This window comes from Simplicispira metamorpha (genome assembly GCF_004341365.1).
Lineage (GTDB): Bacteria > Pseudomonadota > Gammaproteobacteria > Burkholderiales > Burkholderiaceae_C > Simplicispira > Simplicispira metamorpha.
In genome coordinates, this window is sequence record NZ_SLXH01000002.1 from 112,835 (window position 1) to 168,914 (window position 56,080).

Sequence of the window (56,080 nt, forward strand, 5' to 3'; positions counted from 1 at the left end):
TGTCAGCTAACTTCATTGCTAATTTCCTTGGGTAGGTTGCCGATGGTCGGGCTGGGGCGGTGAATTCAGTGCGATGGCGTGGCTGCCCCGCTGCCACCTTGGCGCAGCATGCCAAGCACTTCACGAACTTCTTCGGTGTCCAATGGCGCTTCTGGCTCGCGCCGCCGCAGCAGCAGATCCAGCAGGTCGTTGTCCGCCAAGTCCATCAATGCCAACAAGCCGCTGGCATGGCGCTGGGTCAATTGGGGCTCGAAACGGGTGAAAAACTGTTCAATGAACAAGTCGTTTTCCAGCAAGCCGCGCCGACAACGCCAGTGCAGCTTGCTGAGTGCTCGCTCGTCGAGCAGCGGCGAGGCCGCTGCGTCGAGGCTGTGGGATGGAGTTTCACCCATGGTGGTTGGCTGTCGTGGCAGATCAGACGGCGCGGCGCACCATCAATTCCTTGATCTTGCCAATGGCGCGCGTGGGGTTCAGGCCCTTGGGGCACACATCCACGCAGTTCATGATGGTGTGGCAGCGGAACAGGCGGTAGGGGTCTTCGAGGTTATCGAGGCGCGCACCGGTGGCGTCGTCGCGGCTGTCAGCGATGAAGCGGTAGGCTTGCAGCAAACCAGCGGGGCCGACGAACTTGTCAGGGTTCCACCAGAAACTGGGGCAGCTGGTGGAGCAGCTGGCGCACAAGATGCACTCGTACAGCCCGTTGAGCTCTTCACGCTCTTCGGGCGATTGCAGGCGCTCCTTGTCGGGAGTCAGGCCTTCGTTGATCAGGTAGGGCTTGATCGAGTTGTACTGCTTGAAGAACTGCGTCATGTCCACGATCAGGTCGCGGATCACGGGCAGGCCCGGCAGGGGCTTCAAAGTGATGACGCCCGGCAGCGTGTTCATGTTGGTCAGGCAGGCCAGACCATTCTTGCCGTTGATGTTCATGGCGTCGGAACCACACACGCCTTCGCGGCAGGAGCGGCGGAACGACAGCGTGGGGTCTTGCTCTTTGAGCTTGACCAGGGCGTCCAGCAGCATGCGCTCGTGGCCGTCGAGTGCGATTTCGACGGTTTGCATGTAGGGCTTGGCGTCCTTGTCCGGGTCGTAGCGGTAGATTTGGAATGTGCGTTTTTGCATGGTTCTTCTCTTGAAGTGCTACTGGTTTAGAACGTGCGAACCTTGGGCGGCACGCTGTCCACAGTCAAGGGCTTGAGGTTGACCGGCTTGTAATCGAGGCGGCTGCCTTCGCTGTACCACAGGGTGTGCTTGAGCCACTCCTTGTCGTTGCGGCCCAGCGGGAACTCGGCGTGGTCGGCGCCATGCTCGTAGTCGTACACGGTGTGGGCGCCACGGCATTCGGTACGGGCGGCGGCAGACACCATGGTGGCCTGGGCCACTTCGATCAGGTTGTCCACTTCCAGCGCTTCGATGCGGGCGGTGTTGAACACCTTGGACTTGTCTTTCAGGGTGACCTTGCCCACGCGGCTGCGGATTTCAGCAATCTTTTTGACGCCTTCGTCCATGCTGGCCTGTGTACGGAACACGCCAGCGTGTTGCTGCATGGCCGTGCGGATGTCGCCCGCCAAGCTTTGGGCATAGATGCCTTCGCTGGACTTGTCGAGTTGGTTCAGGCGCTCCAGGGTGCGGTCGGCCGCGTCCTTGGGCAGAGGCTTGTGCTCTTTGTTCTTGTCGTTGAACTCGACAATGTGGCGGCCAGCGGCCTTGCCGAACACCAGCAAATCCAGCAGCGAGTTGGTGCCCAGGCGGTTGGCGCCGTGCACGCTGACGCACGAGCATTCGCCCACCGCGTACAGGCCGTTGACCACGGCATTGTGGATACCGTTGGCCTGCGTGACCACTTGGCCGTTGATGTTGGTCGGCACGCCACCCATCTGGTAGTGGATGGTGGGCACCACGGGGATGGGCTCTTTGGTGATGTCCACGTTGGCGAAGTTGACGCCAATTTCGTACACCGAGGGCAGGCGCTTGTGGATGGTGTCGGCGCCCAGGTGGTCGAGCTTGAGCAGCACGTAGTCCTTGTTGGGGCCACAGCCACGGCCTTCCTTGATTTCCTGGTCCATGGAGCGGGACACGAAGTCACGCGGTGCCAGGTCTTTCAGGGTGGGCGCATAGCGCTCCATGAAGCGTTCGCCGTTGCTGTTGAGCAAGATGGCGCCTTCGCCACGGCAGCCTTCGGTCAGCAGCACACCGGCGCCGGCCACGCCGGTGGGGTGGAACTGCCAGAATTCCATGTCCTGCAGCGGAATGCCGGCGCGTGCCGCCATGCCCAGACCGTCGCCGGTGTTGATGAAGGCATTGGTCGAGGCAGCGAAGATGCGGCCGGCGCCACCCGTGGCGAGCAGCACGGTCTTGGCTTCCAGGATGTACAGGTCGCCGGTTTCCATTTCCAGCGCGGTCACGCCCACCACGTCGCCGTCGGCGTCGCGGATCAGGTCCAGCGCCATCCATTCGACGAAGAAGTTGGTCTTGGCCTTGACGTTCTGTTGGTACAGCGTGTGCAGCATGGCGTGGCCAGTACGGTCAGCGGCGGCGCAGGCGCGCTGCACAGGTTTTTCGCCGTAGTTGGCGGTGTGGCCGCCAAAGGGGCGCTGGTAAATGGTGCCGTCGGGGTTGCGGTCGAACGGCATGCCGAAGTGTTCCAGCTCGTACACGACCTTGGGGGCTTCGCGGCACATGAACTCGATGGCGTCCTGGTCGCCCAGCCAGTCGGAGCCCTTGATGGTGTCGTAGAAGTGGTAGTGCCAGTTGTCCTCGGACATGTTGCCCAGCGATGCGCTCACGCCACCTTGCGCTGCCACAGTGTGCGAGCGGGTGGGGAACACCTTGGACAGCGAGGCCACGTTCAGGCCTGCGCGGGACAGTTCGAGGGCAGCGCGCATGCCGGAGCCGCCGGCGCCGACGATGACGACGTCAAATTTGCGCTTGGTGATGTTAGCGTTGGTGTAGCTCATTATTTGCCTTCAGTCGCGGTAATCAGAGACGCCACAAAACTTGGAAACCCCAGCCAGCACAGCCGACCAGCCAGACGATAGTGAAGACCTGCAGCGTCAGGCGCAGACCCACGGGTTGGATGTAGTCCATGAACACATCGCGCACGCCAACCCAGACGTGCCATGCCAGCGCCACGATGACGGAGAAGGTCAGTACCTTCATCCATTGGGCGGCAAAAATGCCTGCCCACAGGTGGTAGCCGATGGGGCCTTTGCTGAACACCACTTGCGCCAGCACCACCAGGGTGAACAAGGCCATCAGGACTGCCGTCACGCGCTGGCTGAGCCAGTCGCGCAGGCCATAGTGGGCACCGACGACGATGCGCTTGGAACCGTAATTTACGGACATAGTTAGTTTCCTCTTGAGTCGATCACAGGTGCTGCCGCAGTGGCTGGCACCGCCAGTTCATCAGTACAGACCAAACAGCTTGGCGCCCAGCACCACCGCCAGGGCGATGCTCACCACCAGGACGGCGGTGGCGGAAGACTTGCCAAACTCTTTGCTGACGGCGTCGTGGCTGACGTCCATCCACAAGTGGCGCATACCGGCCAGCAGGTGATGCAGGTAGGCCCAGATCAGGGCCAGTGCGGCGAGCTTGACGAACCAGCCGGGCACGAAGCCCAGCCCTGCGCTGAACGCAGACGTGAAGCGACCGAAGGAAATCTCGGAAGACACGGAGGTGTCAAACATCCAGATGATGAAGGGCAGCAACAAGAACATGATCAGGCCGCTGGCACGGTGCAGGATGGAAACCCATGCAGCAGCCGTCATGCGGTAGGTGGTCAGGTCCTTGAAGGCGTTGATGTTGCGGAATTCAGGCCGCTTTTTGGCTAGCTCGGTCATGGCAAATGCTTTCGTGGATGTAACTGCTTGGTAATTTCGCGCGGACGGGGGAAGCCAAAATTCTATTGCAATGCAGCAAGCAGGGGTTTGGCGCGGGCTGTATTTTCAGCTTTTTGCTTGTGTGGCGCTTACAGACGGGCTTTGTCAACTCAATTCGTTGCGGTAATGGTGTGTGTCTGTGCGGTAAAGACCACGGCGTAACTCCATGGGAACATCGTTATAGGTGTAAGCAATGCGTTCTACGCTCAGCAGCGGTGTGGTGGGGGTAACTTGTAACAGCCTGGCCTGCTCTTCGTCGGGCAGAACGGCGCGGAGTTTTTCTCCGGCGCGCACCATGCGCACGCCAAAGTCCAGCTCCAGCATGGCGTAGGTGGGGCCGGGGTAGCTGGCCATTTGTGCGGCGCTCAGGCCCTTGAAGGCCTGGCCGGGCAGCCAGATGTCTTCCAGAATGGTGGGCACGCCGCTGAACGACAAAATGCGACGCGCCTGCACTACGGGGTCGCCCGTGCGCAGGCCCAGCGCGCGGGCCACCTCAGCGCTGGCGCGCACCCGCTTGCAATCGAGGATATTGCGCTCGGCAGGGCCTTCCACGCTGGCATCGCCGCTGTCGGGCAGCAGCTTGAGGAAGCGGTACTGCACATGCTGCTCTGCATGGGTGGCGACAAAAGTGCCCTTGCCCTGGCGGCGAATCACCAGGTGTTCGGCGGCCAGATCGTCAATGGCCTTGCGCACCGTGCCCTGGCTGACGCGAAAACGGGCGGCCAGTTCCATTTCGCTGGGGATGGCCTCGCCGGGTTTCCATTCGCCCGCTTGCAGGCTTTGCAGGATCAGTCCCTTGATCTGCTGGTACAGGGGACTGAAGGCTGGCGCGGGAAGGCTTGCTGCGCTGGAGGGCGAAGGCTGGTTGTCGGGGGTGGGCAGGGGCAGGGAGGACATGGTGGCGCAGGCAATGCGGGCATGCGACCCGGCAACGCCAGGCATGGCACGGCTGCATCATATCTTATATAAGACATAAGACAAATTGGCGCGGCACGAAAATCAACGGTAGAATCGGCGGCTGTTTGCGGGGCACATGTTGCTGGTAACAGGCGCAGGTGGCAACCGCTGCACCCCTCCCTGTTTTTCTTCACTTCCTGGAGTTTTCACCATGAGCAAAGCACCCGTTCGCGTGGCCGTCACTGGCGCAGCAGGTCAAATCGGTTACGCCCTGTTGTTCCGCATCGCCTCCGGCGAAATGCTGGGCAAAGACCAGCCCGTCATCCTGCAACTGCTCGAAATCCCTGACGAAAAAGCCCAGAACGCGCTCAAGGGCGTGATCATGGAACTGGAAGACTGCGCCTTCCCGCTGTTGGCTGGCATCGAAGCCCACAGCAACCCCGAAGAAGCTTTCAAAGACACCGACTACGCCCTGTTGGTCGGTGCCCGTCCCCGTGGCCCCGGCATGGAGCGCGCCGACCTGTTGGCCGCCAACGCTGCCATCTTCACCGTGCAAGGCAAGGCCCTGAACAAGGTCGCCAGCCGCAACGTCAAGGTGCTGGTGGTCGGTAACCCCGCCAACACCAACGCCTACATCGCGATGAAGTCGGCCCCCGATCTGCCGGCCAAGAACTTCACCGCCATGCTGCGCCTGGACCACAACCGCGCTGCCTCGCAAATCGCTGCCAAGACCGGCACTGCCGTGGGCGACATCCGCAAGCTGACGGTGTGGGGCAACCACTCGCCCACCATGTACGCCGACTACCGTTTTGCCACCATCAACGGCGCTTCGGTCAAAGACACCATCAACGACCAAGTCTGGAACGCTGACACCTTCCTGCCCACCGTGGGCAAGCGCGGCGCGGCCATCATTGCAGCGCGCGGCCTGTCGTCGGCTGCTTCGGCTGCCAACGCTGCCATCGACCACATGCGCGACTGGGCCCTGGGCTCCAACGGCGAATGGGTGACGATGGGCGTGCCTTCCAACGGCGAATACGGCATTCCTGCCGGCATCGTGTTTGGCTTCCCCGTGACGACTGAAAACGGCGAATACAAAATCGTTGAAGGTCTGGAAATCGATGCCTTCTCGCAAGAGCGCATCAACATCACCCTGGCCGAGCTGCAAGGCGAAGCCGACGGCGTCAAGCACCTGCTGTAAACGCGCCTGACAGCGCAGGTTGCCCGGATGGTGAGCCATCCGTTGCAATTTGCGCTGCCCCTTTTTCCTCTCTTTTTGCCTGCGCTTTTGATGCCATGACCCATCCCCGCGACGTTCTTTTGGGTGCCCAAGCGCAGGCAGGCTTCCTGCCCGTCTGTGATCATTACAGCGGCGTGGAAGTGCGCATGCGCAAAAGCCTGCAATTGCAGGCCGAAATGACCGAAGAATTCGGCACCTGCGTCTTTGATGTCACCCTCGACTGCGAAGACGGCGCCCCCGTCGGTGCCGAGGCGCAGCACGCCGCCCTGGTAGCGGCCCTGGCCCGCGATGCCGCCCCCGGCGCCCGTGTGGCAGCCCGCGTTCACCCCGTCGATCACCCCGCTTTTGCCAACGACATCGCCACCATCGTGGGCGAGGCTGGCCACCGGCTGTGCCACATCATGCTGCCCAAGGTCGAGTCGGTGGACGACGTACTTTTGGCTGAAAAAGCCCTGCAAGCCGCGTCCGCCGGGCGCCTGCCGCTACATGTTTTGATTGAGTCGCCCGCTGCCGTACACCGTGCCTTCGAGATTGCCGCGCACCCGTCGGTGCAAAGCATGAGCTTTGGCCTGATGGATTTTGTCTCGGCCCATGGCGGTGCCATTCCAGCTTCGGGCATGACATCTGCCGGGCAGTTCACGCACCCGCTGGTGGTGCGTGCCAAGCTTGAAATTGCCTCGGCCTGCCATGCCCATGGCAAGGTGCCGTCGCACTGCGTGGTCACTGAGTTCAGCGATACCGCTGCCATGCAGTCAGCCGCCCACCGCGCCGCCTTTGATCTGGGCTACACGCGCATGTGGAGCATCCACCCCGCGCAGATCCGCCCCATTCTGGCGGCCTTTGCACCCGCCCAGAATGAGATCGAGTCTGCTGCAAAAATCATAGCTGCTGGCGCAGGTGCAGATTGGGCTCCCATCAGTTTTGAGGGTGTATTGCACGACCGTGCCAGCTACCGTTATTTCTGGCAGGTGCTGGAGCGCGCCCACCAAACCGGGCAAGCGTTGCCAGTTGCGGTACAACCCTGGTTTGCGCCCACCTGTTCCTGACCCGAATTGACCGCTGGAGTTGTCCGCCATGAAAAATCTGTTTGCAATCACCCTGTTGGCAATGGCCCCCGCCGTGGTGCTGGCCCAGGCGCAAGCCACTGCGCCCAAGAGTCCCGCCAAAAATGCGTCCAGCGCTGCCGCCAAGAAAAGCAGTGCTGCCAAAGCCGCTGCCAAGCCCCGCGCCAAAACCACTGCCAAGGCCGATGACAAAGTTCTGGTGGCCAAGGCGCAACCCAGCCGCACCAAGGCCGTGGCCGTCGGCGCTGTGGCAGCGGGTGCCGTCGGTGCAGCGGGCGTCGCCGCCGCAGGGCTGACGCAGCAAGAGCTGTCGATCGCCGAGCAGGTTCACGTCGGCCACATCCCTTGTGAGCTGGGGGCTTCGGTCAACGTGACCGCTGACGCCAACGCGCCAGGCCATTTCCATGTCGATGGCAAAGGCTTCAAATACCACATGGCGCCGGTGGCCACCACCACCGGCGCCGTGCGCCTGGAAGACCAGAAGGCCGGGGCCGTCTGGTTGCAGATTGCCAACAAATCCATGCTCATGGACCAAAAACGCGGCCAGCGCCTGGCCGATGAGTGCATGAGCCCGGCACAGTACCAAGTGGCCCAGGCCATCAAGAAAAACCCCCCACCCAGCGTGTTGGACGCGCTGCCCAATAACGCCAGGTAAGTCCTGGTGTTGCCCCACTTCACAAAAACTACCGGAGAAACCGATGTTGAAAGCCTACCGTGACCACGTGGCCGAGCGCGCAGCGCTGGGCATTCCCCCACTGCCCCTGGATGCCAAGCAAGTAGCCGACCTGATCGAGCTGATCAAGAACCCGCCCGCTGGTGAAGATGCCTTCTTGCTCGATTTGCTCACGCACCGCGTGCCCCCTGGTGTGGACGATGCCGCCAAGGTCAAGGCCTCGTTCCTGGCCGCTGTCGCCCACGGCGACGTGCAAGTTGCGCTGATTTCCAAGGCCAAGGCCACCGAGCTGCTGGGCACCATGGTCGGTGGCTACAACGTCCACCCCCTGATTGAGCTGCTGGAGGACACCGATGTGGCCGCCGTGGCTGCCGAAGCGCTGAAAAAGACGCTGCTGATGTTCGACTTCTTCAACGACGTTGCTGACAAAGCCAAGGCGGGCAATGCCAAAGCCAAGGAAGTGATGCAATCGTGGGCCAATGCCGAGTGGTTCACCAGCCGCCCCGAAGTCGAGAAGAAAATCACCGTCACCGTGTTCAAGGTGCCCGGCGAAACCAACACCGACGACCTCTCGCCTGCGCCCGATGCCTGGAGCCGTCCCGACATCCCGCTGCACTACCTGGCGATGTTGAAGAACACGCGCCCTGACGCAGCCTTCAAGCCCGAAGAAGACGGCAAGCGCGGCCCCATGCAGTTCATCGACGACCTGAAGAAAAAGGGCCATCTGGTGGCCTACGTCGGCGACGTGGTGGGCACGGGCTCCAGCCGCAAGTCGGCCACCAACTCCATCGTTTGGGCCACCGGCCAAGACATCCCCTTCGTGCCCAACAAACGCTTTGGTGGCGTGACCCTGGGCGGCAAGATCGCTCCCATCTTCTTCAACACGCAAGAAGACTCGGGCTCGCTGCCCATCGAAGTGGACGTCTCCAAGCTCGAAATGGGTGACGTCATCGACGTGCTGCCCTACGACGGCAAGATCGTCAAAAACGGCGAAACCGTGGCTGAATTCGCGCTCAAGAGCGACGTGCTGTTTGACGAAGTGCGCGCCGGCGGCCGTATCAACCTGATCATTGGCCGCAGCCTGACCGCCAAGGCCCGTGAATTTTTGGGCCTGAGCGCTTCTACGCTGTTCCGCCTGCCCACTGCCCCGGCAGAGTCGAAGGCTGGCTTCACGCTGGCGCAAAAAATGGTGGGCCGCGCCGTCGGTCTGCCCGAAGGCCAGGGCGTGCGCCCCGGTACCTACTGCGAACCCAAGATGACCACCGTCGGTTCGCAAGACACCACCGGCCCCATGACCCGCGACGAGCTGAAAGACCTGGCTTGCCTGGGCTTCTCGGCCGATCTGGTCATGCAATCGTTCTGCCACACCGCCGCCTACCCCAAGTCGGTGGACGTGAAAACGCACCGCGAACTGCCTGCCTTCATCAGCAACCGTGGCGGTGTGGCCCTGCGCCCCGGCGACGGTGTGATCCACAGCTGGCTCAACCGCCTGCTGCTGCCCGACACCGTGGGCACCGGTGGCGATTCGCACACCCGCTTCCCCATCGGCATTTCCTTCCCCGCAGGCTCCGGTCTGGTGGCCTTTGGTGCCGCCACGGGCGTGATGCCGCTGGACATGCCTGAATCCATCCTGGTGCGCTTCAAGGGCGAAATGCAGCCTGGCGTGACCCTGCGCGATCTGGTGCATGCGATTCCGCTGTACGCCATCAAGCAAGGTCTGCTCACGGTGGCCAAGGCGGGCAAGGTCAATGCCTTCTCGGGCCGTATCCTGGAAATCGAAGGCCTGCCCGACCTGAAGGTCGAGCAAGCGTTTGAGCTGTCGGACGCGTCCGCCGAGCGCTCCGCTGCGGGCTGCACCATCAAGCTCAACAAAGAGCCGGTGGCTGAATACCTGCGCTCGAACATCGTGCTGATGAAGAACATGATCGCTGACGGTTATGCCGACGCCAAGACGCTGGCCCGCCGCATCGAGAAGGTCGAAGCCTGGTTGGCCAACCCCAACCTGCTCGAAGCCGACAAGGATGCCGAATACGCCGCCGTGATCGAAATCGACCTGGCTGACATCAAGGAACCCATCGTCTGCTGCCCCAACGATCCGGACGACGCCAAGTTCCTGTCTGAAGTGGCTGGCACCAAGATTGACGAGTCCTTCATCGGTTCGTGCATGACCAACATCGGCCATTTCCGTGCTGCCGCCAAGCTGCTGGGCGGCCAGCGCGACATCCCCGTCAAGATGTGGGTGGCTCCGCCCACCAAGATGGACCAGTCCGAGCTGATCAAGGAAGGCCATTACGCCGCGTTTGGCGCCTCCGGTGCGCGCACCGAAATGCCCGGCTGCTCGCTGTGCATGGGCAACCAGGCGCAGGTGCGTGAAGGCGCCACGGTCATTTCGACCAGCACGCGCAACTTCCCCAACCGCCTGGGCAAGAACACCAACGTGTTCCTGGGCTCGGCCGAGTTGGCCGCCATTGCCTCCAAGCTGGGCAAGCTGCCGACCAAGGAAGAGTACTTGGCCGCGATGGGCGTGATCGACGCCGACAAGGCCAGCGTGTACCGCTACATGAACTTCGACCAGATCGAAGAGTACGCCGACGTGGCCAAGGGCGTTGCCGCCTGAGCCGCCTGTTGCGCTCCTTGAAAACCCGCTTCGGCGGGTTTTTTTGTATCTGATACGCCCCGGATTGCCGCATCTGCTGCTGTGATTGCGGTGCGGGCTGCGCCATAGTCAAGACCTTGGCACAGGGGCGCTGCGCAGCGCCCCTGGTTGTTGTTTTGAGGCTTGCATGTCCCACACTCCCCCCCCACCGCGCGGGAAATCGCCGCGCAAAGTCATCCCCATCACCCCGGCAGCCGATTCTGGCTCGCTCTACGAAGCCCAGGTCAAGATACAGCCGCGCTCCATTCGCGGCGTGTTTGCCAATTGGCGCTGGGCCATGGTGTGGGTCACCCAGTTGTTCTTCTACATCGTGCCCTGGTTGCAGTGGAACGACCGGCAGATGCTGCTGTTTGACCTGGAGCAGCGGCGCTTTTACCTGTTCGGGCTGCTGCTCTACCCGCAGGATTTCATCTACCTCACGGCACTGCTGATCATTTCGGCGCTGTCGCTGTTTTTGTTCACGGCGGTGGCGGGGCGGCTGTGGTGCGGCTTTGCCTGCCCGCAGACGGTCTATACCGAAATCTTCATGTGGATCGAGCACCGGGTGGAGGGCGACCGCAGCGCGCGCCTGCGCCTAGATGCCTCGCCGTGGACGGCGGACAAGCTGTGGCGCAAATCGCTCAAGCAGTTCTTGTGGGTGGCGGTGTCGCTGTGGACGGGCTTTACCTTCGTCGGCTACTTCGTGCCGATCCGCACCCTGGCCGTCGAGGTGATGGCGCTGCAAGGCGGCTGGCAGATTTTCTGGGTGCTGTTTTATGGCTTGGCCACCTACGGCAATGCCGGCTTTTTGCGTGAGCAAATCTGCAAATACATGTGCCCGTATGCGCGTTTTCAGAGCGCCATGTTTGACAAAGACACGCTCATCGTCACCTACGACACCGAACGTGGCGAGGCGCGTGGCCCGCGCACCAAGGCAGTGGACTACAAGGCGCAGGGACTGGGCGACTGCATTGACTGCACACTGTGCGTGCAGGTCTGCCCGGTGGGCATCGACATCCGCGATGGCCTGCAGTACGAGTGCATTGGCTGCGGCCTGTGCGTGGACGCCTGCAACTCCGTCATGGACAAGATGCAGTACCCGCGCGGCCTGATCCGCTACACCACGCCCAACGCCCTGGCCCAGCGCTGGAGCCCGCGCCAGGTGCTGCGCCGCGTAGCCCGCCCGCGCGTGCTGCTCTACAGCGCAGCGCTCCTGGCCCTGACGCTGGCCATGGTGAGCAGTCTGGTGGTGCGCACCCCGCTCAAGGTGGACGTGATCCGTGACCGTGGCGTGCTGGCGCGCCAGGTAGAGCGCGGGCAGATCGAGAACGTGTACCGCCTGCAAATCGCCAACGCCACCGAGGTGCCCCAGCGCTACCGTCTGGCGGCCAGCGGCCTGGAGGGGTTGCATGTGGCTTCGGACACCGAGGTGGACGTGGCCGCCGCCGAGGCGCGCTGGGTGGTGGTGCGCCTGCGCCTGCCTGCGGGTGTGGTGGCCGCAGCGGGATCGCACCCCGTGGTGCTGGAGATCACGGCCACGGGCGATGCAGCAGTGCAGCTGCGTGAGAAAACCACTTTCCTGGTGCCGCGCTGAGCTGCCGCCAGCCGCCGCGCGGCTCCAGCGGCCTACGCCGCTGCTGCGCTGATCTGGCCCAGCGTGGCCAGCGCCTGCTCGGTGCGCGCGTTCCAGGTGTGGCCATAGTTCAGGCGCAGGCAGTTGGTGAAGGCGTGCGAGGCCGAGAAAATCGGCCCCGGCGCCACGCTGATGCCCTGCGCCAGCGCCTGGCGGTGGATGTGCAGCGCATCGCAGCCTTCGGGCAGTTCCACCCACAGAAAATAGCCGCCCTCGGGCCGCGTGGCCCGCGTGCCAGGGGGAAAGTAATGCCCCACGGCCTGGGCAAACACCGCCTGCTGCGCCGCCAGCGCCGCGCGCAGCTTGCGCAGGTGTTTGTCGAAACCGCCGCGCTCCAGGTACAGCGCCAGTGCCGCCTGGGCCGGTGCCGAGGCGCTCAGCGTGCTGGTCAGTTTGTGCCGCGCCACGGCGCGGGTAAAGCGTCCCGGCGCGGCCCAGCCGATGCGGTAGCCCGGCGCCAGCGATTTGGAGAACGAGCCGCAGTGCAGCACCAGCCCTTCGGTGTCAAACGCCTTGGCGGGCAGTGGGCGATGGTCGCCAAAATACAGCTCGGCGTACACATCGTCCTCAATCAGTGCTACGCCGTGGCGGGTGGTCAAGGCGACCAGCGCTTTTTTCTTGGCTTCGGGCATCAGGCTGCCCAGCGGATTCTGGAAGGTGGTCATCAGCCAGCAGGCTTTGGGGCGGTGGCGCACGATGGCCGCCTCCAGCGCGGCCAGGTCAATGCCCTCGCGCGGGTGGGTGGGCACCTCGATGGCATGCAGGCCCATGCGCTCCAGCGACTGTAAGGCAGCGTAAAACGTGGGCGATTCCACCACCACCGCATCGCCCGCGCGCGTGACGGCGGTCAGGCACAGGTTCAGTGCTTCCAGGGCGCCGTTGGTGATGACGATGTCGTCCGCAGACACCGGCATGCCCGCCGCCAGGTAGCGCAGCGCGATCTGGCGGCGCAGGTCGGCATGGCCGGGCGTGAGGTCGTCCACCGAGCGCCACGGGTCCAGCGACTTGGCACTGGTGGCCAGTGCCTGGCCCAGGCGTTGCAGCGGGTACAGCAGCGGGCTGGGAAAGGCCGAACCCAGTGGCACCACATCGCGCGCCATGCTGGACTCCAGCACCTCGAACACGCGCTCGCTCACATCGACGGCAATCGATTGGCCTGTGGGCTGCGAAGCCTGTTCAGGCTCGGGTGGCGCACGGCGCAGGCCCGCACGCACAAAGTAGCCCGAGCGCTCGCGCGCCTGTACCAGGCCGCGCGCCTCCAGCAGGTAGTACGCCTGGAACACGGTCGAGGCGCTCACGCCCCGGCTGGTGCAGGTGTGGCGCACCGAGGGCAGTTTGTCCCCCGGGCGCAGCACCCCTGCGCAGATAGAGGCTTCGATGTCGGCGGCCAGGGCTTCGTAGCGTTTCATGGGCTGGCCACGGCGGGGAGCAGGGGCGTGGGTGCCCGCACGGTGCAGTCGATGGGATCACCGCTCAGGTGCAAGGCTGAGAGGGTGTTCATTGCACGGATCGCGGATCCGCCTCAGGGCAGCAGCGCTTGCAGCGCGGCCACTTGCTGGCGCAGGGCGTCGTTTTGCGCCATCAGCTCCAGCACGCGCTGTTGCAGGGCGGGCACGGTGTCGGGCAGGTCGGTGGCGTCTTCACTGGCGGCGGGCGTGGTGCGCGGCTTGCGTTTGGCTTCGCGCACGCGCTTGGCGGCCTGCTTGAGTTCATCGGCACCCGCGCTGGCGGCGGCCACTTGCTCCTCGGCGGGCAGGCTGGCCACGGCAGCGGCGGCGTTGATCGACAGCGTGCCCGACCTGACGGCGGCCACCACCTCGGGCGCAGCCTGCTTTTGGATGGTTTCGATCAGCTTGACCTGCGTGCTGCTGATGCGCGCGGCCTTGGCGATGGCCTCGCGGCTGGGCAGCGGTTCGGGCGCCGTGCTGGTGACGCCATCCGGCGCGGTGGCATCGGTGCCGGGGGCGGCATCGGGCGCATCTGCGGGGGCCTGGGCCAGTGCGCGCTCGCGGCGCGCCGCCACGATTTCGCGCTGGCGCAGCGCCAGTACGCCGCGCTGGAAGTCCGATACGCTGCGCCGCCCCAGGTGCTGCTCGATCATCCACAGGTGCACGTCCTCCATCGACGTAAAGCGCGTGTTTTGCACGGTCTGGAACGTAATGCCGTGCTTTTGGCAAATGCCATAGCGGTTGTGGCCATCGACCAGCACTTCGCCCCACAGCACCAGCGCATCGCGGCAGCCCTCGGCAAGGATGCTGCGCTCCAGGGCGGTGTATTCCTCGGGCGTGAGCGGGTCGATATAGGCTTGCAGATCGGGATTGACGACGATATTCATACGGTGTTCAGTGCAAAAATGAGAGCTGCTAGCGCGCACTGCGCAAGGTTTTCAGGGTGTTTTGATGCTGAAAGCCACGCAGGATATGCGCTAGCAGCTATTGAATACATAGCGCCCGTACAGCCCTTGCGGGCTGCCACAGGGCGCCGGGAGCGCGCGCCGCTTACAGCAGCCGGGCAATCAGCGCGCCCTCGGCGGGGCCGTCCAGCGGGATGCGCACACGCAGCGGGCTGCCGGCGGCCACTTGCAGTTCCTCGCCTTCCAGACCGCGCATCTGCGTCAGCTGCACGAGTCGGTTGCCGCTGGGGTGGATGATTTCGAGTGTGTCGCCCACGGCAAAACGGTTTTTGGTTTCGACTTCGGCCCAGCCGTCGGTGGCGTTTTTGACCTCGGCCACAAACTGGCTGCGCCGCGCGCCGGAGCTGCCGGTTTCATAGTTCTGGTAATCGTTGGCCGGGCGGCGCTCCAGAAAACCGCTGGTGTAGCCCCGGTTGGCCAGGCCCTCCAGCTCGGTGATGAGTTCGGGGTTGAAGGCGCGCCCGGCCACGGCGTCGTCAATGGCGCGGCGGTACACCTGCGCCGTGCGCGAGACGTAGTACTGGCTCTTGGTGCGCCCCTCGATCTTCAGCGAATCGACACCAATCTCCACCAGCCGCTGCACATGCTCGACGGCGCGCAGGTCTTTGCTGTTCATGATGTAGGTGCCATGCTCGTCTTCCATGATGGGCATGAGCTGGCCGGGGCGCTCTTTTTCTTCCAGCAGATAGACCTGGTCGGCCAGCGGGTGGCGCGCGCCGCCACCGCAGGCGGCAAAGGCGCTGTGCTCGTCTTCTTGGGCCTTGGCAAAGTCGAAGTCGCCTTCCATGGGCTGGGCAATGGCCTCGCCGGTGTTGGGGTCGGTGGCGGTGCTTTGCGTGGCGTAGTTCCAGCGGCAGGCGTTGGTGCAGGTGCCTTGGTTGGGGTCGCGGCGGTTGAAGTAGCCCGAGAGTAGGCAGCGGCCCGAGTAGGCAATGCACAGTGCGCCGTGGACAAACACTTCCAGCTCCATGTCGGGGCATTCCTGGCGGATTTTGGCGATCTCGTCCAGGCTCAGTTCGCGCGACAGGATGATGCGGGTCACGCCCACCTTCTGCCAGAACTTCACGGCCATGAAGTTGACGGTGTTGGCCTGTACCGACAGGTGAATCGGCACCTGTGGCCACTTCTCGCGCACCATCATGATCAGGCCGGGGTCGGCCATGATGAGGGCGTCCGGCCCCATGGCGATGATGGGTTCGATGTCGCGCAGGTAGGTGCGCACCTTGTCGTTGTGCGGCAGCAGGTTGCTGGTCAAAAAGAACTTTTTGCCGCGCGCGTGGGCCTCTTGTATGCCTTGCTGGATTTGCTCGATGCGAAACTCGTTGTTGCGCGCGCGCAAGCTGTAGCGCGGCTGGCCCGCGTACACGGCGTCGGCGCCAAAGTCGTAGGCGGCGCGCATTTTGTCGAGCGAGCCAGCGGGCAGGAGGAGTTCGGGGCTTTTGGGTTGCATGGCGGTGTCCTTGGGCGGGGCGCGGGGGGCGCACCAGGGTCAGTGTCAGTGATGGGGGAGAGGGCTGCGGCGCGCGGGCCGCAGCGCTTTCAGTCTTTGGGCCGGAAGCCGATGACCAGCGGGTTGGGTACGCGGCCATCCACGTCGCGTGGCAGGGTTTCGGTTTTTTGCAGGGCGCGCACCACGGCCTCGTCCCAGGCCTTGTTGCCGCTGGACTGCACCAGGCGCGTGCCGACGATGGTGCCATCGGGGGCGGTGCGCACTTCCACTTCGGCGCGCGGGTTGCCGGTCAGGGCGTCGGGATAGACGATGTTGGGCTTGACCTTGGCGGCCACTTTGCCGCCGTAGCCCGCCGAGGGGCCACCGCTGCCGCTGCCCTGGCCTTTGCCACCCGCACCCGTGCCGCTGCCGCCAGCACCGGCATTGGGGCTGCTGCTGTGTTTGGCATTACCCGTGGCGTCGTCGTCGCCCGTGGCGCCAGCCAGGCCCTGCATGCGGCGCAGGGCTTCCTGGCGCCGCGCTTCCGAGGCTTTGGCGCTGGCTTTTTCCAGGGCCTCTTGCTTGCGCTGCTCTTCCTGGGCCTGGCGTTTTTTCTCTTCTGCCTGCTGTTTTTGCTTTTCGAGTTTTTCCTGGCGTTCTTTTTCGCGTTCGGCTTTGTCGGCTTTTTCGCGCTCTTTCTCTTTCTCTTTTTCTTTTTGCAGGCGTTCTTTTTTCTCTTGCTCCAGGCGCTCGCGGCGTTCTTCTTCCTTGCGTTCTTTCTCGCGCTCGGCCTTGTCGGCTTTCTGGGTTTTTTCTTTCTCTTTTTCTTTTTGCAAGCGCTCTTTTTTCTCTTGCTCCAGGCGGTCGCGGCGCTCTTCTTCCTTGCGCTCTTTCTCGCGTTCGCGTTGTTCACGCTCTTGCTGGCGCTGGCGTTCTTTCTCTTGCTGTTCTTTTTGCAGGCGTTTTTTCTCGCGCTCGATGGCGATGTCGGCCTCGCGGGTGTCGGGCACGGCCTGGCGCACGGGTGCCGGTGCGGGCGTGGGCAGCACGGGGGGCGGCGGCGGCGGCGGGGGGGCGCGCACGGGTTCGGTCGGCGGTGGCGGGGGCAGGGTGGGCTGCACCACCTCCGGTGGTGGCGGTGGTGCCGTGCGCGGTGCGGCCTGCTGGGGCAGGGCTGACCACAGCTGCGCTTGCAGGGCGCTTTCGCCGCCATCGTTGGCACTGTCGTCGCTGCTGGTTTTCCAGTTCACGCCCCAGGTCAGCGCAGCGATCAGCACCGCGTGCGCCAGCACCGCCAGGGCGATGGCGCGCAGGCGCCCCGGGGGGCGCGGCGGTGCAAAGTGGTCGCGTTCGGTGTGGCTGTGCATGCGGTGTGGGTGTGGGGTCTGTGCGTCAGCCGCCTTGTTTGACCGACAGGCCTACGCGCTGTACGCCCGCTTTTTGCAGGGCATCCATGGCCTGCAAGACGTTGTCGTAGGCCACGGTTTTGTCGGCACTGATGAGCACGGGCGTATCGGGCGGCTGGCTGGCCTGCCAGGTTTTGGCAGTGCGGCCCAGCTCTTGCAGGGTGACGGGGCGCTCCTGGCCATCGGTTTTGAGTTGCAGCGTGCCGTCTTTTTGCACGATCACCTGGCCAAAGGCTTTGGGCGGCTTGCTGCCTTTGCCCACGGTGGGCACATTGACCATGCCAGGCGTGAGCATGGGCGCCGTCACCATGAAGATGATGAGCAGCACCAGCATCACGTCAATGAACGGCACCATGTTGATCTCGTTCATGGTGCGGCGACCGCGTTGGCGCGAGGTGGTGGCGGGCATGGGCAGCCTCCTGTATCAATGGCCTGAGGCCGAGCTGGCGGGCTGCGCGCCCAGGTTGCGCTGCAAGATGTTGGAGAACTCTTCGATGAAGGTTTCCAGCTGGTTGGCCACGCGGTCGCAGTCGTGGGCAAAGCGGTTGTATGCAATCACCGCCGGGATGGCCGAAAACAGCCCCAGCGCTGTGGCCACCAGCGCTTCGGCAATGCCGGGCGCCACCGTGGCCAGCGTGACTTGCTCCATGCCGGCAAAGCCGGTGAAGGCGTGCATGATCCCCCAGACGGTGCCAAACAGCCCCACATACGGCGACACCGAGGCCACCGAACCCAGAAACGACAGGCTCGATTCGACCACATCCATCTCGCGCTGGAAGCTGGCACGCATGGCGCGGCGGGCACCGTCGAGCAGCGTGCCCGTGTCCTGGATACGGCGCTCGCGCAGCTTTTGGTATTCGCGCGTGCCGCTGGCAAAAATGCGCTCCATGGGGCCAGCGTGCTTGGCGTTTTGCGTGGCGCTGGCATACAGGTCGTTGAGGCTGGTGCCCGACCAGAAATCGCGCTCGAAGTCTTCGTTCAGTGCCTTGACGCGCTTCAAGGCAATCAGTTTGCGAAAAATCGCTGCCCAGCTGGCCACGGACACGCACAGCAGCAGCAGCATGACCAGTTGCACCACCCAACTGGCATGCAGCACCAGGTTGACGATGGACATGTCTTGGGAGTTCATGAAAGTATTTCCAGAAGGGTGCTAGGGATGCGCGCAGGGCGCAGCGTGGTGGCGTCCACCCAGCCGATGCGGATGGTGCCTTCGCTGAGGAGCGGCGTGGGGGTGGTGTTCATGGGCTCTGGCTTGAGGAGTGCTTGCTGCACGATGGTCAGGGAGGCCCCACCGTGGGCTTGTAGCTCTGCGGTAACAAGGAGTTCATCGTCCAGCCGTGCCGGGCGCAGGTAGCGCACACGCGCATCGGTAACGACAAACATGCCGCCATTTTGTTCCCGCAGGTGCTGCTGGCCCAGGCCCAGCGAGCGCAGCCATTCGGTGCGCGCGCGCTCAAAAAACTTCAGGTAGTTGGCGTAGAACACGATGCCGCCCGCATCGGTGTCCTCCCAGTAAATGCGCACGGGCCACGCAAACGCTGCCATGGTGGTGTGCCCTTCAGCCCAGCAGCGCGCGCAGGCGCGCCACGGCTTCTTGCAGCTGCGCCATGGAGCTGGCCGTGGAAAAACGCACAAAGCGCTGCGTATCGGCCATGCCGAAGTCGCGCCCTGGCGTGATGGCGATGTGGGCGCGGCGCATCAGCTCGTAGGCAAAGTCCCAGCTGCCTTGCACGCCCAGCTTGTGCGCAGCATGGGTGCAGTCGGCCCAGGCGTAGAAGGCGCCGTCGGGCTGCACCGGCACGTCCAGGCCCAGCGCTTGCAGCTGCGGGATGAAGTAGTCGCGCCGCGCCTTGAACTCGGCGCGGCGGCGTTCGTACTCGGCGATGCTGCCTTGCTCGAAGCAGGCCAGCGCGGCGTGCTGTGACACGGTGCTGGCGCAGATGAACAGGTTTTGCGCCAGGCGCTCGACCACTGGCACCAGCGCATCGGGCACCACCATCCAGCCCAGGCGCCAGCCGGTCATGTTGAAGTATTTGCTGAAGCTGTTGATGCTGATGATGTTCTCGTCGATGGCCAGCGCGGTCTGGGCAAAGGCGTCGTCGTAGCCCAGGCCCAGATAAATCTCATCGACGATGGTCACGCCGCCGCGCTCTTGCACCACGGCATGAATGCGGCGCAGCTCATCGGGCGCAATCGAGGTGCCCGTGGGGTTGGAGGGCGAGGCCAGCAGCACGCCGCGCGTTTGCGCGTTCCAGGCGGCGCGCACCTTGTCGGCACTGAGCTGAAAGCGCTCGGCGGCCGTGGTCGGGATGAGCACTGCCTTGCCCTCTGCCGCACTGACAAAGTGCCGGTTGCAGGGGTAGCTGGGATCGGGCATCAGGATTTCGTCGCCCGCGTCGATCAGTGCCAGGCAGGCCAGTTGCAGCGCCGCCGACGCGCCGGCGGTGACGACGATGCGCCGCGCTGGCACATCAACGCCAAAGCGCTGTGCGTACCAGCCGCTGATGCGCTCGCGCAGCGGCTCCAGTCCCAGCGATGGCGTGTACTGCGTGGCGCCGCTCTGGATGGCGCGCTGGGCGGCCTCCTGCACCAGGGGTGGCGCGGTGAAGTCGGGCTCACCGATGTTCAAAAAGACCATCGGCTCGCGCGTGTCGGCCACCTCGCGTGCCAGGGCCTGGGCGGCCTTGGCCACTTCCATCACGTAAAACGGTTCGATGCGCTGGGCGCGGGTGGAGATTTTCATGGGGCAGGTGGGCCGCAGCGGCGCAAAGATTCGCAGTCTTTCGGGGCAAAAAAGGGCAGGGTGGCCAACGTAGCGCCTGTCCGCCGTGGGGGTGGCGGCGCAGGCGATGGCGCGTGCTGGGCGCGTCAGGCCGCAGGCGCGCTGGGCGCTGCGACAGCGCTGGCAGCATCACCGATAGGTGCGTCGACAGGTGCGTCGGCAGGTGCACTGGCGGCTGCGTTGTCCACCGGGGTGTCGCTGGTGTGCGCGCTGGCGTTGTCACGGGCCGGTGCAGCGCCGCGTGCAGGGGCTGCGGCGTCGCGGGCCACTTCGGCGCTGCGCAGGCGCGGTGCCAGGCCGCCGAGCACGCCGTTGACGTATTTGTGGCCGTCGGTACCGCCAAACTCCTTGGCCAGCTCGATGCACTCGTTCAGCACCACGCGCCAGGGCACGTCGTGGCAGTGCTGCAATTCAAACGTGCCAATCCACATGGCAGCGTGTTCGATGGGCGAGATCTCGGCCATCTTGCGGTCTAGCAGCGGGGTGATCAGCGCGTCCAGGTCGGCAGCGGTGCTGATGCAGCCGTGCAGCACGGCGTTGTAGTGCGCTGCGTCGGCCTTGTGAAAGCCCGACAGGTCGCGCGTGAAGGCGTCGATGGACTCGGCGCTGTTGCCACCCACCAGGTGCTGGTAAAGCGCTTGCAGGACAAATTCACGGGCGCGCGTACGGCCCGACTTGGCGGCGGCCTTGCGTGCGCCCGTGCTGGTCAGGCCGGTGCGCGATTGCCGGGGCGCTTGCGCGGGGGCGGCGGGGTTGTGCTCGCTCATGACAGGGTTCCCAGGAGGTTGGCCATTTCGACGGCCACGTAGGCGGCGTCGCGCCCTTTTTCGGTTTGGCGGGCCACGGCCTGGTCGAGGTTTTCGGTGGTCAGGATGGCGTTGGCAATGGGCAGCTGGTAGTCCAGCGCAACGCGCGTGACGCCCGCACCCGATTCGTTGGCCACCAGCTCGAAGTGGTAGGTTTCGCCGCGGATGATGCAGCCCAGCGCAATCAGCGCGTCAAACTCGTCGCGCTCGGCCAGGGCTTGCAGGGCCAGCGGTACTTCCAGGGCGCCAGGCACGAACACATGGGTGATGTGCTCTGGCGCTACGCCCAGGTCTTGCAGGGCATTGCGGCAGGCCTCGGCCAGCGCGTTGGTAATGCCTTCGTTGAAGCGTGCCTGCACGATGCCGATGTGCAGCTTGCTGCCATCGAGGCCGTTGGCGGTGCCTTTGTCTGCGTTCAACATGGGTTTACTCCTTGGGGATGTAGCCGGTGATTTCGAGGCCGTAGCCCATCATGCTGGGCATGCGCCGGGGCTGGCCCATGAGCTGCATGCGCTGGACGCCGCATTCGCGCAGGATTTGTGCGCCCACGCCGTAGGTGCGCAAGTCCATGCGGCCGCGCTCGGGGGCCTGTGCCGAGCGGGCCTTGCCCTCGAACTGCTCCAGCAGTTGTGCGGCGCTTTCACCGCAGTTGAGCAGCACGGCCACGCCTTTGCCCTGGCTGGCGATGTATTGCAGGCTGCTGTCCAGCCCCCATGAGTGCATGGAGCGGTTGACTTCCAGCGCGTCGAGTACCGACAGGGGCTCGTGTACGCGCACGGGCACCACGTCTTCGGGCGCCCAGGCACCCTTGACCAGCGCCAGGTGCACGGCCTGGCTGGGCTGGTCGCGGAAAGCGTGGGCGGTGAACTCGCCGTAGGCCGTTTGCAGCGTGCGCTGGCCCACCTTTTCGACCAGCGATTCGGTGCGGCTGCGGTACTCGATCAGGTCGGCGATGGTGCCAATCTTCAGGCCGTGTTCGGCGGCAAAAACTTGCAGATCGGGCAGGCGCGCCATGGTGCCGTCGTCTTTCATGATCTCGCAGATCACGGCAGCGGGGCTGCAGCCGGCCAGGGCCGACAGGTCGCAACCCGCTTCGGTGTGGCCTGCGCGCATGAGCACGCCGCCATCCACCGCTTGCAGCGGGAAGATGTGGCCTGGCTGCACCAGGTCGGTGGGCTGGCTGCTCTGGGCCACGGCCACCTGCACGGTGCGGGCGCGGTCGGCTGCGCTGATGCCGGTGGTCACGCCCTCAGCGGCCTCGATGGACACCGTGAACGCGGTGCTGTAGACGGTGCCGTTGCGCGCCGCCATGGGCGGCAGTTTCAAGAATTCGCAGCGCTCGCGTGTCAGCGTCAGGCAGATCAGGCCACGGCCAAAGCGGGCCATGAAGTTGATGGCCTCGGGCGTGACGTGGTCAGCGGCCAGCACCAGGTCGCCTTCGTTTTCGCGGTCTTCCTCATCGACGAGGATGACCATGCGCCCGGCGCGCATTTCGGCCACGATCTCTTGCACCGGCGAGATGGGTGCGGGGGTCAGGGGGGTTGTCATGGGGGCTTTCTTCGGTGGGCCGCAGGGGGTGGGCCGCGTTGCAGCACCGCCGCACGGTGGGCCGGTGCGTGGTTGGCACGCGGGCCCAAAAAGGCTGGATTTTAGCGCCGTGGCGTGGGCCGTGCGCGCAGGGCGGTCTATATACCGGGCATTTCCAGCACCACGTCCGAGGCCGGGTGCGCCACGCAAGGCAGCACACAGCCGCTGGCGATCTCTTCTGCCGACAGGCCCGGCCAGTCCACGCTGTAGCGCACCTGGCCGCTGGCCAGCTGGCCTATGCAGGTGCGGCAGGTGCCGTTGCGGCAGGAGCTGGGCCAGTCAATGCCGCCTTGCTCCAGCGACACCAGCAGCGGCTGCTCGGGCCAGGCGTCGCACTGCTGGCCATCGGGGTGGGTGCGGGCAATAAAAAACGGGACGGCATGCGGTGCAGCGGAGGCAGTGGTCATGGTGAAATAAATAGTTAAAAGTGGACTGTGGCCTTGCGTGGCGGGCGCTAGCAGCTATTTAATTGATAGCGTTCTGTGGCTTGTGCTATGCCCACCCCCCGTCATGCGGGTGTGCCTGAAAAATAGGCAATGCGTTTTAGGGCCTTATCAATCAATGACTTAGCGCGCTAATGCAAGACTTTTTCAGAGTTATCCACACGATTGTCCAACGGAACAAGGGATAACCCTAGTCCGGTGGGTGTGCGAAGTTGCCTAAAAAATAGGCATATCGTTGAATTTCATTAAAAATCAAGCACTTGCGTAGCTCATACAAGGCTTGTCAAAACTTGTCCACAGGATTGTCCAGTGCGCGCAGGGATAACCGCGCGCTGGCGCCTGCCCCGGTTTCAGGCCACCGACACGCCCTTCCAGAAGGCCACATGGCCGCGCACATGTTCGGCCTCGGGGCGCGGGTCGGCATACGTCCAGGCCGCTTCGGGGTTGAGTTCGCCGTTCACCAGCAGCGACAAATACGTGGCCTGGCCCTTCCAGGGGCAGGTGGTTTTGTGGTTGCTGAAGGTGAAGTATTCGCGGTGCAGTGCGCTCTCGGGAAAGTAGTGGTTTCCTTCGACCAGTATGGTGTCGTCGCTCTCGGCGACCACCACGCCGTTCCAGATGGCTTTCATGGGTTCTCCTCGTCAGGGTTAAAGGTTAAAAATGGCTCCAGCGCCCGCCCAGTGCGCGCGAGCAGCTATCAAAAACATACTGCATCCGGCGCTGGGCGCCCAGGCCGCGAGGCAAGGGCGATGGTACGCGCCGGGTTTGGCCAGGGCCGTCAGCAAGCCGTGGTCTGGCCGTGTTAAGTTTCGGCCCGAAACAAAAGATAGGCAATGACACATGACAGCCTTGCAGAAAAAAATGATCGCGCCCACCCTGGAGCAGCTCACGGGCATGCGCCGTGGCATTGAAAAAGAAGGCCTGCGCGTGCTGCCCAGCGGCAGCCTGGCCTTGACGCCCCACCCGCTGGCGCTGGGCGCAGCGCTGACGCACCCGCACATCACCACCGACTACAGCGAGTCGCAAATCGAGCTCATCACCGGCGCGCGCCTGGGCGTACAAGAGTGCCTCGATGAGCTGACGGCCATTCACCAGTTTGTGTACCACACGCTGCAGGCGCAGGGCGGCGAGATGCTGTGGGTGTCGAGCATGCCCTGCGGCTTGCCCACCGACGAGACCATCCCGCTGGCGCGCTACGGCAGCTCCAACGTGGGCCGCGCCAAGAGCGTGTACCGCATGGGCCTGGGCCACCGCTACGGGCGGCGCATGCAGACCATCTCGGGCCTGCACTACAACTGGTCGTTGCCGGGCGTGACCAGCGACCAATACTTTGCGCTGATCCGCAATTTCCGCCGCCACGCCTTTGTGCTGCTGTACCTGTTTGGCGCTTCGCCTGCGCTGTGCCCGTGCTTTGTGCAGGGGCGCGACCACGCCTTGCAGCCGCTGGGCGACAGCGGCGCTTCGCTCTACCTGCCGCACGCCACGTCGCTGCGCATGGGCCGCCTGGGCTACCAGAGCGACGCCCAGGCCAGTCTGGCCGTGAGCTACAACGGCCTGGAGGGCTACGCCAACTCCCTGCACGAAGCCTTGACCCAGCCGTACCCCGCCTACGAGGCCGTGGGCGTGCGCAACCCCGGCGGCGACTACAACCAGCTGGCCACCAGCCTGCTGCAGATCGAGAACGAGTTCTACGGCACCATCCGCCCCAAGCGCACCGTGCGCACCGGCGAGCGCCCGCTGCATGCCCTGCGCGAGCGCGGTGTGGAATACGTGGAAGTGCGCCTGATGGACCTCGATCCCTTCGAGTCGGTGGGCATTGCCGCCCAGACCATGCGCTTTCTGGACGTGTTTTTGCTGCACTGCCTGCTCTCGGACAGCCCGCCCGACACGCCCGCCGAGATTGCCCAAATCAAGCACAACCAGCACCTGACGGCAGAGCGCGGCCGCGAGCCGGGCCTGACCTTGCAGCGCCAGGGCCAGCCGGTGGCGCTGGCCACTTGGGGCGCCGACATCCTGGCCGAGTGCGCGCCGCTGGCCGCCGCGCTGGACGCGGCCCACGCCACCGACGCCTACAGCGTGGCCTTGCAGGCGGCGCAGGCGCGGCTGGCACAGCCCGAGAGCACGCCCTCGGCGCGGGTGTTGCAAGAGATGGCGGCGCAGGGCAACAGCTTCAACGCGTTTGCTTTGCAGCAGTCGGTGCGCGCCCGCGACGCCCTGCTGCAGCAACCCTGGCCCGCCGCACAGCAACAGCACTTCGAGGCCCTGGCGCGCGAATCCATCGCCGCGCAAAAAGCCATCGAGGCCGCCGACACCCTGGCCTTCGAGGACTGGCGCCAGCGCTATGTGGCGGTGGAGGAGCTGGGCTGATTTTTTCTGGGGCCCATTTTTAGATCGAATTGGCCTCTAAAGCTTGTACAGCGGGCGCTTACAGCTCACTAAGTTGTAGCAGCGCTTCCTGGCGCCAGTATTCTGTGGCCGCGTAAAACCCCTCCCAGACGCAGCCGTTGCAGCCGCGTCCGCAGCAGCTGGTGGGCTCGGGTGGTGGTGCGCGCAGTGCCACACCCGCAGCATCGGCCTGTTGCTGCAGTTGCTGGAACAGACGCCGGGCGCTGGGCAGATCGTTGGCGGGGGCGGGCAGGGCGGGAGTCGCCACGGGAGCGGTGCCGGGCACGGGCGAAAGTGCGGGTGCGGTGGGGGCGGCCTCGGGCACGGGCGCTGCGGGCGGTGCGGTGCCGCTCATGGCTGGCGGCGCTGGGCAGCGCGCTGGCGCAGGCCGTACTGCACCAGAAAAGCCACGCCCAGCACCAGCGCAAACCAGCCCACCACGGCGGCCTGGTGCATCATTTCGCGCACGCTGCCCGAGCGGGCAAAGTACGGCGCCAGCAGCACGATCAGCCCGATCAGCGCGCAGGTCACGCCCTTGAACAACAACTCCTGGTCGGCTTTGCGCTGGCGCGCGGTGGGGGTGCGGTCGGGTGAGTTCATGGCAGTCAGCGGCGGGTGAGCGCAGGGGTGCAGTGGGGCAATGGCGGCGTGGGGCGCAGTGCGCCCGGCGCGCGATTATCGGCGCGGGCTGCGTTCCATGTGGGGTGCAGGGGCTGTGCGGCCTCTGGTGCCGGGGTGTGGTTTGGGGGTGTGGCCTGCGGTGCAGGACAATCAGCCCCCTCTTTACCGCCTGCTGCTTCCATGCGCCGTTCGAAACACCTGCCTTTTACTGCCACCTGGGGCCGCTGGGCGCGTGGCGCCGCGCTGTGCCTGCGCATGACGCGCCCGGGGTTTCTGGTGATGACGGCGGTGGGCTGTCTGGTGGGGCTGGCCAGTGCGCACGGCTCGGGCGTGGCACTGTCGCTGCCCGCCGCGCTGGCCACGCTGGTGCTGGCGCTGCTGGCCCATGCAGCGGCCAACCTGCTCAACGACCACGCCGACGCCCTCAATGGCGCCGACGCGGCCAACGTGCAGGGGCTGTATCCCTTCACCGGCGGATCGCGCCTGGTGCAGAACGGCGTCGTGCAGGTGCAGGACATGCGCCGCCTGGCCCTGGCGCTGCTGGTGCTGGTGGTGCCCGGCGGGCTGTGGCTGGCTTGGCACAGCGGCCCGGGGCTGCTGTGGATAGGCGCCGTGGGTCTGGTGTTGGGCTGGGCCTATTCGGCACCGCCGCTGGCCCTGATGGCGCGTGGCCTGGGCGAGCTGGCAGTGGCATGCTCCTGGGCCTTGATTGCCGTCGGCGCCGACTATGTACAGCGCGGCCAGTGGGCCGGGGTGTCTGCGGCAGCAGCGGTCAGTTTTGGCCTGATGAGCGCCAATGTGCTGGTGGGCAATGCCTTTCCGGATGCGGCCTCGGATGCGCTGGTGGGCAAACGCACCCTGGCCGTGCGCCTGGGGCCGCGTGGGGCGGCTGTGCTGTACCTGCTGCTGGCCGTGCTGGCGCATGGCTGGGTGGGCGCGATGGTCTGGGCCAGCGTACTGCCGCCCACGGCCCTGTGGGCGTGGCTGGCGGCGCCGCTGGCGCTGGTGGCGGGCACTTTGCTGCTGCGCCATGGTGCCCAGCCTGCGCGATTGCGCCCGGCCCTGGTGCTGGGCATTGCCGCCGTGCTGGTGCACGGCGTGGCGCTGTCGCTTGGAATTTGGAATTTTTGAAAGAACACGAACATGGCTATCCAGTGGTTTCCCGGTCACATGCACCTGACCAAGAAGGCAATTGCCGAACGCATCAAAGACATCGACGTGGTGATCGAGGTGCTGGACGCGCGCCTGCCCGGCTCCAGCGCCAACCCGCTGCTGGCCGAGCTGACGGGCCACAAGCCCACGCTCAAGGTGCTGAACAAACAAGACGTGGCCGACCCCGAGCGCACCGCGCTGTGGCTGGACTGGTACAACGCCCAAAGCGATACCGCTGCCGTGCCGCTGGACGCCTCCGAGCCCGCGCCCGCGCGCAAGCTCATCGACGGCTGCCACCGCCTGGCGCCCAACCGGGGCGGCATGGCCAAGCCCATGCGCGTGCTCATTTGCGGCGTGCCCAACGTGGGCAAGTCCACGCTCATCAACACGCTGACCAACAAGCGCCATGCCAAGACCGGCGACGAGGCTGGCATCACCAAGCTGGAGCAGCGCATCACGCTGACCGATGACTTTTATCTGTGGGATACGCCCGGCATGCTCTGGCCGCGCATCACCGCACCCGAGAGCGGCTTCAACCTGGCCGCCAGTGGCGCCATTGGCCGCAACGCCTACGACGAAGAGCTGGTGGCGCTGGAGCTGCTGCAACGCCTGCAAACGCACTACGCCCCGCTGCTGGAGGCGCGCTACAAACTGGGCCTGCCCGAAGGCGCCGTGGCCCAGCTGCGCGACGACGAACTGCTCGAAGCCATTGGCCGCAAACGCGGCGCCATGCTGGGCGGTGGTCGCGTCAACCTGCAAAAAACGGCCGAGATCGTGATGACCGACTTTCGCGCCGCCATCCTGGGGCGCATCACGCTGGAGACGCCCGCCGAGTTTGAAGCCTGGCGCGCCGCTGGTGCCTTGCAAGACGCCGAGCGCGAAGCCAAAAAACAGGCCCGGGCGAGCAAGAAAAAGGGCCGCAAAGCGCCCGAAGCGCCGTAACCCGCCGTACCGCAGCCCGCTGCGCCCCTTTGTCTTCTGCTTTTTTGAGGCCAAAAACGACTCCAGCGCTTGCAGGGCAAGCGCTGGAAGCTATCAATTAAAGAGCAAAAAACCAGCTGCCGGGGGCGCGCAGCTGGTAGAGCGCGGGCTTATTTGTTCTTGTCTTTTCCGCGCGGGATGACGGAGGTGACGGGGGGCATGGGCCGGTCAGAGCCACTGCCTTCCCGGGGCGGCGAAGTGTCCTTCTTCGGTTTTTTCGCCATCTTGTTGTTGTGCATCTGTCCTTTGGCCATGTGTTTCTCCGTGCGGGTTTCGGGATGTTTCAATCCACGCCCAAGGGGCGAGTAGGTGAGGCAGCGATGGTATGCGCAAAGCGCACGCTGCGCCGACATAGGGCGACAATGGGCGCCACCATGAAAACCATTCTTCCTTTGCAACTGCTGGTGGCCCCCGATAAAAACGATCCCCGCCCGCTCATTCTTTACCATGGCCGCCGCTGCCCCGACGGCTTTGGCGCCGCGCTGGCAGCCTGGCTGTTTTACGGCGGCCAGGCCGAACTGGTCGGGCTGGACCACGGCGATGTGCAAACCCTGGCCGACCTGCCCGACACCGAGGGCAGGGCCGTCTATATCCTGGATTTTTCGTTCTCTGCCGACATCCTGCGCGGCATCGAGGAGCGCGCTGCCAAACTGGTCATGCTCGACCACCACAAAAGCGCTGCTGAAAAACTCACCGGCTTTGCCTGCCGCTGCGGCGTTGTCCACTTTGACATGAGCAAGTCGGGCGCGCGGCTGGCGTGGGAGTTTTTCCACCCCGAGCAGCCGCTGCCCGCCCTGATTGCCTACATCGAAGACCGCGATATCTGGAAATGGGAGTTCCCTGAGAGCGCAGGCTTTTTGTCAGCCCTGGACATGGAGCCGCAGGACTTTGCCCGTTGGCAGGAGATTGCCGCCTTCAGCCCCGAGCAGCTGGCCACCTTCATGGCGCGCGGCACCGCCATGGACGAGAAATACCGCAAGCTGTGTACCGATTTGGCGGAAAACGCCCAACCGCTGGTCTTCAACGGCGTGGCCGGCCTCATGGTGAATGTGCCCGGCGTGTTTCACAGCCTGGTGGGTGACCTGCTGGCGCGCCAGTCGGGCACTTTTGCGCTGATGTGGAGCACGGGCGCCAAAGGCGTCAAAGTGGGCTTGCGCTCGCGCAGCGAGTTCAATTGCATTCCGCTGGCCGAAAGCATGGGCGGTGGCGGCCACGCGCAGGCTTGCGGCTTCAAGATGGGCACCGAGCGCCTGCCCGAGTTGCTGGGCGGCGTGTTCAACGCCCAGCCACCGGCAGCGGGCTGACGCAGCAGCAGGTGCTTACGCGGTGGCAAACACCTGCGCCACAAACCCCCGGAACCAGGTCAGTGCCGGGGCTTCGGTGCGGCCTTGCAGCGTGATGTAGGCAAAGTGCGCCTGCGCGCGCTGGGCGGGCTGCAAGTCCAGCTGCACCAGCCGCCCGGTCTGTAGCCCTTCGCGGGCTGCGGCCACGATGCCCAGGTACACCGCCAGCGATCGCTCCACCGCTGCGATCAGGCTGGCCACTTCTTCGCCTTGCAGCGTGACCATGCGCTGCGGGTCGGCAGCGCTGCCGTACTGCGCCACCAGCAGGCGTGCCACCTCGTCCGACAGCGGGGTGGACGCCACCGGGTAGCGCAGCACATCGGCAATGCCCACGCAGGGCAGTTGCAGCAGTGGGTGGTCGGCGCGGCAGACAAACCCCGCTGGCTGGTAGCCCAGCGACGTGATGTGCAGGTCGGGGGCCGGCGCCACCCGGTAGGCATCAATCACCAGCGCGTCCAGCTGGCGTGCGCGCAATTGCAGCAGTTGCAGCTCGGTGGAGCCGCGCGTGATCGAGACGCGCAGGTCGGGGTGCTGCCCGGCGGCATGGCACAGCAGCGGCGTGGTCAGCAAGGCGCCGGGGCCTGATCCCAGGCCCACGCGAATCTGGCCGCCGCCGCCTTGCAGCAGCTCGGCGCTGCGCTGGAGTTCCGAAGCCTCCAGCACGATGCGCCGTGCGCGCACCACCACCTCGCAGCCCAGCGGCGTCAGCTCGTTGCGTTTGCCGATGCGGTCGAGCAACTTGCCACCCAATTCTTCTTCCAGGTTCTGGATGCTGCGGCTCAGCGCCGACTGCGTGATAAAGCACTGCTCTGCCGCCCGGCTGAACGAGCCGGTATCGGCCAGCGCCAGCAAATGCTCCAGGTGTTTGATATTCATGCTGACCTATTCGCTCAAAGAATATTTATCAGAAAAATAATGCATTAGACGCATAAAAAACGCCGCCCTACGATGGCGCTTCCAACCCACCACAACGACGAGACAAACATGACCTTTTGCAAACGCCGCTTTCTCCAGCACAGTGCTGCCTGGTTCGCTGGCCTGGGCCTGGCCGCTGGTGCCATGGCGCAGAGTTTTCCTGCCAAGCCCGTCACGTTGATGGTGCCGTACCCGGCGGGCGGCATCTCGGACGTGATTGCCCGCACGGTGAACAACGCGCTCTCCAAGCAGCTGGGCCAGCCCGTGGTGGTAGAAAACCTGGGCGGCGCCAACGGCTCCATCGGCGCGCAGAAGGTACTCAACGCACCAGCTGATGGCCACATGGTTTTCCAGGGCTCGCCCAACGAGCTGATCCTGGCGCCGCTGGCCATTTCGTCCATCAAGTTCAAGAGCGAAGACTTCCGCCTGGTGCAGATGATTGCCACGGCGCAGATTGCGTTTTTGGCGCGCAAAGACATTCCGGCCAACAGCGTCGATGAGTTTCTGGACTACGCGCGCAAGATGGCCAAAGAGGGCAAGCCCGTCACCTACGCCTCGGTGGGGCCTGGCAGCTTCTACCACCTGCTGGGCGAGCATTTGTCCAAAACCACCGGCATTGCCATGACGCATGTGCCCTACAAAGGCGCCGCGCCCGCCAGCCAGGATTTGATTGCCAGCCAGGTCGATATCTTCCTGGGGCCCTACGGCAAGATGTACGAAGGCTTGTACAAGGACGGCAAGATCAAGATCCTGGCCATGCTCAACAAGACGCGCGAAGAAAGCACCAAGCAATACCCCCTGATCACCGAGAGCAAGCAGCTCAAGGACTTTGATTTCAATATCTGGACGGGTTACTTCGTCAAGAAAGACACGCCCGAGCCCATCGTGCAGGTGCTGCACAAGGCCATCACCGACACGCTGAGCGATCCGACCGTCCACGCCGGCCTGGAGGCCAGCAGCCAGCTGACGGCCAAGCCGCTGCCGCTGGCGGCGGTGGGCAAGGCCTATGCCGACGGTACGGCGCAGTTCCGTGCCATTGCCAAGTCCATCGATTTGCAGGCGCAGTAACACCATGCCAGGCTCCCTGTCCCGCAGCCCCGGCACCTTGTCGGCCTTGCACGCCTTGTCGGCGGAGTTCACGGCGCTGCGCCGCGACATCCATCGCCACCCCGAACTGGGCTACCAGGAGTTCCGTACCAGTGAGCTGGTGGCCCAGCGGCTGGCCTCCTGGGGCTACCGCGTCACGCGCGGCCTGGGGGGTACGGGGGTGGTGGGCCAGCTGGTGTGTGGCCAGGGCGGCAAGCGATTGGGCCTGCGCGCCGATATGGATGCGCTGCCCATCCAGGAGGCCACCGGCCTGCCGCACGCCAGCAGCCACGCTGGCCTGATGCACGCCTGCGGGCATGACGGCCATACCGCCATGCTGCTGGCCGCAGCCAAGCACCTGGCCGAGCACGGCCAGTTTGATGGCACGCTCAACCTCATCTTTCAGCCTGCCGAGGAGGGCCTGGGCGGCGCCAAAAAGATGATGGAAGACGGCCTGTTTGAGCAGTTTCCGTGCGACGCCATTTTTGCCATGCACAACATGCCGGGTTTTCCGCGCGGCCAGTTGCTGCTGCGCGAGGGCGCCACCATGGCCTCCAGCGAGAACATCACCATCACGCTGCAAGGCCAGGGCGGCCATGGCGCTATGCCGCACGTGGCCATCGACCCGGTGGTGGCCGGTGCGGCCATCGTGATGGGCTTGCAGACCATCGTGGCGCGCAATGTGCCGCCGCTGCACATGGCGGTGATCACCGTCGGCGCTTTCCAGGCGGGCGAGGCCAACAACGTGATTCCGCAAACGGCCACGCTGAAACTGAGCGTGCGCTCGCTAGACCGCGCGGTGCGCCAGCTGCTCAACCGCCGCATCCGCGAGCTGGTCGAGGCGCAGGCGCACAGCTACGGCTGCCAGGCCACGGTGGATTTTCAGGGGGGCTACCCGGTGCTGGTCAACACCCAGCCCGAGACCGAGTTTGCGCGCCAGGTAGCGCTGGAGCTGCTGGGGGCCGACCAGGTGGTGCTGCAAACGGCCCCCCTGACCGGCAGCGAGGACTTTGCCTTCATGCTGGAGCAGGTGCCGGGCAGCTATCTGTTCATTGGCAACGGCGACGCGGCCAGCGGCGGCCACGGCGCCTGCATGGTGCACAACCCGAACTACGATTTTGACGACGGCAACATCGCCATCGGCAGCGCCTACTGGGTGCGGTTGACCGAGCGGTTTTTGTCGGCCTGAATCGTGCCGGGGCGTCCGGGCAGAGCGGTGCGGCGGGTCAGCTGCCCAGGTAGTGCCAGGCCCATTGCTGTTGCAGGCGCAGCCAATCGGCGGCATCAGGCACGTGGGCTTGCAGGGCGTTCCAGTCGCAGGCCAGCTCCAGCGGTGCGCCGGTGGCGGGGTGGGGCACGGTCAGCGATTGCGCGTGCAGCCACAGCCGTGTCTGCCCCAGTTGCTCTGCCCACCAGCGGTTGAGCGGGCCTTTGCCGTGGGTAGCGTCGCCCAAAATGGGGTGGGCCAGGTGCTTGAGGTGGCGCCGGATCTGGTGGCGCCGCCCGGTCGTGGGCACGGCTTCGACCAGCGAGGCGCGCGTGGTGGGGTGGCGCGCATCAAAGCACGCGTTCAACTCCAGGCGCGCCAGGCAGCGAAAGCGGGTGTGGGCGTCTTGCACCGGCGCATCCGGGGGCGCATCGTCGGGGCGCAGAGGGTGGTGGACGTCGGCGTGTTCCGGCAACCAGCCGCGCACCAGGGCGATGTAGCGTTTGTGCGTGCGCTGCTGCTCAAAGGCCAGGCCCAGGGCGCGGGCGGCATCGCTGTGCAGCGCCATCACGAGCACGCCGCAGGTGCCTTTGTCGAGCCGGTGTACCGGGTACACGCGCTGGCCCAGCTGGTCGCGCAGGGTTTGCAGCACGAAGCGGGTTTCGCCCGCGTCCAGCCCGGTGCGGTGTACCAGCCAGCCTGCGGGCTTGTATACCGCCACCAGATGTTCATCGCGCCACAGGATGTGCAGCGGGCCGGGGATGCTGGCATCGGTACCGGCACGGTCGTGCGCCTGCGGTGCCGGGCTGGTGGGCGGCAGGGGCGGTGGTGGCAGGTTGCTCATCGTGCGCTGGCGTGTGGCATCAGCGGCGCTGGTAGCGGCGGCGGTAGTCCCACGGCGCCAGCGGGCGCGCTTGCGACCACAGCCCGACTTTGCTGGCCCGGGCCTCGCGTTGCAGGGGCACCAGTTGCGGGTGCTGCTTGGCGTAGGGCGTGTACACCCAGGCCAGGCCTGCACGCACCTGGGCCGTGGCCACGTCGGTGTTGCCGCAGCGCACGCTGGCCACGGTGCGGCCATATCTGTCGGTTTCGTGCGGCTGTATGGTGGCCGTGCGCCCGGCGCACAGCTTGAGCAGGTTGAGCCGCGCACGGCTGCCAAAGGCTTGTCGGCTTTCGGGGGCGTCGATGGCGGCAATGCGCACTTTGACGGGTTGGGCGTAGGCGCCACGCTGGTTGCAGCGGGCGGTAAGGGTGTCGCCATCGCTCACGGCGACGACCAGGCACAGCATGACGGCAAGGGACACGGGAGACAAAAAGACAGCAAGCAAAACGGGCCAGGGCCGCAGGCGGTGCCGTATGGCCACCGCCCAGCGCCGTGGGCGGGGGGCGAACTATAGCGTTTGCCCGCGTACTTGGCAGCGCGTGTGCCGATTGCCTTATTTTTAGGCGCTGCGTCAAAACCCAATGCTGGCGCGGCTTTGCGCGCTTGTCCACGAAGTTATCCACAGATTGGCCCACAGTGTCTGGGTACAAATAGGCGGCGGTTGTGGGCCCTGCCGGGGTGCCTGGATGCGGGTGGCTTGTGGCCGGTGTGGGGTAGGTGGGGCTGGTGGGGGCGGTCAATTTTTAGTCAAAACTGGCTCAAAGCCTTACGCACTGGGCGCGAGCAGCTATCAAAATAGTCAATTCAAAGGCCGGACGGGGCGCAGTGGCGGCATGGCAGCGGCGCTTTGCCTGTTTTTTGGGCGGTGCTGGCAAACCCAGTGCTGGTGCGGGTTTGGCGCACTTGTCCGGGTAGTTGTCCACAGCTTGGCGCACAGCTGCGGGGGACAAGCTGGGGGCCGGGGGCTGCGCACAGGTGGGCATCGCCGACAATGCCCCGTTGCGGCGCTGCGCCCTTCCTCTTTTTTGCTGCCTTGTTGTTGAAAGCCGTATTCCTGTGATCAAGGGCCTTGTGGCGTCCGTGCTGGCGTCGTTGTTGTTTGGCGCGATTTATTACCTGTCGCCGTTTTTGGCGCCGCTCGACGGAGAGCAGATTTTTGGCTGGCGCGTGCTCCTGACACTGCCCTTTACGACGGCGCTGCTGCTGTGGTGGGGTGAGGGCGCGCAGGTGCGGCTGCTGGCCATTCGGGTGTGCCAGCGCCCGGTGCTGGCACTGGGCCTGTGCCTGAGTGCAGCGCTGCTGGGTGTGCAGCTGTGGCTGTTCATGTGGGCGCCGCTGCAAGGGCGGGCGCTGCCGGTGTCGCTGGGCTACTTTTTGCTGCCGCTGGCACTGGTGCTGGTGGGGCGGCTGTTTTACCGCGAGCAGCTGGGCCGGGCCCAGCTGCTGGCCAGCGCCCTGGCCGGTGCCGGTGTGGCGCACGAACTGCTGCGCGTGGGCGGCGTTTCCTGGGAGACGGCGTTGGTGGCGCTGGGCTATCCGGCGTATTTCATGCTACGGCGTTTTTTGCGCACCGAAGGGCTGGCAGGCCACTGGCTGGACATGCTGCTGCTGGCCCCGGCGGCGCTGTGGTTTACCCTGCGGGCGCCGACGAGCTGGCCGCTGGTGGCGGACACCCCCGCGCTGCCACTGTTGCTGCCCGCGCTGGGGCTGGTCAGCGCGGTGGCGCTGGCGCTGTACATGGCCGCCAGCCGCTGGCTGCCCATGGGGCTGTTTGGCCTGCTCTCGTATGTCGAGCCGGTGCTGCTGGTGCTGGTGGCGCTGCTGCTGGGCGAGTCGCTGGCGCCGGGGCAGTGGCCCACATATGCCTTCGTGTTTGCCGCTGTGGGCGTGCTGGTGCTCGAAGGCGTGTGGCGCCTGTGGCACACACCCCAGGCGCTGGCCAAGACCGCACCGTGATACGGCGCTGAGTGCGCAAACATGTTCCGGGCGGGGCCATGTACTGGTTTTTTTCAATCACTCACCAAAGGAAGAAACATGGATCAACCCATCCGAATCGCTATCGCTGGCCACGGCAACCTGGGCCGAGGTGTGGAGGCCGCCTTGGCCAAAAACCCCGATATGCAGCTGGTGGGCCTCTACACCCGCCGCGCGCCTGAGCGCATCACACCGCTGCAAGCGGGAACCCCGGTGTACGCCATGGGCGCCCTGCACGGGCACACCGACCAGATCGACGTGCTGATTCTGTGCGGCGGCTCCAAGACCGACCTGCCCCAGCAAGGCCCCGCGTTGGCAGCGCTGTTCAACACGGTGGACAGCTTTGACACGCACGCGTGCATCCCTGAATACTTTGCTGCCGTGGACGCGCCCGCCCGTGCCCACGGCAAAACCGCGCTGATTTCTGCGGGCTGGGACCCGGGCATGTTCTCGGTGCAGCGCGTCATGGGCGAGGCGCTGTTGCCCGATGGCGCCACCTACACCTTCTGGGGCAAGGGCCTGAGCCAGGGGCATTCCGACGCCATCCGCCGCATCTCGGGCGTGGCGGCGGGCGTGCAATACACCATCCCTGTGCCCGAAGCGGTGGAGCAGGTGCGCAGCGGCACCCGCCCGGTGCTGAGCACGCGCCAGAAGCACCGGCGCGAATGCTTTGTGGTGCTGCAAACCGGCGCAGACCCCGGCACCGTGCGCCGCGCCATCGTCACCATGCCGCACTACTTTGATGAATACGACACGCAGGTTCACTTCATCACCCACGAGGAACTGCGCCGCGACCACAGCGCCATGCCACACGGCGGCTTTGTCATTCGCAGCGGCAACACCACGCCCGAAAACGGCCAGGTGATCGAGTACGGCCTCACGCTGGACAGCAACCCCGAGTTCACCGCCAGCGTGCTGGTGGCCTATGCCCGTGCGGTGTACCGCCTGCACCAGCAGGGGCAGTACGGCGCCAAAACGGTGCTGGACGTGGCGCCGGGCTTGCTGTCGCCGCACAGCCCCGAGCATTTGCGCGCGCATGCGTTGTGATCACTTTTGAGTGCCGAATAGGTTTCTAGCGCTTGCTGGGTAAGCGCTAGTAGCTATCATTTTTGAAGAAATCACCAGCCACTTTCCATGGCTGGCAAAAAAATCCAGGTTCCTATATGAATTTCATATAGGAGGCGGTTACACTGCGCCTCCTATATGAATTCCACACTGCGCATTCCGCTCAATGCTTCGCCTGAACAGGTGCAGCGCCTGCAGGCTTTGCAGCAGGGCTTTGCGCAGGTGTGCAACGCACTGGCGCCGCTGGTGCAGCAAACGCGCATCTGGAACCGGGTGGCGCTGCACCACCTGGCCTACCGGCAGTTGCGTGAGCAGTTTCCCGAGATGGGCTCGCAGATGGTGTGCAACGCGATTTACTCCGTCTCGCGCACCTGCCGGCTGGTGTTTCAGCACCCGGCCAGCCCCTTTCACCTGACGCGCCTGGGCGACAAGCCGCTGCCGCGGCTGCGCTTTGCACCCAGCTGCCCCGTGTACTTTGACCGGCACACCCTGAGCCTCAAGGGCGGGCAGTTGTCCATGTTCACGTTGGACGGGCGCATGCGCTTTCAGCTGGCGTTGCGCCCCGAAGACGAGGCGGCGTTCCATGCCAGCAAACTGCGCGAGATCGTGCTGGCCCGCAGCCCTGATGGCGTGTACGTGCTGTCGTTCTTTTTGGTCGATCCCGATGAGCCCGCCGTGGCCAGCAGCCCTGCCTTGCCCGACGGTGGCGAAATTCCCGAGTATGTGATGGTTGAAGAAGTGGCATGAACCCCAATAAACCCCCGTCTGAACTGCGCGCGGCCCTGGCCGATTTGCGCCCTTATTTTGTCCGCGCTGGCTGGTTCAGTGTGCTGGCCAGCTTGCTGGTGCTGGCCCCTTCGGGCTACATGCTGGAGGTATATAGCCGCGTGGTTACCAGCCGCAACCACCTGACGCTGGTCATGCTCACCTTGCTGGTGCTGGGCGTGTATGTGCTGATGGAGGTGTTGGAGTGGGCGCGTGGCGAGCTGATGCGCGCCGCGGGCCTGGCGCTGGATGCGCGCCTGTCAGGGCGCATTTTTCAGGCGATTTTTGAGGCCAACCTGCGCCGCATTTCCGGTGGCACCCAGCAGCCGCTGAACGATTTTCGGCAGGTGCGCGATTTTCTGTCCTCGCCTGCGCTGCTGGCCATGATGGAGGCGCCAGTGGCACTGGTCTTCATGGTGCTGCTGTTTTTGATCAGTCCGGTGCTGGGCTGGGTGTCGCTGGCGTTTGCCGTGGTGCTGACGGTGGTGGGCTGGTTCAACGAGCGCAGCACCAAGCCCACGCTGATGGAGGCCAACCGCAGCGCCATCGCTGCCCAGCAGTATGCCGATGGCTCGCTGCGCAACGCACAGGTGATCGAGTCCATGGGCATGTTGCGCGATATTCATGCCCGCTGGATGGATAAGCAGCGTGAGTTCCTGAACCTGCAGGCCAAGGCCTCTGAGGCTGCCGGTGGCTACCAGGCGGTGTCCAAATTGTTGCAAACCGTCCTCAGCTCGCTGCTGCTGGGGTTGGGCTGCTGGTTGCTGTTGCACAACAGCCTCAATGGCGGCGACGGGATGATGATCATTGCTTCGGTGCTGGGTGGGCGCGTGCTGGCGCCGCTGGTGCAGGTGGTGGCCCAGTGGCAGGCCGTGGTCAATGTGCGCGACGCTTGGACGCGCCTCGATAACCTGCTGACCGCCGTGCCCCCGCGCCCCGAGAACATGGCTTTGCCCGCACCGCGCGGCGCTGTGCAGGTCGAGCAACTGGTAGCCGGTGCGCCCGGCACACAGGCTGGCAACATCCTCAAAGGCGTAGCGTTTGCGCTGGCCCCGGGTGAGGTGCTGGCGGTGGTCGGGCCCTCGGCCTCGGGCAAGACGACGCTGGCGCGTCTGCTGACCGGGCTGTGGCCTGCAGCCATGGGCAAGGTGCGTCTGGATGGCGTGGATGTGTTCACCTGGGACAAAGCCGAGCTGGGCCCCTGCGTGGGCTATCTGCCCCAGGGCGTGGAGCTGTTCGAGGGCTCGGTGGCTGAGAACATCGCCCGCTTTGGCCAGGTGGATCACACCCAGGTCGAGGCCGCAGCCCGCGCCGTGGGCCTGCATGAATTCATTCTGACCCTTCCCCAGGGTTACGACAGCCCGGTGGGCGATGGCGGCGCGCGCCTGTCAGGTGGCCAGCGCCAGCGCATCGGCTTGGCACGGGCTATTTACGGCAACCCGGTGTTTGTCGTGCTCGACGAGCCCAACTCCAGCTTGGACGAAGAGGGCGACGCAGCCCTGGCCCGCACCATCGCCACCCTGAAGGCGCGTGGCACCACCTTTGTGGTGATGACGCACCGCACCAGCGTGCTGGCCGTGGCCGACAAGATGCTGGTGCTGCGCGATGGGCAAATGCAGGCTTTTGGACCGCGCGACGAGGTGCTGGCTGCGCTGCAGCAGGCCGCCCAGCCGCAACAACGGCCCCAGGCTGCACCCACAGCGGCTACGCGCATCGCCGGTGTCGCCTGAGTCACGCCAGAAACCAAGACCATGAAAAAATTTGCCTTCTTTGACCGCAGCGAACTGACGCAGGTGCTGTGGAGTTTTCGCCGCGAATTCCTGATGGTGGGCTTGTTCAGCATGGTGGCCAACGTGCTGATGCTCTCGCCCACGTTGTACATGTTGCAGGTTTATGACCGCGTCATGCTCAGCCGCAGCGAGCTGACGCTGCTGGCGGTGTCGCTGATCACTTTGTTTTTGTTTGGCGTGATGGCCTTTGCCGAGTGGATGCGCTCGCGGGTGCTGGTGCGCACGGGCGTGCGGCTGGATGCGGTGCTGGGCACGCGGGTGTTCAATGCCAGCTTTGAGTCGTACCTGAGCCAGTCCGGCACCGGCCCGGCGCGCGCCTTTGGCGATTTGATCCAGATTCGCCAGTTCATCACTGGCAACGGCATATTTGCCTTTTTTGATGCGCCTTGGGCACCGGTGTATCTGGCGGTGTTGTTTTTTCTGCACCCTTTGCTAGGGTGGCTGGCGATTGGTTTTGCCTTGGTGCAAATGGCGCTGGCCTGGCTGGGCCACAGCCGCACCGTAGCGCCCGCTGAAGCGGCATCCAAGGCCAGCAGCGAATCGGGTTCCTACCTGCAAAGCAAGCTGCGCAACGCGGAAACGCTCGAATCCATGGGCATGGTGAGCAACCTGCGTCCGCACTGGGCGCAGCGCCACCAGCAGACGCTGCAATTGCAGTCGGCGGCGCAGGCCATCACGGGGCGCATCACAGCGTTGAGCAAGTTCATCCGTTACTCGCAGCAATCGCTGGCGCTGGGTGCCGGGGCCTTGCTGGTGATTGACGGTCAGCTCTCGCCCGGGGGCATGATTGCCGCCAACGTGTTGATGACGCGCGCGCTCTCGCCGATCGACATGTTGGTGGGTACTTGGCGCGGGTTTATCAGCGCCCGTTCGGCTTTCGAGCGACTCGAAGCCTTGCTGCGCGACTACCCCGAGCGCGATCCAGCCCTCTCGCGCGTGGCTCCCCAAGGCGCACTGACGTTGCGCGATGTGGTAGCCACCGCGCCGGGCCGCAAAACCCCCATCCTCAAGGGGGTGAGCACGGCAGTGCAGGCGGGCACCGTCACGGTGGTGCTTGGCCCTTCGGGTTCGGGCAAGTCCACACTGGCGCGCTGCATGGTGGGCATCTGGCCGGATGTCTCGGGCGAGGTGCTGCTGGACGGCCTGCCCATCAACGGCTGGGACCGCACCGAGCTGGGCCCCCACCTGGGCTACTTGCCCCAAGACATCGAGCTGTTCGAGGGCACGATTGCCGAGAACATCGCCCGTTTTGGCGAGGTGGTGTCCGACAAGGTGATTGCCGCCGCGCGCAGCGCCGGGCTGCACGAAATGATTTTGCGTTTCCCCAAAGGCTACGACACCCCGATTGGCGAAGCCGGCGGCCTGCTCTCAGGCGGGCAGCGCCAGCGCATCGGGCTGGCGCGGGCGGTGTATGGCGACCCGGTACTGGTCGTGCTCGATGAGCCCAATGCCAACCTGGACGACGTGGGCGAAGCCGCCCTGGTGCGTGCCGTGCAGGAGCTCAAGGCCCAGGGGCGCACGGTGTTTCTGATTACCCACCGGCCCGGCATTCTGGCCGTGGCCGACCGCCTGCTCATTCTGCGCGATGGCCAGGTGCAGGCCGATGGCCCGCGCGACCAGGTGCTGGCGGCACTGCGCGCTGCACAGGCTGCGCAAGCGCAAGGCGGCTCGGGCGCTGGTACTGCAGTGGCGCCCCAGCCAGTCTGATCGCTGCGCCGGTTTTCTGCTTTTATGACATCCAACTTTGTCGAGTTCTGACATGGGTACACCACTTTTGAGTTCTTCTTCTGCCGGCAAAAGCCTTGCTGGTGCGGTTGCCGACGTGCCTGGCGCTGGTGCAGCGCCTGCCCCGGCTACAGATGCCCGGCGCGTGGGCCGCGCGGGCCTGTGGGCGCTGGCCATCGGGTTTGGCGGATTTTTGCTGTGGGCCGGGCTGGCGCCCCTGGACGAGGGCGTGCCAGGCCAGGGCCTCGTGGCCATCGACACCAAGCGCAAGGCGGTGCAGCACCTGAGCGGCGGCATCGTCAAGGAAGTGCTGGTGCGCGAGGGCGATGTGGTCAAAGAGGGCCAGCTGCTGGTGCGCCTGGATGAAGCCGTGGCGCGCGCCAACCACGAATCTTCGCGCCAGCGCTACCTGGGCTTGCGCGCCATGCAAGCGCGTCTGGAGGCCGAGCAACTGGGCCGTGCCAGTGTGCGCTTCCATGCCGATCTGGAGGCGGCTGCGTCCGATCCGCTGATCCGTCAGCAAATGCTCAACCAGGAGCAATTGTTCATGACCCGGCGCAACCTGCTGCGCTCGGATTTGCAATCGATTGAAGAAAACATCCAGGGCCAGCAAGGGCTGCTGACTGCCTACGCCAGCATGTTGACCCACCGGCGCAGCCAGCTGGCCTTGATCAACGAGGAGCTGGGCAATTTGCGCGGGCTGGTCAAAGAGGGTTATGCACCGCGCAACCGCCAGCTGGAGATGGAGCGCATGGTGGCTGACTCCAGCTCTGCGATCGCCGATTTGCAGGGCAATACCGTGCGTGCCCAGCGCGCCATTGGCGAGCTGCGCCAGCGTGCCATGTCGCGCCAGCAGGACTTCCGCCGTGAGGTGGAGACGCAGCTGGCCGATGTCAGCCGCGAGGTGTTGTCTGAGGAACAAAAGTTCAAGGCCGTGACCAACGACCTTGAGCGTACCGAGATCAAGGCGCCAGCAGCGGGTCAGGTGGTGAGTCTGGCAGTGCAGACCGTGGGTGGCGTGGTGCAACCGGGGCAGAAGCTCATGGACATCGTCCCTGGTGATGAGCCCTTGCTGCTCGAAGCCCATGTGGCGCCGCACCTGATCGACAGGGTGCATGCACAGCTGCCGGTGGATGTGCGCTTTTCTTCGTTTGCGCATTCGCCGCAGTTGGTGGTGCAGGGGCAGGTGGTGTCGGTATCGGCTGATTTGCTCACTGAACCGCAGACTGGCGTGACCTATTACCTGGCACGCGTGCAGGTAACCCCCGAGGGCATGAAGACACTGGGCAAGCGCCAGTTGCAGCCAGGTATGCCGGTGGAGGTGGTATTTAAGACCGGCGAACGTTCCATGCTGACGTATTTGCTGCACCCGTTGCTCAAGCGCGTGTCTGCCTCCATGAAAGAGGAGTGAGCGGTGTTGATAAGTTTTTTCCACTTTCCTGCTGTGGCCCCGTGCCGCAGTGCCTGGGTGCTGCGCACCGCAGTGGCCAGCGCGTGCGCGGCACTGCTGTCCACCACCGCCCATGCCATGGACTTGCGCCAGGCCTATGAAGCCGCCTATGCCAACGACGCGCAAATCCGCGCTGCGCGCTCGGGCGCCGAGGCCAGCCGTGAGCGCCTGCCGCAGGCGCGCGCTCAGCTGCTGCCTAACGTGTCGCTCAGCGTGGGCCGCAACCACAACGACCTGACCAGCAAGGGTCGCAACTTTGCCGGTCAGCCCACTACCAGCAAAAACGAGTATTACTCTGGCAACCAGACCTTGTCTGTGCGCCAGCCGTTGTACCGCCCGTACCAGAGTGCGTCGGTGCGCCAGGCCGAGGCACAAGTGGAAGACGCTGATGCCACGCTGGAACGCGACGAGCAAAGCTTGGTCGTGCGCGTGGGTGAGGCTTATTTCGATGCCCTGCTGGCCGAAGACCAGCTGGAGCTGGTGCTGGCACAAAAAACCACCTACAGCACCCAACTGGACGCTGCGCGCAAAGGCTTTGCCGCCGGTACGGGTACCCGCACCGATGTCGATGAGGCCCAGGCGCGCCTGGACATGACGGTGGCGCAGGAGCTGGAAGCACGGCAGAACCTGGACTTCACCCGCCATCGCATCGAGGTGCTGACCGGGCAGAGCATGGACACGCTGGCACGCCTGGATGTACAGCGCTTCCAGGCCACGCAGCCTGTACCCACCTCGGTGGATGCCTGGATGGAACGTGCCGAACAGGGCAGTCCCGAGTTGCGCGCATTGCGCGCCCAGCTGGAGGCCGCACGCCAGGAGGTGGACAAGGCGAACTCAGGCCATCTGCCCACCCTGGATGCCGTAGCGCAATGGGCTCGCACCAACAGCGACAGCGTGACCAGCGTGAACTCGCGCTACGACAACAAAACGATTGGTTTGCAGTTGTCGGTGCCGCTGTATGGCGGTGGCTATGTCAGTTCTACAGTGCGCCAGGCAGTGGCCGGGCAAGAGCGGGCGAGTGAGATGCTGGAGGCCGCACGGCGTGATTTGGGCGTGCGTGTACACCGCGAGTTCCGGGCCATGACCGAGGGCGTGCTGCGCATCCAGGCGCTGGAGCAGGCCGTGCGCTCGGCAGACCAGGCCGTGCAATCCAACCGCCGCTCTTTTGCGGCTGGGGTGCGCACCACGATTGATGTGCTTAACGCCGAGCAGCAAAAAACCATGGCCCTGCGTGATCTGGCCCAGGCGCGGTATGTGTACCTGGTGTCGCAGATGCGTCTGCAATCGTTGGCGGGGGAGGACAGGCTGGAGAGCATTCGCCAAGTCAACACCTGGCTGGCGCAGTGACCAAGGCCTGGGCCTGGTGTGGCGCCTGCGGCGCGCGTCCAGCCCCGCCGTCAGCGCCGCCGTCAGCGCCGCCAGCGCGCCAGGCACAGCAGCGTGGTGGCTGCCATGTAGCGACCCACGCTGAGCCATGAATTGAAGATGCGCGACTGGCCTGCCACGCGCAGGTTCATAGTGACGGGTACCTCGGTGATATGCAGCCCGGCGCGGCGCACCATGATCAGTGCGCCCAAATCCTGGTAATCCAGCAAAGTAGCTTCGCGCGTGGCCAGCACGCGCATGGCGGCGCGGTTGTACAGCCGAAAACCCGATGTCAGGTCGCGCAGGTCAAAGCCTGCCAGTTCACGGAACCAGCGCCAGGCCAGTTGGCGCAGGGCGCTGGCGCGCTCTGGGAAGGCGCCGATCACCAAATCCGCACTTTGGCGCGCCTGTAGCAGCGTAGGGATTTCTTCCACCTCGTGCTGGCCGTCGGCGTCCATGGTGATGACGGCCTGGTAGCCGTGCGCTAGGGCGTGGCGTATGCCGGTTTGCATGCCGCCCCAGGCGCCCATGGATAAAGTGGGCCGCAGCACAATGGCGCCCGCCTGGCGGGCAATGGCGCCGGTGGCATCACTGCTTTGGTCGTCAATTACCAGCACATCAGTCCATCCGGCCGTCTGGAGCCGCTCCAGCATGGCGCCAATGGTGGTGGCTTCGTCGCGCGCAGGGATGACGATGAGCACATCTTTGCGTGGGTCGGGGGGGCAGCTGGCGGGGGCGGCCAGTGCGTACTGCGCGGCTACCTGGCGCTCGCAGGCAGCGATAGTGAAGTGCGCTTGCAGTGCCCGTTGTCCGGCCTGGCCCAGTTGTTGGCGCAGGGCTGGCTGGTGTTGCAGGTGAGCGATGGCATTTTTCCAGCTGGCCGGGTCTTGTGGCGCCGCGTGCAGACCAGCCCCCGATTGTTCTATGACCCACGGCATGCCCGAGCCCGGCAGTTGCGAGACGATGCAAGGGCGGCCATGGGCCATGGCTTCGAGCAGTACCACGCCAAAGGCTTCGGTGCGCTCGCGCGAGGCCAGGCAGAACACATCACAGCTTTGCAGCAATGCGTTTTTTTCGGCATCGCTCACGCTGCCGAGCAGGCGCACGGCGGGCGTCTGTCCGGTGGGCGTGGTGTGCGCTATCAGTGCCTGCAATGGGGCGTGTAGTTCGCCATCGCCGACGATCAGCAACTCCACGCCGGGCATATCGGCCACGGCTTCGACCAGTGTTTCGAAGCCTTTGTAATAGGTGAGCCGACCGATCGATAGCAGGCGCAGGGTGCCGGGGCGCCAAGGGCCGGTGCATGGGGTGGTTGCCGCAGTGTCTGGTGAGGTAGGCGCGGCGCTGGCCACATGGCCCAGGCCCAGCGGCACCACGGCACATTTGCTGCGCCAGGGCTGCAAGGGCTCACTGGCCTGCAAATACGGCGGCGAGGTGGCCATGATGCGTTCAGCGCGCTCCAGCACCGCCTGTTCAAATGGGCGGTAGGCGCGGTAGGCCAGCGCCACAGCGGCACGGATGCGCGATACCACCACGTCCGAATGCCAATGCACCACCCACGGAATGGCACGGGCCTCGGACAGCGTGAGCGCCCAGAAGGCGGAGTTATTGGGCATGTGCAGGTGCAATACGTCGGGTCGGAACTGGCGAATCGCACGCGCCAGCGCGGCCCGAAATCCGACGGCAATTGGTGCATAGACCAGATGGCCTTGCACCGGCACGCGTACCAGCCAATCGGGGTCATCGGGCAGCGGGTCGCCATGCACCAAGGCGCACGCGTGCAGGCCCTGGGCGCGCTGGGCGGTCACCAGATCGGCCAGAAAAACTTCCATGCCGCCTCGGTGGGGCGGATAGAACTTGCCTATGTGCAATACGGTGGTGCCCATAGTGTCAGCGTGGCGCGCGGTCGGCGGCGATTTGGGCGCGGATGTCACGGTAGCGTGGGTTGCCCGGCTCCAGCGCAATGGTCTGGTCCAGGTCTTTCAGGCTGGCTTCTTTGTTGCCTGCTTTCAGGTGGGCCATGGCACGGCCATAGTAGGCCGCTGCGTTGGGGCTTTGGGCGACCAGCGGGTTGAAAATGGCCAAGGCCGCTGGGGCATTGCCTTTGCCCACCTGGGCCAGTCCCAGCCCTTGCAGCAGGCGACTGGACCGTGGGGTGTCTTTGAGCAGCAGTTCAAAGTCGGCGATGGCCACGTCGTACTGCTGCGCGGCCAAGGCAGCTTCTGCGCGCAAGGTGCGGTATTTGGTGTGCTCTGGCGGGCTCAGCGGCGTGGTCAGCGACTGGGACAGGCTTTGGTAGGCCTGCTCCCATTGTCCCAGTGCAAACAGCGATTCGCCCTTGTGGTAGTGCAGCATGGGCATGGCAAAGCCCTTGGCTTCGGAGCGTGCAAACCAGGTCAGTGCCTGGGCATGTTTTTTATCGTACTGGTCGGCCAGTCCCAGGTTGAACAGGGCATAGCCATTGTTTTCGCCCAGTGCCAGGGCGGTGTGCAGCGCCTTGCGTGCTTCAGCCCGCGAGCCTTGCTCCACGTGATAGCCACCCAGGTTGAGGAAAGCCTGCCAGCGCCCCACCGCGTTGGCGGGGGCTTTGGTGTCGATTTTTTCAGCGGCATCGGCCCAAGCCGTTAAACCATCGCGCAGCGACAGGTTGCGTTCTGCGGCCAGTCCGGACAACAGCAGTGCCAGCACACCGCCCACGGTGTAGATGGTGCGTGGCGAAAACCCTGTTAACACCACGGCGATGAGGCCGGGCACTGCTATCGCCCACAGGTAGCTGCGGTACAACACCAACGGGTCTTGCACCCAGACCGTGGCAAATTCAGTGAAAAACAGCAGCAGCGGAAACAGCAGGCACAGTGCGGCAAAGCTCAGCGCACCGCGCCCACGCCAGAAGAACCACACCGAGGCGGCCAGCAGCGCCACATAGCCTGCGCCGCCCACGATGTGCGGAAACGATGTGAGCGACAGCGGAAAGACCGGTCGCAAATCTATGGACATCCAGCCCACGTTCGGGAAGAACCATAGCGCGCCGTAGGTAAAAAACAGCCATGCCTCGTTGAGGATGCTCAAGGGGTACATGCGCCCACCGATGCCAGGGCTGAGCAGCTCCAACTGGCGGATGAACTCCTGTGAGCGGGCATCAAACGCCGTGGCGAAGGCACTGCCGTAAATCGACCACAGCACGGCACTGGCCACGCCCAGAACAGCCATAGACACCACGGCCATCAGCAGGGTCTTTTTCCAGCTTGGGCGGCGAATAAAGATGTACAGGGGCAACGCCATCACTGCCAGCAAAAAGGCATGCTCTTTGGACAACACGGCGCCCACGTAGCTGAGCAGTGCCCACAAATACCAGTGTTTGGCATGGGTGAGCAGACCGCGCACATAAAACCAGCATGCCAGCACGCACAACAGCGTTGCCATGAGGATGGAGCGCTGCACCAGATAGCCCACGGCATACACTGCCACCGGGTGGACGGCAAACAGCGCCACCCCCATGCGCAGCGCTGCGGTGCGCGAGTCCTCGAAATACCCGCTGGCCTCGAACTCCGACGGAAAGCGTACCCGTGCCAGCAGCTCGCGCAGCAGCGCATACAGTGCCGCGACGGTGGCCAGATGCAGTGCGATATTGACCAGCCGTTGCTTCCACCAGCCTGTCCCGAACACCTCTTGCACCCAGACAAAGCTGCCATAAGACAGCATCCGCTGCTTGAACGCCAACAAGCTGCCATAGCCTTCGAAAATCGTGCCTTCCACCAGGCGCTGGTCATCAAAGAGCAACTCGTTGTGCAACCCTGGCAGGTAAATGCCCAGCACAGCCACCAGGACGATGGCGCTGAAAACGAACGCCCACAGAGATGTTTTTTTCATAGCCGTCGTCGCAGGGGCCAGCCCAGGCAGTTACAGAGAGTCGATGAAGCTGCGCAGCTTGTCCGAGCGGCTGGGGTGCTTGAGCTTGCGCAGCGCCTTGGCTTCGATCTGGCGGATGCGCTCACGCGTCACGTCAAACTGCTTGCCCACTTCTTCCAGCGTGTGGTCGGTGGACATCTCAATGCCGAAGCGCATGCGCAGCACCTTGGCTTCGCGCGGCGTCAGACCGTCCAGGATGTCCTTGACCACGTCGCGCAGGCCGGCCTGCATGGCGGCGTCGATTGGCGCGGTGTTGGCGCCATCCTCAATGAAATCGCCCAAGTGGCTGTCGTCATCATCGCCGATGGGGGTTTCCATGGAGATAGGCTCCTTGGCGATCTTCATGATCTTGCGGATCTTGTCTTCCGGGATCTCCATCTTCTCGGCCAGCACGCTGGCATCGGGCTCAAAGCCAAACTCCTGCAAATGCTGGCGCGAGATGCGGTTCATCTTGTTGATCGTTTCGATCATGTGTACCGGAATGCGGATGGTGCGCGCCTGATCGGCAATCGAGCGCGTAATCGCTTGGCGAATCCACCAGGTGGCGTAGGTCGAGAATTTGTAGCCCCGGCGGTATTCGAACTTGTCCACCGCTTTCATCAGGCCGATGTTGCCTTCCTGAATCAGGTCCAGGAACTGCAAACCCCGGTTGGTGTATTTCTTGGCGATCGAGATGACCAGGCGCAGGTTGGCCTCGATCATTTCTTTTTTGGCGTTGCGCGAGGTGGCCTCACCCTCGTTCATGCGCTTGTTGATGCTTTTCAGCTCGGACAGCGGTACCACCACGCGGGTTTGCAGATCGATGAGCTTTTGCTGCAAATCTTGCACGGGTGGGATGTTGCGCGCCATCACGGCGCTCCAGGGTTTGCCGGCTGCGGCCTGCTTTTCCACCCATTCCAGGTTCAGCAGGTTGGCCGGAAACTCCTTGATGAATGTCTCTTGTGGCATGCGGCACTTGTCCACGATGATGCGGCGCAGTTCGCGCTCTTTCTTGCGCACATCGTCCACCTGGCCGCGCACCATGTCGCACAGCTTTTCGATGGTCTTGGCCGTGAAGCGGATGGTCATCAGCTCGGCCGACAGGGCTTGCTGTGTTTTCACGTAGGCCGCAGAGCCGTAGCCTTCTTTTTCGTAGATTTTGTGGATTTTCTCGAACAGCTCGCGCAGCTTGTCAAAGCGCTCCAGTGCCTGCTTTTTCAGCTCTTCGAGCTTTTTCGTCAGCGCCTTGGAGCCACCCTTGCCGTCGTCGTCGTCGGCTTCGTCGAATTCGTCAAAGTCTTCTTCGGCCACATAGTCGTCGGCTTCGTTCGGGTTGGAGAAGCCATCGACGATGGTGGAGATGACGACCTTGCCCTCGCGGATTTCCTCGCCCATGTTGAGGATTTCGGCGATGGTGGCGGGTGAGGCGCTGATGGCCTCCATCATGGCCTGCAGGCCGCCTTCGATACGCTTGGCGATTTCGATTTCGCCTTCGCGGGTCAGCAGTTCCACGGTGCCCATTTCGCGCATATACATGCGCACGGGGTCTGTGGTACGGCCAAATTCGCTGTCCACTGTGGACAGGGCGGCCTCGGCTGCTTCTTCGGCTTCTTCTTCCGTGGCGGCGGTCTGCGCGGTGTTGGTCAGCAGCAGGGTTTCGGCGTCAGGGGTTTGCTCATAGACGGCCACGCCCATGTCGTTGAGCATGGCGATGACCACGTCCAGCGTTTCCTGGTCGATCAGCTTGTCGGGCAAGTGATCGGAAATTTCAGCGTGGGTCAGGTAACCGCGTGTTTTACCCAGCTTGATCAGGGTTTTCAGGCGTGAGCGGCGCTTGGCCATGTCCTCTTCGGACAGCACGGTTTCGTCCAGCCCGAACTCTTTCATCAAGGCGCGCTCTTTGGCCTTGCTGATTTTCATGCGCAGGGGTTTGACTTTTTCTGCGGTGGGCGTAGCGGTGGTTTCTGCTTCGACTTCACCCTCGAGATCGGCTTCGATGTCCGATAGATCAGCATCGTCAGCGGAATCGCTGTCCGCGTCTGCCTTGGGCTTGCGTCCACGTTTGGCAGGTGTTTTGGCTGCGGCGCTGGTGCCCGCAGCTTTGGCTGGGCGGCCTGGGCGCTTTTTTGGCGCTTCGTCGGCAGTGGTTTTAACGTCTTCAGGAGAGAGGGCAGCAGACTTGGTCACGGTGAGGGCTTTCGGTGCCGCTACGGGCTGGTGTGGCACGGTGGAGGCAGGTGCCGCATTCGCTGGTAGCTTGGGATGGGTTGCAGGGGTTTCCTCGGCGCCAGTGCCTGGGGCGGGCTTGGGCAACTTCGCGGACTTTGGTGCGGGCATGGGAAAACCTCGGGGTCAAAGATGAACACAAAGAGAGCGCAAGCGCCACGGTAAGCTGTTGGCGCAGGGGCAGGGCAAAAGCACAGGCTTTTGCCGCGGGAGGGGCAGGCCCTCAACGGCAAGATGTCTGGGCGAACATTTGGTGTGCAGTCCTTGCGGTGGTGGGGCGGTTGTGCGTGTGTGTCACGGTGGCCAGGCCCGGAGGTGCTGCTGTCGCTCTTGCCGAAAAAACCCTACATTGTACCTGCGCAGCAGATTTCAAGAGGACTGGTGACCCAGTCTCTCCAGGGCCACGCGCCGGGTCTGTAGGTCGCGGTAGCGTTGCAGTGCCGCCGGGTCGCTGTGGGCAGCGGCCAGAGCCTGGGTTTCTTGCGTGCGCAGTTGTTCGGCCAGCATCCGGTTGAGCAAGCCCCGCAGTTCCTGGCGCAGTTCACGGGTTTCGCCTTCGGCTTGTGCATGGGCACCGGTCATCAGCCGCACGGCCAGGTGTTCGCAGGCGCTGCCGCGCAAGCTCTCACGCAGTACCGCCCAGGGCTGCGCTCCATGTTCATGGAACTGGCCCTCCAGCCACATGAACAAGGCGGTATGGGGCTCGCCACTGGCGCACAGCGTGGCGTGGTCTTCGTGCGAGAGCTCGTCGATAAAATCCATGTGCGACAGCAGCAAGCGTGCCGCATGGTCTGCCCGGCTCACGGGGGGCGTATGGCTACCGGGGCTGGGGTGGCCATGGCCGCCATAGGCCGGTGTGCTGCCCGTTGTTTTGCGGCGATTGAAGTTTTTGCGCCCCGTACCAGTCTGGGCGGTGGGTGCCTGGTTGCTGCTGCCGTACCTCCACGGCGCGTCTTCAGCGTGGTGCTGGCGTGTGTCGCTGGCGCTGGTCTGGGTGCGGGGAGTTTGGCGCTCTGTGGTTTGGCGCCACAGATCGGCCAGGTCGTGCGTGGGCAGCTGCGCCAGGGTGGCCAGCTCACCCAGCAACTGGCGCTTGAGCGCGCCGTCGGGCAAGGCCGACCACAGCGGGCGTGCATTGCTGGCCATGTGCGCGCGGCCTTCGGGGGTGCCCAGGTCGCATTGCACCGACGCAGCTTCGATCAGGAAGCGGCTCAGCGGCATGGCCTGGCCTACCTGGCGGGCAAAGGCATCGCTGCCATGGGCGCGGATGAAGCTGTCGGGGTCGTGCTCGGGCGGCAAGAACAAGAACTTGATGCTGCGTGTGTCGCTGGCGTAGGGCAGGGCGCCCTCCAGGGCTTTGCGCGCGGCGCGCTGGCCCGCACTGTCGCCATCAAAGCTGAAAATCACGCTCTCGGTGAAGCGAAACAGCTTGCCCACATGCTCGGGTGTACAGGCCGTACCCAGGGTGGCAACGGCATTGGCAAAACCCAGTTGTGCCAGCGCCACCACGTCCATATAGCCTTCGGTGACAAGAACAAAGCCTTGCTCGCGGATGGCGGTGCGGGCTTCAAACAGGCCGTACAGTTCCTGGCCTTTGTGGAACACCGGCGTTTCAGGCGAGTTGAGGTATTTGGGTTTTTCATCGCCCAGCACGCGGCCACCAAAACCGATGCACTCGCCCTTGACGTTGCGGATCGGAAACATCACCCGGTCGCGGAAGCGGTCGTAGCGCTTGTGGTCTTCTTCATTGACGATGACGAGGCCGCTTTCTTGCAGCAAGGCGTCGTCGTAGTGTGCAAACACGCTGGCCAGGTGGCGCCAGCCGTCGGGCGCATAGCCCAGGCCGTAGCGTTTGGCGATGGCGCCCGACACGCCCCGGCCCTTCAGGTATGTCACCGCCCGGGGGGCTGTGCGCAGTTGCTGGGCGTACGCCTGCGCGGCCTTTTCCAGCACGTCGGTCAGTGTGGCCTGCTTTTGCCGCTGCGCTGCGGCGCGTTCTTTTTCCTGGGGCGTGATGTCATCGTCCGGCACTTGCAGGCCCACTTGCTGGGCCAGGTCTTGCACGGCTTCCGGGAAGCCCATGCCAGCGTGCTCCATCAAAAAGCTGATGGCGTTGCCGTTTTTGCCACAGCCAAAGCAGTGATAAAACTGCTTGGAGGGGCTGACGCTGAAAGAGGGCGACTTCTCGCCGTGGAAGGGGCACAGCCCCATGAAGTTGGCGCCGCCTTTTTTCAAAGGCACATAGCGCCCGACGATATCCACCACGTCTACGCGCGCTAGCAGTTCCTGGATAAAAGCCTGAGGGATGGTCACGGTGCGTATTGTCTGCGCAAAGGAGTTGAGGTGCTTCGCATTACACGCGCTAGGATTGTCATCGGCATTTACCCTTATCGATACTGCAATGACCTCTATTTACGACCAGAACCTGTCCCGTAACGAAGCCAACTTTGCTTCCTTGTCGCCCTTGGGCTTTATCGAGCGCACTGCCGAGGTCTATCCTGAGCGCCTGGCCATCGTGCATGGCAGCCTGCGCCAGACCTGGGCGCAGACCTACACCCGCTGCCGCCAGCTGGCCAGCGCCTTGCAGCGCGCTGGTATTGGCAAGAACGACACCGTGGCCGTGATGCTGCCCAACACCCCGCCCATGGTCGAAGCGCACTTTGGTGTGCCCATGTCAGGCGCCGTGCTCAATACCCTGAACACCCGGCTCGACCCGGAAACCATCGCTTTCATGCTCGACCATGGCGAGGCCAAGGCCGTGATCGTGGACCCCGAATTTGCCAGCGTGATGGCCAAGGCCCTGGCGCTGCGCCAAAGCACCGCGCCGCTGCTGCTGATCGACGTGGAAGACGCGGTGTACGGCCCCGCCAGCCAGAAAGTCGGCAGCACCACCTACGAAGCGTTTGTGGCCAGCGGTGACGCGCAATTTGCCTGGGAGCTGCCCGCAGATGAATGGGATGCCATCGCCCTGAACTACACGTCAGGCACCACCGGCAACCCCAAAGGCGTGGTCTACCACCACCGGGGTGCGGCGCTGAACGCCATCTCCAACGTCATGGAGTGGGACATGCCCAAGCATGCCGTGTACCTGTGGACGCTGCCCATGTTCCACTGCAACGGTTGGTGTTTTCCGTGGACGGTGGCGGCGCGTGCCGGCGTCAACGTTTGCCTGCGCCGCGTCGATGCGCAGGCCATTTTTGATGCCATCCGCCAGCACGGCGTCACGCATTACTGCGGCGCGCCCATTGTCCACGGGTTGCTGGTCAACGCGCCCGCAGCCCTGAAAGAAGGCGTGCCCGCTGGCGTCAAGGCCATGGTGGCAGGCGCTGCGCCACCGGCGTCGATGATCGAGGGCATGGAAACCCTGGGTTTCGATTTGACCCACGTGTACGGCCTGACTGAGGTCTATGGCCCGGCCACGGTGTGCGCGAAGCACGAGGACTGGAATGCGCTGGACATTGGCGAGCGCGCCCGCCTCAACGCGCGCCAGGGTGTGCGCTACCACCTGCAACGCGCCGCCAGCGTGCTCAACCCCGAAACCATGCAGCCCGTGCCCCACGATGGCGAAACCATGGGCGAGATCATGTTCAAGGGCAACATCGCCATGAAGGGTTACCTGAAAAACCCCGAAGCCACGGCGGACGCTTTTGCGGGCGGCTGGTTCCACAGCGGTGACCTGGCCGTGCAATACCCCGATGGCTACATCAAGATCAAAGACCGCAGCAAGGACGTGATCATCTCGGGCGGCGAGAACATCTCCTCCATCGAGGTCGAAGACGTGCTGTACCGCCACCCCGATGTGCTCTCGGCGGCCGTGGTGGCCAAGCCCGATGCCAAGTGGGGCGAGACGCCCTGCGCTTTTGTCGAACTGAAGATGGGCGCCCAGACCACCGTGGAAGACATCGTGGCGCACTGCAAAAAGCACCTGGCTGGCTTCAAGGTGCCGCGCGCCGTGGTGTTTGGCGAACTGCCCAAGACCAGCACCGGCAAGATCCAGAAGTTCGAGCTGCGCAAACAAGCCGGTTCAGCCGCTGCCATCAACGTCTGATTTGCTCCTGAAAGCATAGCTGCTAGCGCCCGTCCTGCGGGCGCTAGAGCCTTCTTTTATCATTAATAAAGGCAGGCGTGGCAGGCTGCCTGGGGCGGGCAGATGCTCGGCGGTGCATGGAACCGGCGCCCGCCTGGGCGGGTCACACCCGGTTTTTTGCCCCCGAAAGGAGCCCCCGTTGCCATCACCACTGCCACTGAATTTTTTGACCGGCTACGAGCCCTGGGTGCAAGCTGCCGCCGGGCTGGCGCTGTTGCTGCTGTTGGCCACGGCCACGCGCTTGCTGGCGCTGCTGTTGTTCATGCCCGTGCTGCGGCGCGTGCGCCAGCAGGCGCAGACCTGGCTGACCGAAGTGGCATTGCACGACGACGTGCTGCGCGGCATGGCCCGCGTGCTGCCCTCGCTGGTGGTGCAGCTGGGCGTGGAGCGCATCCCGCACCTCGACCCCACCTTTGCCACCGTGGTCGGCAACGTGGCCATGGCGTTCATGGTGGTGCAGGTGGTGCGTGCGCTCATGGCCATGCTGGACGCCGTTTTGCTGTTGCAGCAGCAAGGCAGTGCGCCGCAGGACGGGCAGGCGGAGGCGCTGAAGGCGCGCTCCATCAAGAGCTATGTGCAGCTGGGCAAGCTGGTGCTGGTGCTGGCGGGCGCCATCGTCACCATCGCTTCGCTGCTGGACCGCTCGCCGCTGATTGTGCTGTCGGGCCTGGGGGCCATGTCGGCGGTGCTGATGCTGGTGTTCAAGGACACCATCCTGTCGTTCACTGCGGGCGTGCAGCTGTCGTCCACCGACATGCTGCGCCTGGGCGACTGGATCGAAATGCCGCAGGTGGGCGCCGATGGCGATGTGATCGACATTGCCCTGAACACCGTCAAGGTGCAGAACTGGGACAAAACCATCACCACCATTCCGACCTGGCGGCTGGTGAGCGAGAGCTACAAGAACTGGCGTGGCATGAGCGAATCGGGTGGGCGACGCATCAAGCGCACGCTGCGGCTGGACGCCAGCTCGGTGCGCTTTCTGGATGTGGCCGAGATGGCCTATTTCTCGCGCTTTGAGCTGCTGCACGATTACATGGGCGCCAAGACCGTGGCCGTGCAAGAGGCCAACACCCAGGCGCGCGCACAATTGGGCGACAAGGCCGATCTGCCCGCCAACCAGCGGCGCCTGACCAACCTGGGCACCTTCCGGGCCTACGTTGAAGCCTATTTGCGCGCCCACCCGCGCATCCACCAGAACATGACGCTGATGGTGCGCACACTCGAGCCCACGCCCGAGGGTGTGCCGCTGGAGTTGTATTGCTTTACGGCCACCACGGCCTGGGTGGCCTACGAGGCCACGCAGGGCGACATCTTTGACCACCTGCTGGCCATCCTGCCCGAGTTTGGTCTGCGCCTGTACCAAAGTCCCAGCGGCAACGATATGCGCATGGGGCTGCCGGGCCAGCGCGAGGCAGCATGGCCCGGCGCTGGGGCAGAGCCCCATGGCCCCATCAGTGCAGGAGCTTGATAAACACCTGAATCATGGCGGCATTGACGATGTCGATGAAGAAAGCGCCCACCATCGGCACGATCAGAAAAGCCTTGTGTGAAGGGCCGTACTGGTTGGTGATGGCCTGCATGTTGGCCACTGCGGTGGGCGTGGCGCCCATGCCAAAACCGCAGTGCCCGGCGGCCAGCACGGCGGCGTCGTAGTTGCGGCCCATGATGCGAAACGTCACGAACGCGGCGTACAGGCCCATGGCGATGGTCTGCGCGGCCAAAATCACCATCAGCGGCGCCGCCAGGCCCGCCAGCTCCCACAACTTGAGCGACAACAGCGCAATGGCCAGGTAGATCGACAGCGAGGCGTTGCCAAACACGTCAATGGCGCGGTCAAACACCTTGATGTTGAACACGTAGTCCAGCGTATTGCGGATGAGCACGCCCGCACCCAGCGCCCAGACAAATGTGGGCAGCTGGAAAAACTTGCCCTGGGAATAGCCTGTCATGAACTCGGCAAACGCCAGGCAGCCCGCAAACAGGGCCAGGGTTTCGACGGCAGCGTTGGCCGTGATCAGGCGGTTTTGGTCGGGGTACTCGAATTCGGCGTTGGGCGATGCCTCCGTGAGCGGCGCCTGGTTGTCGTGCGTCTGCCCACTGCGCGTGGACAGCTGGTAGCGCGTGATCAACGCTTTGGCCAGCGGCCCGCCGATCAGGCCGCCAATGACCAGACCAAAGGTGGCGCAGGCAATGCCCAGGGTGACGGCACCCTGCACGCCAAAGTCGCGCTCCAGCACCTGGCCCCAGGCCCCCGCCGTGCCATGGCCACCAATCAAAGTGATGGAGCC

General features: G+C 64.5%; 50 protein-coding genes and 1 pseudogene (2 of these 51 cut by a window edge). 20 read left to right on the forward strand and 31 right to left on the reverse strand.

Translation table 11 applies throughout. The features are described from left to right. The 7 genes from EV674_RS01775 to EV674_RS01805 all read right to left on the reverse strand — a co-directional run. Positions 1–16, reverse strand: the 5' portion of a protein-coding gene (locus EV674_RS01775; protein WP_119011823.1) for a citrate synthase. Its footprint begins 1,295 nt before the window's first position; only the first 16 of its 1,311 coding nucleotides appear in the window; the start codon lies at positions 14–16; its stop codon lies off the left edge, out of view. Between the two features lie 49 nt (positions 17–65). Further along, entirely contained in the window at positions 66–392 is a 327-nt protein-coding gene (locus EV674_RS01780; protein WP_119011824.1) for an FAD assembly factor SdhE, read from the reverse strand. 22 nt (positions 393–414) lie between these two features. After that, the gene (locus EV674_RS01785) at positions 415–1,119 is read right to left on the reverse strand and encodes a succinate dehydrogenase iron-sulfur subunit (RefSeq protein WP_119011825.1); all 705 of its coding nucleotides are present in this window, start codon (positions 1,117–1,119) and stop codon (positions 415–417) included. A gap of 26 nt (positions 1,120–1,145) precedes the next feature. Beyond that, positions 1,146–2,954, reverse strand: a complete 1,809-nt coding sequence (sdhA, locus tag EV674_RS01790; RefSeq protein ID WP_119011826.1) for a succinate dehydrogenase flavoprotein subunit — start codon at positions 2,952–2,954, stop codon at positions 1,146–1,148. Positions 2,955–2,976: 22 nt separating this feature from the next. Continuing rightward, positions 2,977–3,342: a succinate dehydrogenase, hydrophobic membrane anchor protein gene (gene sdhD / locus EV674_RS01795; protein ID WP_119011827.1), complete on the reverse strand. Its 366-nt coding sequence runs from the start codon at positions 3,340–3,342 to the stop codon at positions 2,977–2,979. A gap of 60 nt (positions 3,343–3,402) precedes the next feature. Next, positions 3,403–3,837 carry a succinate dehydrogenase, cytochrome b556 subunit gene (gene sdhC / locus EV674_RS01800; RefSeq protein ID WP_119011828.1) on the reverse strand — a complete coding sequence of 145 codons (435 nt, stop codon included), beginning with the start codon at positions 3,835–3,837 and terminating at the stop codon, positions 3,403–3,405. A 144-nt stretch (positions 3,838–3,981) separates the two neighbouring features. After that, the gene (locus EV674_RS01805; RefSeq protein ID WP_119011908.1) at positions 3,982–4,773 is read right to left on the reverse strand and encodes a GntR family transcriptional regulator; all 792 of its coding nucleotides are present in this window, start codon (positions 4,771–4,773) and stop codon (positions 3,982–3,984) included. Positions 4,774–4,984: 211 nt separating this feature from the next. Here EV674_RS01805 and EV674_RS01810 point away from each other — a divergent pair, with 211 nt between their 5' ends. The 5 genes from EV674_RS01810 to ccoG all read left to right on the forward strand — a co-directional run bounded on the left by EV674_RS01810 (position 4,985) and on the right by ccoG (position 11,976). Continuing rightward, the gene (locus EV674_RS01810) at positions 4,985–5,971 is read left to right on the forward strand and encodes a malate dehydrogenase (protein ID WP_119011829.1); all 987 of its coding nucleotides are present in this window, start codon (positions 4,985–4,987) and stop codon (positions 5,969–5,971) included. Between the two features lie 95 nt (positions 5,972–6,066). After that, on the forward strand, positions 6,067–7,056 hold the full coding sequence (locus EV674_RS01815) for an HpcH/HpaI aldolase/citrate lyase family protein (protein WP_119011830.1): 990 nt from the start codon (positions 6,067–6,069) through the stop codon (positions 7,054–7,056). A gap of 28 nt (positions 7,057–7,084) precedes the next feature. Beyond that, positions 7,085–7,729: a hypothetical protein gene (locus EV674_RS01820; RefSeq protein ID WP_119011831.1), complete on the forward strand. Its 645-nt coding sequence runs from the start codon at positions 7,085–7,087 to the stop codon at positions 7,727–7,729. A gap of 43 nt (positions 7,730–7,772) precedes the next feature. Next, positions 7,773–10,364 (forward strand): bifunctional aconitate hydratase 2/2-methylisocitrate dehydratase, encoded by a 2,592-nt coding sequence (acnB, locus tag EV674_RS01825; protein ID WP_119011832.1) that lies wholly within the window; start codon positions 7,773–7,775, stop codon positions 10,362–10,364. A 166-nt stretch (positions 10,365–10,530) separates the two neighbouring features. After that, entirely contained in the window at positions 10,531–11,976 is a 1,446-nt protein-coding gene (gene ccoG / locus EV674_RS01830; protein WP_119011833.1) for a cytochrome c oxidase accessory protein CcoG, read from the forward strand. A 32-nt stretch (positions 11,977–12,008) separates the two neighbouring features. Here the strand turns inward: ccoG and EV674_RS01835 are convergent, their stop codons facing one another. From EV674_RS01835 to EV674_RS01895, 13 genes and pseudogenes are all read right to left on the reverse strand, one after another. Next, a complete protein-coding gene (locus EV674_RS01835; RefSeq protein WP_119011834.1) occupies positions 12,009–13,424 on the reverse strand; it encodes an aminotransferase-like domain-containing protein in 1,416 nt (471 codons plus the stop codon). Between the two features lie 113 nt (positions 13,425–13,537). After that, entirely contained in the window at positions 13,538–14,350 is an 813-nt protein-coding gene (locus EV674_RS01840) for a ParB N-terminal domain-containing protein (protein ID WP_119011835.1), read from the reverse strand. A gap of 163 nt (positions 14,351–14,513) precedes the next feature. Then, positions 14,514–15,878, reverse strand: coding sequence for a prephenate-dependent tRNA uridine(34) hydroxylase TrhP (trhP, locus tag EV674_RS01845; RefSeq protein ID WP_119011836.1), 1,365 nt, complete (start codon positions 15,876–15,878; stop codon positions 14,514–14,516). 89 nt (positions 15,879–15,967) lie between these two features. Then, the gene (gene tolA, locus EV674_RS01850; RefSeq protein ID WP_119011837.1) at positions 15,968–17,224 is read right to left on the reverse strand and encodes a cell envelope integrity protein TolA; all 1,257 of its coding nucleotides are present in this window, start codon (positions 17,222–17,224) and stop codon (positions 15,968–15,970) included. A 25-nt stretch (positions 17,225–17,249) separates the two neighbouring features. After that, positions 17,250–17,672: an ExbD/TolR family protein gene (locus tag EV674_RS01855; RefSeq protein WP_119011838.1), complete on the reverse strand. Its 423-nt coding sequence runs from the start codon at positions 17,670–17,672 to the stop codon at positions 17,250–17,252. 15 nt (positions 17,673–17,687) lie between these two features. Beyond that, on the reverse strand, positions 17,688–18,392 hold the full coding sequence (gene tolQ / locus EV674_RS01860) for a protein TolQ (protein WP_119011839.1): 705 nt from the start codon (positions 18,390–18,392) through the stop codon (positions 17,688–17,690). Then, positions 18,389–18,808, reverse strand: a complete 420-nt coding sequence (locus tag EV674_RS01865; protein ID WP_119011840.1) for a YbgC/FadM family acyl-CoA thioesterase — start codon at positions 18,806–18,808, stop codon at positions 18,389–18,391. The genes tolQ and EV674_RS01865 overlap by 4 nt, the downstream gene beginning before the upstream one ends. A 13-nt stretch (positions 18,809–18,821) precedes the next feature. Next, the gene (locus tag EV674_RS01870; protein ID WP_119011841.1) at positions 18,822–20,006 is read right to left on the reverse strand and encodes a pyridoxal phosphate-dependent aminotransferase; all 1,185 of its coding nucleotides are present in this window, start codon (positions 20,004–20,006) and stop codon (positions 18,822–18,824) included. A gap of 275 nt (positions 20,007–20,281) precedes the next feature. Continuing rightward, a pseudogene (gene nusB / locus EV674_RS01875) lies at positions 20,282–20,812 on the reverse strand (transcription antitermination factor NusB); the annotation flags it as partial. Further along, complete coding sequence (ribH, locus tag EV674_RS01880) at positions 20,809–21,273, reverse strand: 6,7-dimethyl-8-ribityllumazine synthase (protein WP_119011843.1); 465 nt, start codon at positions 21,271–21,273, stop codon at positions 20,809–20,811. The pseudogene nusB and the gene ribH, both read right to left, overlap by 4 nt. A 4-nt stretch (positions 21,274–21,277) precedes the next feature. After that, a complete protein-coding gene (gene ribBA, locus EV674_RS01885; protein ID WP_119011844.1) occupies positions 21,278–22,399 on the reverse strand; it encodes a bifunctional 3,4-dihydroxy-2-butanone-4-phosphate synthase/GTP cyclohydrolase II in 1,122 nt (373 codons plus the stop codon). 137 nt (positions 22,400–22,536) lie between these two features. Then, complete coding sequence (locus tag EV674_RS01890) at positions 22,537–22,845, reverse strand: 2Fe-2S iron-sulfur cluster-binding protein (RefSeq protein ID WP_119011845.1); 309 nt, start codon at positions 22,843–22,845, stop codon at positions 22,537–22,539. Positions 22,846–23,231: 386 nt separating this feature from the next. After that, entirely contained in the window at positions 23,232–23,510 is a 279-nt protein-coding gene (locus EV674_RS01895) for a DUF427 domain-containing protein (RefSeq protein ID WP_119011846.1), read from the reverse strand. 211 nt (positions 23,511–23,721) lie between these two features. On the opposite strand from EV674_RS01895, the gene gshA reads away from it, so the two are divergent. Next, complete coding sequence (gshA, locus tag EV674_RS01900; protein ID WP_119011847.1) at positions 23,722–25,248, forward strand: glutamate--cysteine ligase; 1,527 nt, start codon at positions 23,722–23,724, stop codon at positions 25,246–25,248. 58 nt (positions 25,249–25,306) lie between these two features. Here the strand turns inward: gshA and EV674_RS01905 are convergent, their stop codons facing one another. Further along, on the reverse strand, positions 25,307–25,621 hold the full coding sequence (locus EV674_RS01905; protein WP_119011848.1) for an oxidoreductase-like domain-containing protein: 315 nt from the start codon (positions 25,619–25,621) through the stop codon (positions 25,307–25,309). Next, a complete protein-coding gene (locus tag EV674_RS01910; protein ID WP_119011849.1) occupies positions 25,618–25,866 on the reverse strand; it encodes a hypothetical protein in 249 nt (82 codons plus the stop codon). Before EV674_RS01910 ends, EV674_RS01905 begins: the two co-directional genes overlap by 4 nt. 201 nt (positions 25,867–26,067) lie before the next feature. On the opposite strand from EV674_RS01910, the gene EV674_RS01915 reads away from it, so the two are divergent. Together EV674_RS01915 and ylqF are read left to right on the forward strand one after the other, a co-directional pair. Then, positions 26,068–27,018 (forward strand): prenyltransferase, encoded by a 951-nt coding sequence (locus EV674_RS01915; protein WP_206613224.1) that lies wholly within the window; start codon positions 26,068–26,070, stop codon positions 27,016–27,018. 12 nt (positions 27,019–27,030) lie between these two features. Next, the gene (gene ylqF / locus EV674_RS01920) at positions 27,031–27,981 is read left to right on the forward strand and encodes a ribosome biogenesis GTPase YlqF (protein ID WP_119011850.1); all 951 of its coding nucleotides are present in this window, start codon (positions 27,031–27,033) and stop codon (positions 27,979–27,981) included. Between the two features lie 149 nt (positions 27,982–28,130). Here ylqF and EV674_RS17325 read toward each other — a convergent pair whose 3' ends face one another. Next, a complete protein-coding gene (locus EV674_RS17325; protein ID WP_165887059.1) occupies positions 28,131–28,274 on the reverse strand; it encodes a hypothetical protein in 144 nt (47 codons plus the stop codon). 120 nt (positions 28,275–28,394) lie between these two features. Between EV674_RS17325 and EV674_RS01925 the strand changes: the two genes are divergently transcribed. After that, positions 28,395–29,324 carry a DHH family phosphoesterase gene (locus EV674_RS01925; protein WP_119011910.1) on the forward strand — a complete coding sequence of 310 codons (930 nt, stop codon included), beginning with the start codon at positions 28,395–28,397 and terminating at the stop codon, positions 29,322–29,324. A gap of 15 nt (positions 29,325–29,339) precedes the next feature. On the opposite strand, the gene EV674_RS01930 is transcribed toward EV674_RS01925, so the two are convergent. Continuing rightward, positions 29,340–30,239, reverse strand: coding sequence for a LysR family transcriptional regulator (locus EV674_RS01930; protein ID WP_119011851.1), 900 nt, complete (start codon positions 30,237–30,239; stop codon positions 29,340–29,342). A 108-nt stretch (positions 30,240–30,347) separates the two neighbouring features. Between EV674_RS01930 and EV674_RS01935 the strand changes: the two genes are divergently transcribed. Next, positions 30,348–31,346, forward strand: a complete 999-nt coding sequence (locus EV674_RS01935; RefSeq protein ID WP_119011852.1) for a Bug family tripartite tricarboxylate transporter substrate binding protein — start codon at positions 30,348–30,350, stop codon at positions 31,344–31,346. A gap of 4 nt (positions 31,347–31,350) precedes the next feature. Next, positions 31,351–32,553, forward strand: coding sequence for a M20 aminoacylase family protein (locus EV674_RS01940; protein ID WP_119011853.1), 1,203 nt, complete (start codon positions 31,351–31,353; stop codon positions 32,551–32,553). Between the two features lie 37 nt (positions 32,554–32,590). On the opposite strand, the gene EV674_RS01945 is transcribed toward EV674_RS01940, so the two are convergent. Further along, positions 32,591–33,415 (reverse strand): pseudouridine synthase, encoded by an 825-nt coding sequence (locus tag EV674_RS01945; protein ID WP_119011854.1) that lies wholly within the window; start codon positions 33,413–33,415, stop codon positions 32,591–32,593. 19 nt (positions 33,416–33,434) lie between these two features. After that, positions 33,435–33,860 (reverse strand): thermonuclease family protein, encoded by a 426-nt coding sequence (locus EV674_RS01950; RefSeq protein ID WP_119011855.1) that lies wholly within the window; start codon positions 33,858–33,860, stop codon positions 33,435–33,437. A 650-nt stretch (positions 33,861–34,510) separates the two neighbouring features. Between EV674_RS01950 and rarD the strand changes: the two genes are divergently transcribed. From rarD to EV674_RS01985, 7 genes are all read left to right on the forward strand, one after another. After that, positions 34,511–35,410 (forward strand): EamA family transporter RarD, encoded by a 900-nt coding sequence (gene rarD / locus EV674_RS01955; RefSeq protein ID WP_119011856.1) that lies wholly within the window; start codon positions 34,511–34,513, stop codon positions 35,408–35,410. Between the two features lie 78 nt (positions 35,411–35,488). Continuing rightward, on the forward strand, positions 35,489–36,475 hold the full coding sequence (locus tag EV674_RS01960) for a diaminopimelate dehydrogenase (protein ID WP_119011857.1): 987 nt from the start codon (positions 35,489–35,491) through the stop codon (positions 36,473–36,475). A gap of 156 nt (positions 36,476–36,631) precedes the next feature. After that, entirely contained in the window at positions 36,632–37,240 is a 609-nt protein-coding gene (locus tag EV674_RS01965; protein ID WP_119011858.1) for a hypothetical protein, read from the forward strand. Beyond that, positions 37,237–38,988, forward strand: coding sequence for a type I secretion system permease/ATPase (locus EV674_RS01970; protein WP_119011859.1), 1,752 nt, complete (start codon positions 37,237–37,239; stop codon positions 38,986–38,988). The genes EV674_RS01965 and EV674_RS01970 overlap by 4 nt, the downstream gene beginning before the upstream one ends. 21 nt (positions 38,989–39,009) lie before the next feature. Then, positions 39,010–40,755 carry a type I secretion system permease/ATPase gene (locus EV674_RS01975; protein ID WP_119011860.1) on the forward strand — a complete coding sequence of 582 codons (1,746 nt, stop codon included), beginning with the start codon at positions 39,010–39,012 and terminating at the stop codon, positions 40,753–40,755. Positions 40,756–40,807: 52 nt separating this feature from the next. Further along, positions 40,808–42,184: an HlyD family type I secretion periplasmic adaptor subunit gene (locus EV674_RS01980; RefSeq protein ID WP_119011861.1), complete on the forward strand. Its 1,377-nt coding sequence runs from the start codon at positions 40,808–40,810 to the stop codon at positions 42,182–42,184. 3 nt (positions 42,185–42,187) lie between these two features. Further along, on the forward strand, positions 42,188–43,570 hold the full coding sequence (locus EV674_RS01985) for a TolC family outer membrane protein (protein WP_241524846.1): 1,383 nt from the start codon (positions 42,188–42,190) through the stop codon (positions 43,568–43,570). 62 nt (positions 43,571–43,632) lie between these two features. Here EV674_RS01985 and EV674_RS01990 read toward each other — a convergent pair whose 3' ends face one another. The 4 genes from EV674_RS01990 to dnaG form a co-directional block, all read right to left on the reverse strand. Next, on the reverse strand, positions 43,633–45,474 hold the full coding sequence (locus EV674_RS01990) for a glycosyltransferase (protein ID WP_165887060.1): 1,842 nt from the start codon (positions 45,472–45,474) through the stop codon (positions 43,633–43,635). Between the two features lie 4 nt (positions 45,475–45,478). Then, positions 45,479–47,458: a tetratricopeptide repeat protein gene (locus EV674_RS01995; protein ID WP_119011863.1), complete on the reverse strand. Its 1,980-nt coding sequence runs from the start codon at positions 47,456–47,458 to the stop codon at positions 45,479–45,481. Positions 47,459–47,488: 30 nt separating this feature from the next. After that, positions 47,489–49,813, reverse strand: coding sequence for an RNA polymerase sigma factor RpoD (gene rpoD, locus EV674_RS02000; protein WP_119011864.1), 2,325 nt, complete (start codon positions 49,811–49,813; stop codon positions 47,489–47,491). A 258-nt stretch (positions 49,814–50,071) separates the two neighbouring features. Then, entirely contained in the window at positions 50,072–52,015 is a 1,944-nt protein-coding gene (dnaG, locus tag EV674_RS02005; RefSeq protein WP_119011865.1) for a DNA primase, read from the reverse strand. A gap of 88 nt (positions 52,016–52,103) precedes the next feature. Here dnaG and EV674_RS02010 point away from each other — a divergent pair, with 88 nt between their 5' ends. Together EV674_RS02010 and EV674_RS02015 are read left to right on the forward strand one after the other, a co-directional pair. Next, entirely contained in the window at positions 52,104–53,750 is a 1,647-nt protein-coding gene (locus tag EV674_RS02010; protein WP_119011866.1) for an acyl-CoA synthetase, read from the forward strand. A 178-nt stretch (positions 53,751–53,928) separates the two neighbouring features. Next, positions 53,929–55,260, forward strand: a complete 1,332-nt coding sequence (locus EV674_RS02015; protein WP_241524847.1) for a mechanosensitive ion channel family protein — start codon at positions 53,929–53,931, stop codon at positions 55,258–55,260. Here the strand turns inward: EV674_RS02015 and gltS are convergent. Continuing rightward, positions 55,244–56,080, reverse strand: the 3' portion of a protein-coding gene (gene gltS / locus EV674_RS02020) for a sodium/glutamate symporter (protein WP_119011867.1). Its footprint extends 390 nt past the window's final position; the window shows 837 of its 1,227 coding nt (coding positions 391–1,227); its start codon lies off the right edge, out of view; the stop codon is at positions 55,244–55,246. The genes EV674_RS02015 and gltS overlap by 17 nt on opposite strands.

Bases quoted from the DNA above. Each gene is read 5' to 3' on its own strand.
- EV674_RS01780 (WP_119011824.1), bottom strand. From the start codon at position 392: ATGGGTGAAACTCCATCCCACAGCCTCGACGCAGCGGCCTCGCCGCTG.
- EV674_RS01785 (WP_119011825.1), bottom strand. From the start codon at position 1,119: ATGCAAAAACGCACATTCCAAATCTACCGCTACGACCCGGACAAGGAC.
- sdhA (WP_119011826.1), bottom strand. From the start codon at position 2,954: ATGAGCTACACCAACGCTAACATCACCAAGCGCAAATTTGACGTCGTC.
- sdhD (WP_119011827.1), bottom strand. From the start codon at position 3,342: ATGTCCGTAAATTACGGTTCCAAGCGCATCGTCGTCGGTGCCCACTAT.
- sdhC (WP_119011828.1), bottom strand. From the start codon at position 3,837: ATGACCGAGCTAGCCAAAAAGCGGCCTGAATTCCGCAACATCAACGCC.
- EV674_RS01805 (WP_119011908.1), bottom strand. From the start codon at position 4,773: ATGTCCTCCCTGCCCCTGCCCACCCCCGACAACCAGCCTTCGCCCTCC.
- EV674_RS01810 (WP_119011829.1), top strand. From the start codon at position 4,985: ATGAGCAAAGCACCCGTTCGCGTGGCCGTCACTGGCGCAGCAGGTCAA.
- EV674_RS01815 (WP_119011830.1), top strand. From the start codon at position 6,067: ATGACCCATCCCCGCGACGTTCTTTTGGGTGCCCAAGCGCAGGCAGGC.
- EV674_RS01820 (WP_119011831.1), top strand. From the start codon at position 7,085: ATGAAAAATCTGTTTGCAATCACCCTGTTGGCAATGGCCCCCGCCGTG.
- acnB (WP_119011832.1), top strand. From the start codon at position 7,773: ATGTTGAAAGCCTACCGTGACCACGTGGCCGAGCGCGCAGCGCTGGGC.
- ccoG (WP_119011833.1), top strand. From the start codon at position 10,531: ATGTCCCACACTCCCCCCCCACCGCGCGGGAAATCGCCGCGCAAAGTC.
- EV674_RS01835 (WP_119011834.1), bottom strand. From the start codon at position 13,424: ATGAAACGCTACGAAGCCCTGGCCGCCGACATCGAAGCCTCTATCTGC.
- EV674_RS01840 (WP_119011835.1), bottom strand. From the start codon at position 14,350: ATGAATATCGTCGTCAATCCCGATCTGCAAGCCTATATCGACCCGCTC.
- trhP (WP_119011836.1), bottom strand. From the start codon at position 15,878: ATGCAACCCAAAAGCCCCGAACTCCTCCTGCCCGCTGGCTCGCTCGAC.
- tolA (WP_119011837.1), bottom strand. From the start codon at position 17,224: ATGCACAGCCACACCGAACGCGACCACTTTGCACCGCCGCGCCCCCCG.
- EV674_RS01855 (WP_119011838.1), bottom strand. From the start codon at position 17,672: ATGCCCGCCACCACCTCGCGCCAACGCGGTCGCCGCACCATGAACGAG.
- tolQ (WP_119011839.1), bottom strand. From the start codon at position 18,392: ATGAACTCCCAAGACATGTCCATCGTCAACCTGGTGCTGCATGCCAGT.
- EV674_RS01865 (WP_119011840.1), bottom strand. From the start codon at position 18,808: ATGGCAGCGTTTGCGTGGCCCGTGCGCATTTACTGGGAGGACACCGAT.
- EV674_RS01870 (WP_119011841.1), bottom strand. From the start codon at position 20,006: ATGAAAATCTCCACCCGCGCCCAGCGCATCGAACCGTTTTACGTGATG.
- ribH (WP_119011843.1), bottom strand. From the start codon at position 21,273: ATGTTGAACGCAGACAAAGGCACCGCCAACGGCCTCGATGGCAGCAAG.
- ribBA (WP_119011844.1), bottom strand. From the start codon at position 22,399: ATGACAACCCCCCTGACCCCCGCACCCATCTCGCCGGTGCAAGAGATC.
- EV674_RS01890 (WP_119011845.1), bottom strand. From the start codon at position 22,845: ATGACCACTGCCTCCGCTGCACCGCATGCCGTCCCGTTTTTTATTGCC.
- EV674_RS01895 (WP_119011846.1), bottom strand. From the start codon at position 23,510: ATGAAAGCCATCTGGAACGGCGTGGTGGTCGCCGAGAGCGACGACACC.
- gshA (WP_119011847.1), top strand. From the start codon at position 23,722: ATGACAGCCTTGCAGAAAAAAATGATCGCGCCCACCCTGGAGCAGCTC.
- EV674_RS01905 (WP_119011848.1), bottom strand. From the start codon at position 25,621: ATGAGCGGCACCGCACCGCCCGCAGCGCCCGTGCCCGAGGCCGCCCCC.
- EV674_RS01910 (WP_119011849.1), bottom strand. From the start codon at position 25,866: ATGAACTCACCCGACCGCACCCCCACCGCGCGCCAGCGCAAAGCCGAC.
- EV674_RS01915 (WP_206613224.1), top strand. From the start codon at position 26,068: ATGCGCCGTTCGAAACACCTGCCTTTTACTGCCACCTGGGGCCGCTGG.
- ylqF (WP_119011850.1), top strand. From the start codon at position 27,031: ATGGCTATCCAGTGGTTTCCCGGTCACATGCACCTGACCAAGAAGGCA.
- EV674_RS17325 (WP_165887059.1), bottom strand. From the start codon at position 28,274: ATGGCCAAAGGACAGATGCACAACAACAAGATGGCGAAAAAACCGAAG.
- EV674_RS01925 (WP_119011910.1), top strand. From the start codon at position 28,395: ATGAAAACCATTCTTCCTTTGCAACTGCTGGTGGCCCCCGATAAAAAC.
- EV674_RS01930 (WP_119011851.1), bottom strand. From the start codon at position 30,239: ATGAATATCAAACACCTGGAGCATTTGCTGGCGCTGGCCGATACCGGC.
- EV674_RS01935 (WP_119011852.1), top strand. From the start codon at position 30,348: ATGACCTTTTGCAAACGCCGCTTTCTCCAGCACAGTGCTGCCTGGTTC.
- EV674_RS01940 (WP_119011853.1), top strand. From the start codon at position 31,351: ATGCCAGGCTCCCTGTCCCGCAGCCCCGGCACCTTGTCGGCCTTGCAC.
- EV674_RS01945 (WP_119011854.1), bottom strand. From the start codon at position 33,415: ATGAGCAACCTGCCACCACCGCCCCTGCCGCCCACCAGCCCGGCACCG.
- EV674_RS01950 (WP_119011855.1), bottom strand. From the start codon at position 33,860: ATGCTGTGCCTGGTCGTCGCCGTGAGCGATGGCGACACCCTTACCGCC.
- EV674_RS01960 (WP_119011857.1), top strand. From the start codon at position 35,489: ATGGATCAACCCATCCGAATCGCTATCGCTGGCCACGGCAACCTGGGC.
- EV674_RS01965 (WP_119011858.1), top strand. From the start codon at position 36,632: ATGAATTCCACACTGCGCATTCCGCTCAATGCTTCGCCTGAACAGGTG.
- EV674_RS01970 (WP_119011859.1), top strand. From the start codon at position 37,237: ATGAACCCCAATAAACCCCCGTCTGAACTGCGCGCGGCCCTGGCCGAT.
- EV674_RS01975 (WP_119011860.1), top strand. From the start codon at position 39,010: ATGAAAAAATTTGCCTTCTTTGACCGCAGCGAACTGACGCAGGTGCTG.
- EV674_RS01980 (WP_119011861.1), top strand. From the start codon at position 40,808: ATGGGTACACCACTTTTGAGTTCTTCTTCTGCCGGCAAAAGCCTTGCT.
- EV674_RS01990 (WP_165887060.1), bottom strand. From the start codon at position 45,474: ATGGGCACCACCGTATTGCACATAGGCAAGTTCTATCCGCCCCACCGA.
- EV674_RS01995 (WP_119011863.1), bottom strand. From the start codon at position 47,458: ATGAAAAAAACATCTCTGTGGGCGTTCGTTTTCAGCGCCATCGTCCTG.
- rpoD (WP_119011864.1), bottom strand. From the start codon at position 49,813: ATGCCCGCACCAAAGTCCGCGAAGTTGCCCAAGCCCGCCCCAGGCACT.
- EV674_RS02010 (WP_119011866.1), top strand. From the start codon at position 52,104: ATGACCTCTATTTACGACCAGAACCTGTCCCGTAACGAAGCCAACTTT.